Annotated in this window: 39 protein-coding genes and 2 pseudogenes; 20 read left to right on the top strand and 21 right to left on the bottom strand. The window is 69.8% G+C overall.

Annotated elements, in window-relative coordinates; translation table 11 throughout:
* Positions 1–131 precede the first annotated feature (131 nt).
* Positions 132–521, bottom strand: a pseudogene (locus DR046_RS19715) (IS5 family transposase); the annotation flags it as partial.
* Between the two features lie 213 nt (positions 522–734).
* Between DR046_RS19715 and DR046_RS19710 the strand changes: the two are divergent.
* Together DR046_RS19710 and DR046_RS23310 are read left to right on the top strand one after the other, a co-directional pair.
* Positions 735–2081, top strand: a pseudogene (locus DR046_RS19710) (IS256 family transposase).
* Positions 2082–2198: 117 nt separating this feature from the next.
* Complete coding sequence (locus DR046_RS23310) at positions 2199–2426, top strand: hypothetical protein (RefSeq protein WP_135227342.1); 228 nt, start codon at positions 2199–2201, stop codon at positions 2424–2426.
* A 21-nt stretch (positions 2427–2447) separates the two neighbouring features.
* Here DR046_RS23310 and DR046_RS19705 read toward each other — a convergent pair whose 3' ends face one another.
* The 10 genes from DR046_RS19705 to DR046_RS19660 all read right to left on the bottom strand — a co-directional run bounded on the left by DR046_RS19705 (position 2448) and on the right by DR046_RS19660 (position 12804).
* Positions 2448–3752, bottom strand: a complete 1305-nt coding sequence (locus DR046_RS19705) for a TRAP transporter large permease (protein ID WP_115384083.1) — start codon at positions 3750–3752, stop codon at positions 2448–2450.
* A 22-nt stretch (positions 3753–3774) separates the two neighbouring features.
* Positions 3775–4323, bottom strand: coding sequence for a TRAP transporter small permease (locus DR046_RS19700; protein ID WP_167767198.1), 549 nt, complete (start codon positions 4321–4323; stop codon positions 3775–3777).
* Positions 4324–4402: 79 nt separating this feature from the next.
* Complete coding sequence (locus tag DR046_RS19695; protein WP_115384081.1) at positions 4403–5359, bottom strand: TRAP transporter substrate-binding protein; 957 nt, start codon at positions 5357–5359, stop codon at positions 4403–4405.
* An 81-nt stretch (positions 5360–5440) separates the two neighbouring features.
* A complete protein-coding gene (locus DR046_RS19690) occupies positions 5441–6631 on the bottom strand; it encodes an acyl-CoA dehydrogenase family protein (RefSeq protein WP_115384080.1) in 1191 nt (396 codons plus the stop codon).
* Positions 6632–6641: 10 nt separating this feature from the next.
* On the bottom strand, positions 6642–7829 hold the full coding sequence (locus DR046_RS19685) for a CaiB/BaiF CoA transferase family protein (protein WP_115384079.1): 1188 nt from the start codon (positions 7827–7829) through the stop codon (positions 6642–6644).
* Positions 7826–8719 (bottom strand): polysaccharide deacetylase family protein, encoded by an 894-nt coding sequence (locus DR046_RS19680; protein WP_115384078.1) that lies wholly within the window; start codon positions 8717–8719, stop codon positions 7826–7828. Before DR046_RS19680 ends, DR046_RS19685 begins: the two co-directional genes overlap by 4 nt.
* 5 nt (positions 8720–8724) lie before the next feature.
* Positions 8725–9816 carry an ABC transporter ATP-binding protein gene (locus DR046_RS19675; RefSeq protein ID WP_115384077.1) on the bottom strand — a complete coding sequence of 364 codons (1092 nt, stop codon included), beginning with the start codon at positions 9814–9816 and terminating at the stop codon, positions 8725–8727.
* A gap of 16 nt (positions 9817–9832) precedes the next feature.
* Positions 9833–10717: an ABC transporter permease gene (locus tag DR046_RS19670; protein ID WP_115384076.1), complete on the bottom strand. Its 885-nt coding sequence runs from the start codon at positions 10715–10717 to the stop codon at positions 9833–9835.
* A 3-nt stretch (positions 10718–10720) separates the two neighbouring features.
* Positions 10721–11635: an ABC transporter permease gene (locus DR046_RS19665; RefSeq protein WP_245191021.1), complete on the bottom strand. Its 915-nt coding sequence runs from the start codon at positions 11633–11635 to the stop codon at positions 10721–10723.
* 5 nt (positions 11636–11640) lie between these two features.
* Positions 11641–12804: an ABC transporter substrate-binding protein gene (locus DR046_RS19660; RefSeq protein WP_115384075.1), complete on the bottom strand. Its 1164-nt coding sequence runs from the start codon at positions 12802–12804 to the stop codon at positions 11641–11643.
* A 303-nt stretch (positions 12805–13107) separates the two neighbouring features.
* Here DR046_RS19660 and DR046_RS19655 point away from each other — a divergent pair, with 303 nt between their 5' ends.
* The 6 genes from DR046_RS19655 to DR046_RS19630 are packed head-to-tail and all read left to right on the top strand — an operon-like array spanning position 13108 to position 18819.
* Positions 13108–14472 carry an MmgE/PrpD family protein gene (locus DR046_RS19655; RefSeq protein ID WP_115384074.1) on the top strand — a complete coding sequence of 455 codons (1365 nt, stop codon included), beginning with the start codon at positions 13108–13110 and terminating at the stop codon, positions 14470–14472.
* A gap of 1 nt (position 14473) precedes the next feature.
* On the top strand, positions 14474–14863 hold the full coding sequence (locus DR046_RS19650) for a cupin domain-containing protein (RefSeq protein ID WP_115384073.1): 390 nt from the start codon (positions 14474–14476) through the stop codon (positions 14861–14863).
* Complete coding sequence (locus DR046_RS19645; protein ID WP_115384072.1) at positions 14853–15629, top strand: short-chain dehydrogenase/reductase; 777 nt, start codon at positions 14853–14855, stop codon at positions 15627–15629. The genes DR046_RS19650 and DR046_RS19645 overlap by 11 nt, the downstream gene beginning before the upstream one ends.
* Positions 15626–16420: an enoyl-CoA hydratase gene (locus DR046_RS19640; protein ID WP_209313625.1), complete on the top strand. Its 795-nt coding sequence runs from the start codon at positions 15626–15628 to the stop codon at positions 16418–16420. The genes DR046_RS19645 and DR046_RS19640 overlap by 4 nt, the downstream gene beginning before the upstream one ends.
* 2 nt (positions 16421–16422) lie before the next feature.
* Positions 16423–17259: an HTD2 family dehydratase gene (locus tag DR046_RS19635; protein WP_115384070.1), complete on the top strand. Its 837-nt coding sequence runs from the start codon at positions 16423–16425 to the stop codon at positions 17257–17259.
* 15 nt (positions 17260–17274) lie between these two features.
* The gene (locus DR046_RS19630) at positions 17275–18819 is read left to right on the top strand and encodes a malonate--CoA ligase (RefSeq protein WP_115384069.1); all 1545 of its coding nucleotides are present in this window, start codon (positions 17275–17277) and stop codon (positions 18817–18819) included.
* Positions 18820–18959: 140 nt separating this feature from the next.
* On the opposite strand, the gene DR046_RS19625 is transcribed toward DR046_RS19630, so the two are convergent.
* Genes DR046_RS19625 through DR046_RS19615 form a run of 3 tightly spaced genes read right to left on the bottom strand, consistent with a single transcriptional unit; the run spans position 18960 to position 21656 of the window.
* Positions 18960–20120 carry an amidase family protein gene (locus tag DR046_RS19625; protein ID WP_115384068.1) on the bottom strand — a complete coding sequence of 387 codons (1161 nt, stop codon included), beginning with the start codon at positions 20118–20120 and terminating at the stop codon, positions 18960–18962.
* Positions 20117–20962, bottom strand: coding sequence for an HpcH/HpaI aldolase/citrate lyase family protein (locus DR046_RS19620; RefSeq protein WP_115384067.1), 846 nt, complete (start codon positions 20960–20962; stop codon positions 20117–20119). The genes DR046_RS19625 and DR046_RS19620 overlap by 4 nt, the downstream gene beginning before the upstream one ends.
* Positions 20955–21656: a GntR family transcriptional regulator gene (locus DR046_RS19615; protein ID WP_115384066.1), complete on the bottom strand. Its 702-nt coding sequence runs from the start codon at positions 21654–21656 to the stop codon at positions 20955–20957. The genes DR046_RS19620 and DR046_RS19615 overlap by 8 nt, the downstream gene beginning before the upstream one ends.
* Positions 21657–22119: 463 nt before the next feature.
* On the opposite strand from DR046_RS19615, the gene DR046_RS19610 reads away from it, so the two are divergent.
* The 6 genes from DR046_RS19610 (at position 22120) to DR046_RS19585 (ending at position 29211) form a co-directional block, all read left to right on the top strand.
* A complete protein-coding gene (locus tag DR046_RS19610) occupies positions 22120–23112 on the top strand; it encodes a type 2 periplasmic-binding domain-containing protein (protein ID WP_115384065.1) in 993 nt (330 codons plus the stop codon).
* A gap of 63 nt (positions 23113–23175) precedes the next feature.
* On the top strand, positions 23176–23682 hold the full coding sequence (locus DR046_RS19605) for a TRAP transporter small permease (RefSeq protein ID WP_115384064.1): 507 nt from the start codon (positions 23176–23178) through the stop codon (positions 23680–23682).
* A gap of 4 nt (positions 23683–23686) precedes the next feature.
* The gene (locus DR046_RS19600) at positions 23687–25000 is read left to right on the top strand and encodes a TRAP transporter large permease (RefSeq protein ID WP_115384087.1); all 1314 of its coding nucleotides are present in this window, start codon (positions 23687–23689) and stop codon (positions 24998–25000) included.
* Positions 24997–27255: a xanthine dehydrogenase family protein molybdopterin-binding subunit gene (locus tag DR046_RS19595; RefSeq protein ID WP_245191020.1), complete on the top strand. Its 2259-nt coding sequence runs from the start codon at positions 24997–24999 to the stop codon at positions 27253–27255. The genes DR046_RS19600 and DR046_RS19595 overlap by 4 nt, the downstream gene beginning before the upstream one ends.
* A complete protein-coding gene (locus DR046_RS19590) occupies positions 27252–28454 on the top strand; it encodes an FAD-dependent oxidoreductase (protein ID WP_115384062.1) in 1203 nt (400 codons plus the stop codon). The genes DR046_RS19595 and DR046_RS19590 overlap by 4 nt, the downstream gene beginning before the upstream one ends.
* 4 nt (positions 28455–28458) lie before the next feature.
* Entirely contained in the window at positions 28459–29211 is a 753-nt protein-coding gene (locus DR046_RS19585) for a maleate cis-trans isomerase family protein (RefSeq protein ID WP_115384061.1), read from the top strand.
* A 443-nt stretch (positions 29212–29654) separates the two neighbouring features.
* Here the strand turns inward: DR046_RS19585 and rbsK are convergent, their stop codons facing one another.
* Genes rbsK through DR046_RS19570 form a run of 3 tightly spaced genes read right to left on the bottom strand, consistent with a single transcriptional unit; the run spans position 29655 to position 32077 of the window.
* Positions 29655–30578 (bottom strand): ribokinase, encoded by a 924-nt coding sequence (rbsK, locus tag DR046_RS19580; protein ID WP_115384060.1) that lies wholly within the window; start codon positions 30576–30578, stop codon positions 29655–29657.
* A complete protein-coding gene (locus tag DR046_RS19575; RefSeq protein WP_115384059.1) occupies positions 30571–31017 on the bottom strand; it encodes an RbsD/FucU family protein in 447 nt (148 codons plus the stop codon). The genes rbsK and DR046_RS19575 overlap by 8 nt, the downstream gene beginning before the upstream one ends.
* A 13-nt stretch (positions 31018–31030) precedes the next feature.
* A complete protein-coding gene (locus DR046_RS19570) occupies positions 31031–32077 on the bottom strand; it encodes an ABC transporter ATP-binding protein (protein WP_115384058.1) in 1047 nt (348 codons plus the stop codon).
* A gap of 100 nt (positions 32078–32177) precedes the next feature.
* On the opposite strand from DR046_RS19570, the gene DR046_RS19565 reads away from it, so the two are divergent.
* The 4 genes from DR046_RS19565 (at position 32178) to DR046_RS19550 (ending at position 37113) form a co-directional block, all read left to right on the top strand.
* Positions 32178–33902, top strand: a complete 1725-nt coding sequence (locus tag DR046_RS19565; RefSeq protein ID WP_245191019.1) for a type 2 periplasmic-binding domain-containing protein — start codon at positions 32178–32180, stop codon at positions 33900–33902.
* 82 nt (positions 33903–33984) lie between these two features.
* Positions 33985–34566: a Uma2 family endonuclease gene (locus DR046_RS19560; RefSeq protein ID WP_115384057.1), complete on the top strand. Its 582-nt coding sequence runs from the start codon at positions 33985–33987 to the stop codon at positions 34564–34566.
* A gap of 514 nt (positions 34567–35080) precedes the next feature.
* Positions 35081–36193: a carbohydrate ABC transporter permease gene (locus tag DR046_RS19555; RefSeq protein WP_209313624.1), complete on the top strand. Its 1113-nt coding sequence runs from the start codon at positions 35081–35083 to the stop codon at positions 36191–36193.
* A complete protein-coding gene (locus DR046_RS19550) occupies positions 36190–37113 on the top strand; it encodes a carbohydrate ABC transporter permease (protein WP_115384085.1) in 924 nt (307 codons plus the stop codon). Before DR046_RS19555 ends, DR046_RS19550 begins: the two co-directional genes overlap by 4 nt.
* A gap of 188 nt (positions 37114–37301) precedes the next feature.
* Here the strand turns inward: DR046_RS19550 and DR046_RS19545 are convergent, their stop codons facing one another.
* Positions 37302–38777 carry an FGGY-family carbohydrate kinase gene (locus DR046_RS19545; RefSeq protein WP_115384055.1) on the bottom strand — a complete coding sequence of 492 codons (1476 nt, stop codon included), beginning with the start codon at positions 38775–38777 and terminating at the stop codon, positions 37302–37304.
* Positions 38778–38849: 72 nt separating this feature from the next.
* Here DR046_RS19545 and DR046_RS19540 point away from each other — a divergent pair, with 72 nt between their 5' ends.
* Both DR046_RS19540 and DR046_RS19535 read left to right on the top strand, forming a co-directional pair.
* Entirely contained in the window at positions 38850–39887 is a 1038-nt protein-coding gene (locus DR046_RS19540) for an aldo/keto reductase (RefSeq protein WP_115384054.1), read from the top strand.
* Complete coding sequence (locus DR046_RS19535; protein ID WP_115384053.1) at positions 39884–40711, top strand: amidohydrolase family protein; 828 nt, start codon at positions 39884–39886, stop codon at positions 40709–40711. Before DR046_RS19540 ends, DR046_RS19535 begins: the two co-directional genes overlap by 4 nt.
* A gap of 54 nt (positions 40712–40765) precedes the next feature.
* Here the strand turns inward: DR046_RS19535 and DR046_RS19530 are convergent, their stop codons facing one another.
* From DR046_RS19530 to DR046_RS19520, 3 genes are read right to left on the bottom strand one after another with little or no spacing between them, the layout of a single operon-like run.
* Complete coding sequence (locus tag DR046_RS19530; protein WP_115384052.1) at positions 40766–41548, bottom strand: PfkB family carbohydrate kinase; 783 nt, start codon at positions 41546–41548, stop codon at positions 40766–40768.
* Entirely contained in the window at positions 41545–42522 is a 978-nt protein-coding gene (locus DR046_RS19525; RefSeq protein WP_115384051.1) for a sugar phosphate isomerase/epimerase family protein, read from the bottom strand. The genes DR046_RS19530 and DR046_RS19525 overlap by 4 nt, the downstream gene beginning before the upstream one ends.
* Positions 42522–43241, bottom strand: a complete 720-nt coding sequence (locus DR046_RS19520) for a GntR family transcriptional regulator (RefSeq protein WP_115384050.1) — start codon at positions 43239–43241, stop codon at positions 42522–42524. Before DR046_RS19520 ends, DR046_RS19525 begins: the two co-directional genes overlap by 1 nt.
* Positions 43242–43426: the final 185 nt, after the last annotated feature.

Genomic DNA, 43426 nt, shown 5'->3' with positions numbered 1-43426 from the left:
CTCCGCACGCCAGTCCACCAGCGCACCTGCCAAGACCGCAGATGCCATCGCCCAACCCTCCACTCCCGCTCCACGTAGCGCAAAGAGCCACATCTGCTGAAAATGCGCAACTGTAGTACTAGGCTCCGGACTCATAACCAGTAGGTGACGGTTGCGGCGAGGGCGACGGGGGAGAGGAAGGCGTCGGCCCTGCGGTCGTAGCGTGTGGCGATGCGTCGGAAGTCCTTGAGCCGTCCGAACATGCGCTCGATGGCGTTTCGGTCGCGGTAGAAGTTCCGACACCAGAAGATGCGGCGCTTGCGGTTGCGCCTCGGCGGGATGTTGGGGAAAGCCCCGAGAGCCTTCACCTGGTCACGCACGGCGGTGCTGTCGTAGCCCTTGTCCCCGGTCACCACGAGCGCGTCGGGCGGGAGGCGTTGCAGCAGCGTCTTGGCGGCGATGCAGTCGGCGACGTTGCCGCCCGTGAGCATCAGCCGGACGGGGCGGCACCAGCGGTCCGCGAGCGCGTGGAGCTTGGTCGTGCAAACCCGAATGCATTAGACGTCATGGCGACAAGGAGTCGTAGTACAGTCCTGGGCGTTAAATCATCGCTGTCGTGCCGATGGCATCCGGCCATCGACCGGAACCGCGGGCGACGGAGCTATGGTCGAAGATGGGTGATGGCGGTTGAGAAGGTGGCGTATCGAGGCGGGTGATTGAAGCCTGCCAGGACCTCCGAAAGGGAGCGATACGCCATGGAAGAAGATACCAGCATTGTCGCGCTGCGCCAGCCCGGCGCGGTGGACGATCTACTGACCGAGATCGCGCGCGAGGGGGCACGCCGGATGCTTGCGTCTGCGCTGGAGGCCGAGGTCGAGGCGTTCATGGACCGCCATGCGGACGAGAGGTTGCCTGACGGCCGTCGGCGGCTCGTCCGGCATGGACACGGCCCCGAGCGGTCGATTCAGACCGGGATCGGGGCGCTCGAGGTCAGGCGACCGAAGGTGCGCGACCGGGCCACGGATGCGGGACCCGCCGACCGGGTCCGGTTCGCTTCCTCGATCCTGCCTCGCTGGGCGCGGCGGTCTCGCAGCCTCGAGGCGCTTCTGCCGGTTCTCTGCCTGCGCGGCGTGTCCCCGGGGGACTTTCAGGAGGCATTGGCCGCGCTGCTCGGCCCTGACGCGCCCAATCCCTCGCCCGGCGCGGTCACGCGGCTGACGGCGGGCTGGAAGGCGGACCACGAGCGCTGGCAGGGCCGGGACCTGTCGGCCCGGCGCCACGTCCACGTCTGGGCCGATGGCGTCTACCTCCAGGCCCGTATGGAGCCCGCCGCAGAATGCATGCTGGTGCTGATCGGGGCGACACCGGAAGGAAAGAAGGAACTCGTCGGCTTCCAGGTCGGCGCCCGCGAAAGCGCGCAAAGCTGGCGCGAGCTGCTCGCCGACCTCAGGGCCCGCGGCCTGTCCGTGCCACCCGAGATCGCCGTGGGCGACGGGGCGCTCGGGTTCTGGAAGGCGGTGGACGAGGCTCGGCCGGACACGCGGCACCAAAGATGCTGGGTCCACAAGACAGCAAACGTGCTCAACAAGCTTCCGAAGTCGATCCCCCCGGCGGCGAAGGCCGACCTGCGCGAGATCCCCCTTTCGTGACATTGCTGCGCAATGCACTGTCGGGCAGCGGGCAGGCCGAGACCCGCCTCGACGCCGAGGCCGCAATGACGACCTTCGCCGCCAGGTATGGGACCAAGTATCACAAAGCCGCAGCCTGCCTGGAGAAGGACCGCAACGCGCTGCTCGCCTTCTTCGACTTCCCCGCCCGGCACCGGGACCATCTGCGAACTGCCAATCCGCCATCTCGGGCATGTAGACATGCCCTGCCTGGTAATAATCGAGAGCGTCTTCGCCACGGTTCGGCATCGAACCGTGCGAACCAAGGGCGCCCTGTCCCAGAAGAGGGCGAAGCTCATGGTCTTCACCTTGATCCGCGCGGCCTCGAAGACCTGGCGGCGCCTGTCGGGCGCAAACCAGTTGCCTCTCCTCGTCGAGGGGATCAAGTTCACAGACGGCATCGCAACCAGCGACGCCGCAAACCGCGCCGCCTGATCAGCACGCGTCACCCAAATTCCGGCATAGCTCACTTCTGAGAAAAAGCCCCTCTTCGCGTCGTGACCCTCCTAGTAGTCCTTGACGATGTAATCGTTCCGGCTGGTCCGTTCCTTGATGTCCATTCCTGCTCATCCCTTCAAGCCGTTCTGGCACCTTTCGGACAGTGTGCGCGGAGAGGTGTCCGAGGAGGCGATTTGTGGCGATATTCAGCCGTTCTGGATTTTTCTGTTATCCTGTCTTTTTAAAGGGTTAGTGGAAAATCCGGGCGTCTGGACCCAAAACGTTAATCAATTGGTCGCAGGTTCGATCCCTGCCGCCGGAGCCAACCTTCCCTCAGTCTAGATCCGAAGCCCCGCCAAGGGGTTAGCCGCGCGTCATCAGCGACGGCAGCAACGTTGCGATCCCCGGGAACAGGATCAGCAGGAAGGTCGCCAGCACCAGCACCAGGAAGAACGGGAAGGCCATCTTCGCCACCTGCAAGAGGTCGTGGCGGGTCATGGCCTGCAGGATGAACAGGTTGATCCCCACCGGCGGCGTGATCTGCGACATCTCGATCACGATGACGAGGTAGATGCCGAACCAGATCAGGTCGATTCCCGCCGCCTGCACCATCGGCATGATGACCGAAGCCGTCAGCACCACGATGGAGATTCCGTCGAGGAAGCAGCCCATCACGATGAACAGGACCGTCAGCGCGATCAGAAGCTGGAACTGGCTCAGCTCGAACGATCCGACCCAGGCGGCAAGCGTGCGCGGGATGCCGGTGAAGCCCATCGCGACCGAGAGGAAGGCCGCCCCGCCCAGGATCAGCGTGATCATGCAGGTCGTCTTCGTCGCGCCCTCGACGCTGTCACGGAACGAGGCCCAGGACATCGTCCCGCTCAGGGCCGACAGGATCAGCGCCCCCACGACGCCCACTGCCGCCGCCTCGGTCGGGGTGGCGAAGCCCGCATAGATCGAGCCGATCACAACGACGATCAGCCCGATCATCGGGAACAGCCCGGCCGTGGCGCGCAGGCGCTGGAGCATCGGCATCGACGCTTCCCTCGGCGGGAAGCGGTCGCGGTGGAAGGCCGACCAGAGCATGATGTAGCCCATGAACAGGCCCATCAGCATCAGACCCGGCAGGATGCCCGCGATGAACAGGCGGCTGATCGAGACCTCGGCCGCCACGCCGTAGACGATCAGGATGATCGAGGGCGGGATGAGGAAGCCCAGCGTGGCCGAGCCCGCGAGCGAGCCGACGATCATCCGCTGGTCGTAGGCGCGCTTCTCCAGCTCCGGGATGGTGATGCGGCCGATGGTGGCCGTGGTCGCCGCCGACGAGCCCGAGACGGCGGCGAAGAGGCCGCAGCTCACGACGTTCACATGCAGAAGCTGCCCCGGCAGCCCGGTCAACCAGGGCGCCAGCCCCGTGAACATGCTGGCGGCGAGCCGCGTGCGGTAGAGGATCTCGCCCATCCAGATGAACAAGGGCAGCGCCGTCAGCGCCCAGGACCAGGACTGCCCCCAGATCGTCGTCGCCATGATCGCGCCCGCAGGCGCGCCGGTGAACCAGGCGATGCCGAGGTAGCCGACGATGGTCAGCGCCAGCGCCACCCAGACGCCGAGCGCGAGCAGCGCGAGCAACAGCCCGATCAGCAGGAGGGCGACGAGGTTCGGGTCCATGGAAGTCGCCTCTCGGAGCGTTTCAGGGCGCGTCGGCGGAGCCGTCGACCGGCTCGGCGGAGATCTCGTTGGCGGCCTCGGCCGCCTCGAATTCGGGCGGATGGCCGAGCAGTACCCGGACCAGATCCTCGACCACGGCCAGCGCGAACAGGGCCAGCCCGATCGCCATCGCCGCCTGCGGCAGCCAGAGCGGGACCGGGACGAGGCCCGAGGTGACCTCGCCCCGGCTGAAGTTCTGCCAGACCATCGCGACCGTGTGCCAGGCCAGCACGCCGGTGATCGCCGCCGCGATGCCCAGCGCCGCGATCAGCGCGAGCCGCTGGGCCGTGCCGCCCAGCGCGCGCACGAACAGCGTGACGCGGATATGGCTGCCGCTGCGAAAGCTGTAGGCGAGGCCCAGGAAGGAGGTCGCGGCAAGGCAGAAGCCAGCGAACTGGTCCGCCGAGGGGATGATCGCCTGGAACTGGCGCGCCACGATCTGGGCGCAGACGATGACGCAGATGGCGACGAGGAAGATCCCCGCGAGGACGCCGGCGGCGCGGTAGATCGCGTCGAGCGCGCGTGTCGGCATGGGGCCCGGGCCCTCCTGCTGGATCGAAAGGGGCAGCCGCCTCGAAAGGCGGCTGCGGATCATGCGCGGAAGGGGCGGCTCAGTTCACCGCGTCGAGGATCGCCTGCGCCTCTTCGCCGACGCTCTCGGCCCATTCCTGCGCCATGGTCTGGCCGACCTCTTCCAGGGCCGAGACGAGGGCCTCGGGGACGGGACGCACGGTCATGTTCTCGCCCAGCGTCGCGACGGAGGATTGCGCGACCTCCTCGCTCATCTCCCAGCCGCGGGTCTCGGCGGCGGCGGCGGCGTCGAGGATCGCCTGCTGCTGCTCCTCGGGCAGGCCCGAGAAGGCGGCCTCGTTCACGATGATCATGTTCTTCGGCATCCAGGCCTGAAGGTCGTAGAACTCGTCGGTGAAGTCCCAGGCCTTGGTGTTCACGCCCGTCGCGCCCGAGGTCACCATCGCGTCGACGATGCCGGTCGAGAAGGCCTGCGGGATCTCCACCGCCTCTATGGTGGTGGGCGAGGCGTTCATCAGCTCGGCCATCCGCGCGGTCGTCGCGTTGTAGGTGCGGAAGCGCATCCCCTCCAGGTCGCTGCCCGAGGTCAGCTCCTTGTTCGTATAGAACCCCTGCCCCGGCCACGGCACCGCATAGAGAAGACGGATGCCGTCCTCGGCCAGCTTCTCCTCGACCAGCGGGCGCTGCGCGTCCCAGAGCGCCTTGGCCTCGTCGTAGGTGGTGGCGATGAAGGGGATGTTGTCGGCGCCGAAGATCGGGTCCTCGTTGAAGAGGTTCGCCATCAGCACCTCGCCCATCGGCACGAACTGGTTCTGGACCGAGCGCTTGATCTCCGGATGCTTGAACAGCGAGGCGCCGGAATGGACGGTGATGTTCAGATCGCCGCCCGTCGCCTCGGACACGTCCTGGGCGAATTGCTGGATGTTGCGGGTATGGAACTCCGAGTCCGGATAGGGCGTCGCCATGTCCCAGTTGGTCTGGGCGACGGCCGCGGTGCCCATCAGCAGGGCGGCGGCCAGGGATGCAAAGGCTTTCATGTTGTTCTCCCGTCGGTTGTGGATGCGGGCTTGGTGCCCGTCATTGATGGTTCGCACTGTGTTGGCGCGGGGGACCCCGCGTCAATAACTCCTTGGCAGGCCGAGGACGTGCTGGCCCAGATAGCCGAAGATCATGTTCTTCGAGATCGGCGCCGTCTGGTAGAGCCGCGCCTCGCGCCACTTGCGCTCAATCCCGTATTCGCGGGCGAAGGCGAAGCCGCCATAGACCTGCATGCAGACCTCGGCGGCGGCCCAGGAGGCGTCGGCGGCCAGCAGCTTGGCCATGTTCGCCTCGGCCCCAGCCTTCTCGCCCGCGTCGAACAGGGCGGCGGCCTTGGTCACCATCAACTCCGCCGCCTGCGCCTGAGCGTATGCCTGCGCGATGGGGAACTGGATGCCCTGGTTGGCGCCGATGGGCCCTCCGAAGACCTCCCGGTCGTTCGCGTACTCGCAAGCCTTCCCGATGAAGAACTTCGCGTCGCCGATGCACTCGTAGGCGATCAGCACCCGCTCGGCGTTCATGCTGTCGACGATGTAGCGGAAGCCCTTCCCCTCCTCGCCGACCAGCGTGTCGGCGGGGATCTCGACATTGTCGAAGAAGCACTCGCAGGAGTTGTGGTTGATCATCGCGTCGATCTTCGACAGCGAGAGCCCGTTCTCCTTCGCCTCGTTCATGTCGATGAGGAAGGCGGATATCCCGTCGGACCGCTTCCGGCACTCGGCCGCGGGCGTGGTCCGGGCAAGCAGCAGCATCAGGTCCGATTCGAGCGCACGGCTGGTCCAGACCTTCTGGCCGTTGACGACATAGGTGCCCCGGTCGGTCTTCTCGGCCTTGGTCTTCAGCTGGGTCGTGTCGCTGCCGGTCGTGGGCTCGGTCACGCCGAAGGCCTGCAGGCGCAGCTCTCCGCTCGCAATCTTCGGCAGGTACTTCTTCTTCTGCTCTTCCGAGCCGTGCTTGAGCACCGTCCCCATCGTGTACATCTGCGCGTGGCAGGCGGCGGCGTTGCAGCCCTTGGCGTGGATCGTCTCCAGCACCGCGCCCGCGGCGGAAAGCGGCAGGCCCGAGCCGCCGTATTCCTCCGGGATCAGCGCGGCGAGGAAGCCGGACTCCGTCAGCGCCTGCACGAAATCGTGCGGATAGGCGTCGGCCTTGTCGAGCTTCAGCCAGTACTCGTTCGGGAAATCCTCGCAGAGCCGGCCGACCGCGTCGCGGATGTCGCCCCAGGCCGGGGCGACGGGCATCGTGATGGCGTTCGGGTCGTGGTGGTTCATGGCGTGTCCTCTAGATGACGGCCTTGTCGCGCAAGGCGGCGATCTCGTCCTCCGACAGGCCGAGATCGGCCAGGATGGCGTCGGAATGGGCCCCGGCATCGGGGGCGGAGACGTGGATCGCGGCCGGCGTGCGCGACAGGTGGACGGGTTGGGCGACGAGACGGGTCTCGCCGCGCACGGGATGTTGGACGGCGGCGGCCATGCCGAGATGGCGCACCTGCGCGTCGGCGAAGACCTCGTCCATGCGGTAGATCGGACCGGCGGGGACGGACGCCGCCTCCAGCGCCTCGACCCAGTCGGCGGTCGTGCGCTCCGCGAAGACGGGCGCAAGCATGTCCCAGACTTCGGAGCGGCGCTCGCTGCGGGCCTCGTTGGTGGCATATGCCGGGTCGGTGCCCCAGTCGGGCTTGCCGATCAGCTCGCAGAAGGCGCGCCACTGCGCGTCGCTGCCCACCCCGAGGTTCAGGTGGCCATCCTTCGTGGCTACCACGCCCATCGGCGTGACGGTCGGATGGTCGTTCCCGGTCGAGCCGGGGACCTCTCCGTCGATCAGGTAGCGGGCGGCCTGGAAGTCCATCATCGCGATCTGCGCACCGAGCAGCGAGGATTGCACCCATTGGCCCCTGCCCGAGACCGCGCGTTCCTGCAAGGCGACGAAGATGCCGAGCGCGGCATAGAGCCCCGAGGTCAGGTCGGCGACGGCGGTCCCGGCCCGCATCGGCGGCCCGTCCGGGTCACCGGTCACGCCCATCAGCCCGCCCATGCCCTGCGCGATCTGGTCGAAGCCAGCGCGCTTCGCGTAGGGCCCGTCCTGCCCGAAGCCCGAGATCGAGGCGAGAATGATCCGCGGATTTACGGCGGCGAGGTCGTCATAGGCGATCCCCAGCCGGTCCTTCACGTCGGGACGGAAGTTCTCGACCACGACGTCGGCGCCCTCCGTCAGCTTCAGGAACAGCGCGCGCCCCTCGTCGGACTTGAGGTCCAGCGTCAGCGACCGCTTGTTGCGGTGCAGGTTAAGCATGTCGTAGCCGTGCCGCGCCCCGCTGACCCCGGCCGAGGGGTCCTTGCCTGCCGGGGCCTCGATCTTGATGACGTCCGCGCCGAAATCCGCCAGCACGCGGCAGCAGGTCGGCCCGGCGCGCACCCGCGTCAGGTCCAGCACCTTGAGGTCGCGCAGAGCGGTCGAAGGCCCGGTCATCGCACCGTCTCCGCCCCGTGCGGGTCGGCGGCGGCGAACCACTCGCCCATCGGGCTGGATGTCATGAAGACCGTGTCGTCGCGCGCGAGCAGAAGGTCCAGCGCCTGCTCGAAGAAATGCGCGACATGGGGCACGCCGATGATGTGGGGATGCAGCGCCAGCGTCAGCACCCGGGGCTGGTCGCGCAGCTCCCGCTCGAAAACCGCCAGCGTCGCCTCGACGCGCTTCAGATACTCGTCGGTCGACCCGTTCTGGATCGCGTAGACCGGCACGTCGTTCAGCTCGAAGGTGTAGGGCAGCCCGATCATCGGCCCGTGCTTCGTGCGGATCCAGGTCGGCAGGTCGTCCAGCACCCAGTCGTGCAGGAACTCGATCCCCTCGGCGCGCAGCAGGTCGGGCGTGTCCGCCGTCTCGCCCAGCCCCGGCCCCAGCCAGGCGCGGGGCCGCTTGCCGCCCGCCTTCTCCAGCCGGTCGAGCGAGCGGCGGATCGTGTCGGCCTCGTCCTCCACCTGCTTGAGCGATTGCTGGAACCAGCCGTGGCCGACCAGCTCCCACCCGGCATCGATCACGGCGGCCATGAGCGACGGATAGACGTCCGCCACCTGCGCGTTGACGAAGGCCGAGGCGGCGATGCCCTTGCGCGAAAGCATGTCGAGCATCCGCGGCATCCCGCAGCGCATCCCGTATTCCACCCAGGAGAAGTTGGGCACGTCCGGCGGCGCGGGCTGCGCGCCGTGGGGGGCGGGAATGATCCCGCGCGGCATCGGGCGCTCGATCGGCCAGTACTCGATGTTCATCGCGACATGGACGATCAGCCGCTTGCCGTCCGGGCCCTCCAGCGGGGGCCGGTCCGACGACAGGCGGAAGGGGATGCGGGGGTTCGACTCCATTGCAGCTACTCCACGTGCAGGCGGGCGGTGCCGGGCGCCCAGGACAGGACGACCGGCGTTCCGGGGGCGGGCGCGTCGTCCCGCTCCGATATCTCGCGCGCGACCATTTCCGTGCCGTCGGACAGGCGCACGCGGTGCGAGGTCGTCAGACCCAGATAGACCGACTCGGTATAGGTGCCGGCGATGGACTGCCCCTCGAGATGTCCGGTGTCGCGCGAGAGCCGGACCGCCTCGGAGCGGATCGACAGCGTGACCTCCTGCCCCTCGGCGACGCGGAGACCGCGCCGGTCGATCCGGAGCCGCGCATCGGCCACGTCCACGGCGACGGAATCGCCGGACAGGCCGGCGACGCGGCCCGCCAGCAGGTTGTTCTCGCCCACGAAGCCGGCGGTGAAGGCCTTGTCGGGGGCGCGGTAGATGTCGCGGGCGCCGCCGTATTCCACCAGGTCGCCGTTGGCGATCAGGGCGATGCGGTCGGCCACCGTCATCGCCTCCTCCTGGTTGTGGGTCACGTGGATGAAGGTGATGCCCACCTTCTCCTGCAGGTGCTTCAACTCCAGGCACATGTCCTTCCTGAGCTGCGCGTCGAGCGCGGCCAGCGGCTCGTCCAGAAGCAGGATGTCGCGGTCCAACACGAAGGCCCGGGCCAGCTGCACCCGCTGCTGCTGCCCGCCCGACAGCTCGTGCGGACGGCGGTCGGCGAAGGGCGAAAGGCTGACCATCTCCAGCGCCTGCGCGACCTTGTCGGCGATCTGCGCCTTGGGCAGCCCCGCGACCTTCAGCCCGTATCCTACATTCTGCGCCACGCTCATGTGCGGGAACAGGGCATAGGCCTGGAACACCATCGTCGTCGGGCGCTTGTCCGGCGGCAAGTGGCCGACCTCCTTCCCGTGCAGCAGGATCTCGCCCGCCGTGGGCCGGTGGAAGCCCCCGATGGCCCGCAGGAGCGTCGTCTTTCCGCCGCCCGACGGGCCCAGCAGGACGAAGTACTCCCCGGCGGCGATCGACACGCTGACGTCGCGCAGCGCGGTCACCGGGCCATAGGTCTTGGTCAGGCCGCGCACCTCGACGGCCGGCGCGGCGGTTCGGTCTAGCATGGCGTGGCTCCGCGGATCATGACATCACCGGCTCGGCCTTCGCCCGCGCCTCGCGGGCCAGCGCCTCGGACCGGATCAGGGTGACGAGGATGATCGTGCCGATCACCGCGATGGCGACGAAGCTGACCATCGCCGACATGGCATAGCTCTGGCCGGACATGCCGGTGTTGAGCATCTGGCTGATGAGCACGGTGGTGAACGTGTCGAACCCGCCTTTCAGCAGGCTGGTCCGCGTGTATTCGTTGAAGACGAGGATCACCGTGAAGGCGCAGGCCGACAGCACGCCGGGGCGGATCTGCGGAAACTCGATGTCCCGGAATGCGCGCCAGCCATTCGCGCCACAGGCGCGGGCCGCCTCGGTCTGCTCGGCGCGGTAGCGGCCCATGGTGATGAGGATGACGACGAAGGCATAGGGCATGGTGTAGATCACCAGCCCGATCACCGCCGTCAGGAAGGACAGGCGGAACCAGGCGTCGAAGGCCTCGGTCCCGAGCCGGTCGCCCAGCCAGACGAAGGCGAGGTTCGCGTTCTTGAACGACACCAGCAGCGCCGAGCCCAGGATGTCCGGCGGCACGAACAGGGGCGCCAGAAGCAGGAAGACCGGGAACAGCTTGTTGCGCGTGGCCTTGTAGTGCTTGGCCGCGACCAGAGCCATCGGCACGGTGATCGCGGTCACGACCAAAGCCAATGCCAGCGTCCAGCGCAGCGCGCCGATCAGCTGCGCGTCCGACAGGATCAGCCCGTACCACTTCCAGGTGAAGTCGTAGGCATTGGCCCCGAACCCGTTCGCGTTGAACGAAATCCACATGACATAGAGCACCGGCGCCATCAGCGTCAGCACGACCAGCAGCAGGTAGGCCCATTTCAGCCGGTGCAGCCAGGGATTGGCGTAGTCGTCCATGCGTCAGCTCAGCGGGGTCAGGATGCGGGTCAGGTCGAAGACGCGGTGCCCGATCCAGAGCAGCGCCATCAGCGTCGCCATCATGATCGCGCTGACCGCCATGGCGAGAGGGAAGTCGAGCGCCGTGATCGCCTGCGTCGCAATCAGCCCGGCGTTCACCGCCCCTGCCCCGCCCAGGATGTTCGGCAGCAGCGCCACCCCCAGCCCGTTGACGAAGATGAAGACCGAGCCCGCGAAGATCCCCGGCGCGGCCAGCGGCAGGATCACGTCGACGAAGCGTCGCCAGGGCCCGACGCCCAGGTCGTCGCAGACCTCGAAGATGTATTTCGGCACCGCCTCCATGGCGAGGAAGCCCGAGAAGACGATGAAGGGCAGGAAGGACAGGACCTCGCCGATGACGACGCCGGTATGGGTGTAGAGCAGCGCAGTGATCGGCTCGTCGATGATCCCGAGGTTCTGGAGCGTCGTGTTCACCAGCCCGTTGCGCTGCAGCACGGGGCGCAGGGCGAAGACTCGGATGATCTCGGACACCATGAAGGGCAGGATGAACAGCAGGATTACCCGGTGCTGCGCCACCTGCGGGACCGACCGCCGCACGAAGACGGCGATCGGGAAGCCAAGGACGAAGCAGATCGCGACCGCGATGGCGGAATACTTCATCGACTCGAGGAAGTTCGTCAGCCGCGCCGAGAAGAAGAAGTTCTCGTAGGAGAAAAGCGTGAAGCCCGGCTCCATCCAGAACATCGTCCGCTCGAAGAGCGAGAACACGACCGTCATCGCCATTGGCAGGGCGAAGAAGACCAGCATGAAGATCAGCGGCAGGCGGAAGGCCCACCGCCCAAGCGCCTCCGAGGCCGAAGCGCGCGGTCGCGCGGCGGGGCGGGTCCCGCCGACGGTCTCGGAGGCGGCGGCGGTCACGCCGCTCAGGCCGCCTGCACCCGGGCCCACCAGTCCTGATAGGCACGGATGTTGGTCGGGAAGACGTTCTGCCAGGCGTTGCCCGGGTTGGAGCGCCGCGCCTCCTTGCGGGCCAGCCGATCGGCCAGCAGGGCCTTCACGTCCTCCCCGAACTCCTCCGGATGGGCGTCGATATACTCGTTCACCCCCTCCATCTGCGGCGTGAAGCCCAGCCCCGCCAGCGTGCGCGCGCCGAACCAGGGCGACAGGTAGACATTGGCGAGGCTGTAGAACGCGTCCTCCATCCCCCGCTCCTTGCCGCCGCGGGTCAGCATGAGGATGTTGTTCCAGGCCTGGTGGCCCTCCTTCATCGTGCCGTAGCGAATGTCCTGCCCGTTGGTGCGGGCGGCGAGGATCTGGACGACCTCCCAGGTCGAGGAGACCAGCACCTCCTCCGACGACAGCAGGTCCGTGCCGTTCTGCACGCCGTCCCAGAACGTGCGGAAATGGCCCTTCTTCTTCAGGTCGATGAGGAACTCGGCGACCTGGCGCACCTCGTCCTCGGTCATGTCGGACGGATTGTCGATGGAACCCTTGCCCGACTGCTTGAGATAGATCGCGGTATTGGTCAGCGTCGGGCCGAAATCGTTCTGCATCGCCGCGCGGCCGCGGAACTGGCTGTCGAACAAGGCCTCCCAGCTCGTCAGCTCCTCGCCGATGACGTCGTAATTGAAGGCGAGGCTGTCGGCGTTGGAGATATAGGGCACAGCATAGACCTTGCCGTCGTGGCGCACCGTGTCGCCCGAGGTCTCGCCCTCCTTGTAGACCGTCAGCATGTTCGACCAATTGGGAATGCGCGAGACATCCAGCTCGGCGATGGCCCCCTGGCTGGCCAGCGCGTCCTCCATGCCGCCGCCATTGTCGGTCATCGCGTCGTAGAGGGCGTTGCCGTCGCCCACGACCATCTTCTGGATCGATTCGTCGGCGCGGGCGGACTTGGCGATGGCATTGATCGAGATGCCGGCCTGCGCCTCCATGTCGGACCAGTCCTCGGCGCCCACCCGCGCGATGCCCGGCGCCCAGAGCTTGAGCGCGGCGTCCTGCGCGCGAACGGGTCCGGCAAGGCCCGCGGCCGAAGCGGCGCCCAGCAGGGCCATGACCTGGCGGCGGTTGAAGTCTGTCTGGTTCATCACACTCTCCCGTTGGTGCGCCCGGCGACGGGCGGTGTCAGTCGGAGGCGCATCCCGATCTTGCCGTCGGGTCGGCCGGACATCCCCAACAGTCGGGGAGCGGCATCGGCGCGCGTGGCACGAGTATGTCCGAGGCACCGTAGATTGCAACCGTTTTTGTATGCAGATAGGCCAAAGCATGAAGACCTGCGATCTCAGGAGCTTCCCGGACAGGCTACGGGTATCGGAACGATATTCCGCCCCTGAACGCTTGATTTTTCTCCCCCGATGGCGGAAGGATCAGGCAGGTGACAGACAATCTGCATGCAAAACAGCGCCCCCTCCGAACCTCCCGAGTCGCAGCTTCTCCGGCTCTGCCGCCGCCCCATCGACGCGGCGGCCCGCGCGCGCGCCTGCTGGACGCTTCTCGACTGGACCGGCTGCGCGCTCGCGGCCCGGAACGAGCCTGCCGCGCGGGCAATGGGCCGGGCGCTGGGCTTTCGCGATCCCATGGCCCAGCTGTCCCACGCGCCTTCCGCGCAGGACGCGGCCTTCGCCGCCGGGGCGCTGGGCAACGTGCTGGAGATGGACGACCTCCACCGCGCCGCGATCCTGCACGCGGGCGACACGATCTGCCCCGCCGCTCTGGCGGTGGGCCTGCGCCGCGACACCACCGGCTCGGCATTGCTCGACGCGGTCGTGCGGGGCTACGAGGCCGCGATACGGATCGGGCGCGTCGCGGCCTCGGGCGGCTACACCCCCTTCTACAACTCGGGCACCTGCGGCGTCTTCGGCGCGGCCATCGCCGCCGCCGAACTGGAGGGGCTGGACGGAACCGGCATGGCCGACGCGCTGGCGCAGGCGGGGATGCAGGCGGCGGGGATCTGGCAATGCCGGCTGGAGCCCGGCTTCTCGAAGCAGCTCGCCTGCGCCCACGCGGCCCGGGCGGGCGTGCTCTCGGCCCGGCTGGCGGCGGCGGGGTTCGCCGGCCCGCGCCGCATCCTGACCGGCCCGCTGGGCTTCTTCGCCAGCTTCTATCCGAAGGCCGACCCCGGAACGCTGGCCGCCCCGACGGAGCGGTGGGGCATCGAAGAGGTCAGCTTCAAGCCTTGGCCCGCCTGCCGCCATACCCACCCGGCCATCGCCGCCGCGCTGGACCTGCGCGGCAGGCTCGACGGGCCGCCGACGGCGCTGGAGCTTCGCACCTACGGCGCCGCCATCGCCTTCTGTGACGCGCCCGAGCCCGAGACGGACGACGCGGCACGGTTCAGCCTGCAGCACGCGGTTGCCGTCACCCTGCTGCGCGGCGCGCCCGGCATCGCGGATTTCGGCGCGGCGGCCCGTGCCGATGCCGAGGTCGCGGCGCTCCGTGCGCGCGTCACCCTCGTCACCGACGAGGCCCGGGACGCGGCCTTCCCCGCCGCCTACGGCGCGACACTGATCGCCGAGGACGCGCAGGGCCGCCGGATCGAGGCCCGCTGCGACGCCGCGCCGGGCGACCCCGAGGCTCCCCTGTCCGAGGCCGAAATCCGCACCAAGTTCGACGCCAACGCGCGCCATGGCGGCGTGCCGGCCGCGCTGGCCGACCGCCTTGCCGAGACGCTTCTCGCCCTGCCCGACGCACCCGATGCGGGGGCGCTCGCCCGCGCCCTGTCCAACGCCACGACCCCCGAGAGAGAGACCGCCTGACATGCAGCTCAAGCCCGCAGTCCCCTTCCACGCCTTCGACCTGCTCTCCGGGTGGGAGCAGGTGCCCGGCGGCGCCCCCGGCGTCGAACAGAAGATGCTCTCCGGCGCACTCGACGAGACGGCGAAGACCGGCGTGCGCACCCGGCTCATCCGCTTCCTGCCCGGCGCCGTCGCCCCGAACATCTTCGTCCACGACTACTGGGAGGAGGTCTACCTGCTCTCGGGCATGCTGATCGCCGGCTGCAACGCGCAAGGCCAGGGGGGCACGGCCTTCGCCCCGCCCGCCTATGCCTGCCGCCCGCCGGGCACCGAGCACGGGCCGTTCACGTCGCCCGAAGGCTGCATCTTCTTCGAAATCCAGTACTACCCGCGAGGCACCGATGGATCTTGAGCTCGGCGGCAAGCACGCCCTGATAACCGGCGGGTCGAAGGGGATCGGCCGCGCCACGGCCGAGGCCTTCCTCGCCGAGGGGGCCCGCGTGACCCTGGTCGCGCGCGATCCCGACCGCTTGGAAGAGACCTGCGCCGCGCTCGACGCGCAGGCCCCGGGCCGGGTCGCGGTGCGGGCGGCGGACCTGTCGCTGGCCGCCGACCGCGAGGCGCTGGCCGAAGACGTGCCCGACGTGCTGGTCAACAACGCGGGCGCGATCCGCGCCGGGCGGCTGCGCGACCTGACGATCGACCAGATCCAGCAGGACTGGGCGCTCAAGGTCTTCGGCTACATCCATCTCTGCCAGATCTTCCAGCCGAAGATGGCCGAACGGGGCTCCGGCACGATCGTCAACATCATCGGCATGGGCGGGCGGGCGAACCGCGCCTCCTACATCTCGGGCGCGGCGGCGAACGCGGCGCTGATCGGCTTCACCCATGCGCTGGGCGCCGAGGCGCAGGCCGAGGGGCTGCGCGTCTTCGGCATCAACCCGTCCCCCACGCTCACCGACCGCATGACGGAGATGATGAAGCGCCGCGCCGCCGCCGAATGGGGCGACGAAAGCCGCTGGCGCGAGAAGATGGACCCGGCCCGCTTCCCCTATGGACGCCCGGCCAACCCGGAAGAGATCGCGGCGCTGGCGGTGATGCTCGCCTCGCCGAAGGTCACCTACCTGAACGGGACCGTGATCGACATGGACGGGGGCGGCCAATGGACGGGCTCGTGACCGAAAGCCTGGCCGAGGGCGGCGTGACCCTGACCCGGACGGGGCGCCGCGCGGCCATCGTGCTGCGCAACCCCGGCAAGCTGAACGCGATGCGGCTGGCCATGTGGGAGGCGCTGGGCGACCTCTGCCTGAGGCTCGCGGGGGATGACACGCTCGGCCTCGTCACGCTGGAGGGCGGCGGCGAGCGCGCCTTCGTCGCGGGCGCCGACATCTCCGAGTTCGGCGAGACACGCGCGGACGCGACCTCGTCCCGACGCTACAACGACGCCGTGAAGCGGGCCGAGGACGCGCTGGAATCGCTGCCGATCCCGACCGTAGCACTGGTTCGGGGCTGGTGCGTCGGCGGCGGGCTGGCGCTGGCGCTGCGCTGCGACCTGCGCCTCGCGCGGGAGGATGCGCGCTTCGCGATCACGCCGGCCAAGCTGGGGCTCGGCTACGGCTATGACGGGGTGGCGGCGCTGCGCCGAAGGCTCAGCCATGCGGTGACGGCGGATCTGCTGTTCTCGGGCCGGAAGCTGGACGCCGCCGAGGCGCTGGCCAAGGGGCTCTGCGACCGGGTCTGGCCTGCCGAGACCTTCGAGGAGGAGGCGCGCGCCTATGTCGACACGCTCGACGCGAACGCCCCTCTGACCCAGCGCGCCGCCAAGGCTGCGCTGGTCGAGTTGGACCGCCCCGCCCCCGACCGCGCCCGCGTCGACGCGCTCGTCGCCGCCTGCTTCGACAGCGCCGACTACCGCGAGGGCCAGCGCGCCTTCGCAGAGAAGCGCAAGCCACGGTTCGAGGGACGCTGAGCATGACCAACCAGGATGCCGTGGGCCGCAGCGAGAGCGCCGAGGACCGGCTCGACCTCCGGCAGGCGCGGCTGATGCAGCTGACCCTCGACCGGGAGCCCACGCTCACCGAAGGCGACCCGCTGCCCCCTTTCTGGCACTACCTCTACTTCAACCCGCAGATCCGCGCCTCGGAGCTCGGCCCCGACGGGCACGAGCGGCTGGGCCGCTTCATCCCCGATTTCGGCCTGCCGCGCCGGATGTGGGCCGGTGGCCGGGTCGAGATCGCGAAGCCCCTGCGGCTGGGCGAGCGGGCGGTCAAGACCTCCACCATCCGCGCCGTCGAGCGGAAGGAGGGCCGGTCGGGCAGGCTCTGCTTCGTGACGGTCGACCACGACTTCACCGTCGAGGGCGAGCATCGCCTGCGCGAGACGCAGGACATCGTCTACCGCGATCCGCCCGCCCCCGGCGCCCCGCCGCCGCCGGGCCGGCCGGCGCCCGAAGGCGCGACCTTCTCGCGGGTGATCGCGCCGGACCCGGTGCTGTTGTTCCGCTACTCGGCGCTGATCTTCTACGGGCACCGCATCCATTACGACGCCGACTACGCGCGCGACGTCGAGGGCTATCCGGGCCTCGTCTTCCACGGCCCCTTGACGGCGACGCTCCTGGTCGATCTGGGCCTCGGGCACCTGGGCGGACGGCCGCTCGCGTCGTTCGACATCCGGGCGATGCGCCCTCTCTTCGGGACGGAGTCCTTCGTGATCGAGGGGCACGAGACCGAGGAAGGCGCCATGCTCTGGGCACGGACGCCGGACGGGTTCACGGCGATGACGGTCACGCTTCGCGCGGCCAGCCGCTAGATGGGAGATCAAGGAATGACCAATCCTCTCTACGACATGCTGCTGGGCGCACGCGCCGACAGCGCGGCGCCGCTCCTGCACCTCGCGGGCGACGGGGTCGTCACCTATGCCGCGATGGACGCAAGCGCCGCGCGCGTCGCGGGCCTTCTGCGCGCGCGGGGCCTCGGCCGCGGCGACCGGCTGGCGATGCAGACCGCCAAGTCGCCCGAGGCGCTGGCGCTCTATCTCGGCTGCGTCCGGGCGGGGGTGATCGTGCTGCCGCTCAACACCGCCTACACGCCCGACGAGATGGCCTATTTCATCGGCGACGCCTCTCCCAAGCTGGTCGTCGTCGACCCTTCGGCCGAGGCCGCGCTGGGCCAGCCCGCGCGCGAAGCCGGCGCGACGATCCTCACGCTCGACGCCGAGGGCGCGGGCAGCCTGACCGAGGCGCTGGCGGACGCGACCCCGACCGATGCGCCCGAGCCTTGCTCGGGCGACGACCTCGCCTGCCTGCTCTATACCTCCGGCACGACGGGGCGGTCGAAGGGCGCGATGCTGAGCCATGACAACCTCGTCTCCAACGCCCGGACGCTGATGGCCTGCTGGCGCTTCACCTCGGACGACGTGCTGCTCCACGCCCTGCCGATCTTCCACGCCCACGGCCTGTTCGTGGCGTGCAACGTCGCCATGGCCGCGGGTGCGTCGATGATCTGGCAGCCCGGCTTCGACGCGGGCGCGGTGATCGCCGCGCTTCCGCGGGCCAGCGTGATGATGGGCGTGCCGACCTTCTACACGCGCCTGCTGGCCGACGAGGCCTTCACCCGCGAGGTCGCGGGGCACATGCGGCTCTTCACCTCGGGCAGTGCGCCGCTCCTGGCCGAGACGCATGACGCCTTCCGCGCCCGCACCGGCCATGCGATCCTCGAACGCTACGGCATGACCGAAACCGGCATGAACACCTCGAACCCCTATGACGGCGACCGCCGGGCCGGGACGGTGGGCCGCCCCCTGCCGGGGGTCGAGCTGCGCGTGACCGATCCCGAAACGGCCGCCCCGCTGCCCGAGGGCGAGACCGGCATGATCGAGGTCCGCGGGCCCAACGTCTTCAAGGGCTACTGGCAGATGCCCGAGAAGACCGCGGAAGAACTTCGCGCCGACGGCTGGTTCATCACCGGCGACCTGGGCGTGGTCAGCGCGGACGGCTACGTCACCATTGTCGGGCGCCAGAAGGACCTCATCATCACCGGCGGCTACAACGTCTATCCCCGCGAGGTGGAAGCCGTGCTCGACGACCAGCCGGGCGTTTCGGAATCCGCCGTCATCGGCCTGCCCCATCCCGATTTCGGCGAAGGCGTGGTGGCCGTCGTCGTGCCCGAGCCCGGCGCCGCGCCGGATCTCGACGCCATCGCCGGGGCGGTCCGGTCGCAACTCGCCAACTACAAGCGCCCGAAGCACTACCTCCTGCGCGACGCGCTGCCGCGCAACACCATGGGCAAGGTCCAGAAGAACGCGCTGCGCGCCGAACACGCGGCGCTGTTCTCCGGGACGCCGGAGGACATGGCGAAGGCAGGCGGGTAGCGCCTTGGGCGCAGGCCGGATCGGGCCGCTCCGGCCGACCGCCAGGCCTGACGGGGCCGATGGCGGTAGGTCGGATCGCCAGGCTCAGTGTCCGGCGACGGGACGCCCCGTGCGACCGGGTCCGAGCTGGGCGGCGAGACCTACAGCCCTGCGCTCAGCCGCGCGCCGAGGTCCAGCAGCGCCCGCTCGCTCCCCGGCGGACCGACTAGCTGGGCCGAGACCGGGGGTCGCGCCCTCGGCGCGGGGATCGCCAGCGCCGGGCAGCCGGCCACGTTGGCCAGCGCCGTGAAGTCCGCCTGCCCGCGCGGCGGCGTCTCTCCCCAGGCGAAGGCCGGCGCCGCGACGGTCGGCAACAGGAGCGCGGTGCCCGCACCGAGACCTGCCCGCACCTCCGCCCCCGCCTCTGCCAGACGATCCCGCACCGCCGCCGCCCGCTCCGGCGCGACCCTGCGTCCGTAGTCGATCAGCCGGGAGAGGCCGGGGCTGAGCCCCGCTTCGGCCCCGAGCGTCTTCACCGCCTCGATCTCGGTCAGAAGGAAGGCCTCGGCGCGCAAGGCGGGAAGGTCCGGCACCGGCATCGCCGAAGGCCGCCCCAGCATCTCGTCCAGAACGCCTGCGCAGCGCTCGAGGAACTGCGCGATTTCGGGCGTCAGGCCCTCGGCTGGAATACCGGAGGCCCAGCCCTCCAGGGTCCGCGCCTCGCCGGGCACGAGCACGTCCAGCAGCGTGCGGATCGGGTCCCGCCCGGCCGCGAGGATGCCGACGGAATCGAGGCTCGGCGCCAGCGGAAACACCCCCTCCATCGCCACCCGCCCCGGCCCCAGCTTCAGCCCCCAGAGCCCGCAATAGGCCGCTGGGATGCGGACCGAGCCCAGCGTGTCGGTCCCCAGAGCCGCCTCGGCCGCGCCCGCCGCCACCGCCGCGGCCGACCCGCCCGACGAGCCGCCGGGGCTGTGGCCGGGCCAGGCGGGATTTTCGCAGCGCCCGAAATGCGGGTTGTCGGTGGCCGCCCCCAGCGCGCCCTCGTCCATCCTGAGCCGCGACAGGATCGCGGCCCCCGCCCCGCGCAGCCGCGCAACGATCTCTGCGTCCGTCTCCGCGACCGCCTCCCGGCGCGCGCCGATCCCCGCGGTCCAGGCCTGACCCGCGACGCGGATGTTCGACTTCAACCCGACCGTCAGCCCCGACAAAGGCCCCTCGATCCGCGGCGCCTCCCGGTCCACTGGCAGGCTGACGGCGCCCTCCTCAAGGAAGCCCACGCCCGCGTCGCGCGCCTCCGCCCGGTCGAAGGGATCGCTCACAGCACCCCCGCCGCACGGGCACGGGCGAGCCGGCCGCGCATGGCCTTCACCACCGGCGCCTCGATCAGCTTGCCGTCCAGTTCCGCGAGCCCCGAGGGCGCGGCCTCGAAGGCCTCGACCACGCGGCGCGCCTCGGCGATGGCCTCGGCATCGGGCGTGAACGCGTCGTTGATGGCGGCCACGTTGGCGGGATGGATCGCGGCCTTGCCGGTGAACCCCTCGCGCGCGGCCAGCCGCGCCGCACGGGCGACCCCGTCGAGATCGCGGAACGCCAGCTCCGGCACGTCCAGCACGTCGCGCCCGGCCGCCCTGGCCGCCTGCACGATCCGGGCGCGCGCGACGCGCATCGTGTCAGACACCGGGTCCGCCCCCAGATCGGCCGAAAGGTCGACGCCGCCGAAGACCAGCACCGTCAGCCGCGGCGAGGCGGCGGCGATGCCGTCGACCGCGGCGAGCCCCGCGGCGCTCTCGACCAGTGCGGCGAGCGTCAGACCGCTGCCCGCCTCGTCCAGCACGGCGGCGGCCAGCCGCACCTCCTCCGCACTGCCGACCTTGGGCAGCATCACGAGGCCCGCCCCCGGCGCGGCCCGCGCCAAGTCCGCCATGTCCGCCATCCCGAAGGCCGTGGACAGCGCGTTGATCCGGAGGCCGCGCAACGGCCCCTCCCCGCCCGCCGACAGCCAGTCGAGCGCGGCGGGCCGCGCCCCGGCCTTCGACGCGGGCGGCACCGCGTCCTCGAGGTCGAGGCAGACGCAATCCGCGCCCGAGCCCAGCGCCTTGTCGAAGGCCGCGACCCGCGTCGCGGGGGTGAACAGAAGCGAGCGCAGCACGCGATCAGTCATCGGCCTTCTCTCCCTCCGTCCGGCGGCCGCCGGATCGCACAGACACCCGCCACGCTCCGGCCAGCAGATGCGCCGACATCACGCTCGCCGCCCAGTCCGGCGCCCGCGCCTCGATGGCCTCGATTATCTCGGCATGGTGAGCGAGGCTGCGCTCCAGGTCGCGGGCCGAAAACATGCTGTATGTCCGCACCACCATGCCGACATCCAGCGCCGTCGTCATCAGCGCCGTCAGCCGGGGCGAGCGGGCGGCGGCGACGATGGTGCGGTGGAACGCCTCGTTGGCCGAGGTCAGGCGCTCGTAGGCGGCCTCATCCCCCGGTGGCGTGTCGCGGCGCATCTGCGCGTGGATCTCGCGCAGGGCGGCGATGTCCTCCTCGGTGGCGAGCTTGGCGGCGCGCTGGACCGAATAGCACTCCACGAGACGGCGGATCTCGTAGACCTGCTCGGCCTCGTCCTCGGGGAAATGCGCGACGCGGGTGGTGTAGCCGCCCTGGCGCTCGACGAAGCCCTCCAGGATCAGGCGCCCGATCGCCTCCCGGATGGGCGTGCGGCTCATGCCGAGATCGTCGGAGAGCCGGGTTTCGGTCAGCCGCTCCCCCTCCTCCAGCCTGCCGGTGAGGATCTCCTTCCGGATCGCCTGATAGGCCTGCTCGGTGGCGTTCATCCTGGGCGGCGTCTGAGGCGGGGTCTGCATCGACAAGGGCTCCGGTTTGGTCACGGCCAGCTAGGGGCAGACCGGGCGCCGCGCCAAGCCGTAATCCCGGACCGGCGCGTTCCGAATGAGCGCGACGGGCCGGGGCTCGTCCGCGCCTTCGTCCGACCGGGCCCGATCATATCCTGCCTAGTCTGTATGCAAATAACGCGCATATCTCGCAAGACAGATAATCTGTCTGGATGCCGCCCTCGGCCTCGTATATCCGCAAAACTGTTGTTTTTATTATAAATAACAGGACTCTACCCGTCCCTTTGGAACTCACCCAAGCTTTCACCGCAGACCCTTCGGAGAAAAATTGCATCCAGAACTCTTGAGCGAGCGAAGAATCTCGGCTCTAGTGACCCTGGGGCGGGGCCGCCGAAGCGTCCGTCAGAGTCGCGGCACCCGCAGCCCTCGACCGGCGCCGCGCGCCTCGCCACTTCGACATGGGAGTCCCGACATCATGACGTATACCCGGCTCACCGCCGCGCTCGCGGTCTGCACCAGCCTCACCCTGCCCGCCCTCGCGCAGGAGGCGACGCTCACGGCCGTCTACTCGCTGCCGCCCACCAACGACCTGATGAAGAGCTACTTCGCCTTCGTCGACGACGTGAACGCGAACGGCGAGGGCATCCTCCAGATCGAGCTGCGCGGCGGCACCGAGGCCATCCCCCGCAACGAGCAGATGAACGCGGTCGCGCGCGGCATCGTCGACCTCTATTTCGGCCCCGGCGGCTACTTCCAGCAGCAGCTGCCCGACCTCGTGCCGATCGACGCGGCCTCGGTGCCCGCCGACAAGCTGCGCGCGGCGGGGCTTCAGGACGCGATCGACGCCGCCACCCGCGAAAGCGCGGGCGTCGCCCTGCTGGGGCTGATGGGCACCGGCTACGCGTTCCAGTTCTACACCATCGACGAGCCGCCGATGGTCGACGGCGAGATCGACCTGTCGGGGCTGAAGATCCGTGGCGGGACCAGCTATGGCCCGATGTACGAGGCGCTCGGCATCAACCGCGTCGACGTGCCCGCGGGCGACATCTACACCGCACTGGAGCGGGGCGTGGTCGAGGGCATCGGCTTCACCACCATCGGCGTCAGCTCCGGCGGCTGGCAGGACTTCCTCAAGTACCGCATCTATCCGACCTGGAGGCAGGGCAACACGATCATCGCCGGCAATGCCGAGGCGATCGACGCGCTCACCGACGAGCAGGAAGCCTACCTGATGGAGATGATCGAGAAGCACGAGATGGAGGCCTATGCCGCCGCGCAGGCGCTCGAGATGGTCGATACCGAGGCGCTGGCCGCCGCGGGCGTCACCGACATCCGGCTCGAAGGCGAGGCCGCGGCCAAGATCACCGCGGCCTTCCAGAACACGTTCTGGGACGAGGTCGCCGAGACGATGGGCGCCGAGAAGGCCCAATCCTATCGCGCCATCGTCGATACCGCGAATGCCATGTAAGCGCCCGGAAACCCGCACCCGGGCTGCGCTTTCGGCGCGGCCCGCCCGGCGGAGCGCCGCGCCGTGACGGCGCTCTGGCGCGGCTTCGACCGCCTGCTCGACGCGCTGGCCGTGATCGCGGCGCTGCTGATCCCGTTCATGTTCCTCTCGATCGTCTACGACGTGACCAGCCGGACCCTGCGCGTCGGACAGATCTCCTGGGTGCTGGGCGTGACGGAATACGCGCTGCTCTACGTGAGCGCGCTGGGCGCGCCCTGGCTTTTGCGCGAGAAGGGGCACGCCTCGATGGAGGCGATCCGGACCGTCCTGCCGTCGCGCCTCGCCAGACCGATGGAGCGGCTCGTGCTGGTCCTCTGCGCCGCCGGCTGCGCCGTGGTGACGGTCGCGGTCGTCCCCGTGCTGCTGCAGAACGTCGGCGTCACGGACATCCGCTCCAACTACCTGTCGCGCTGGATGCTCTATGCGGCGGTGCTGGCCTGCTTCGCGCTCTGCACGCTGCAGTTCCTGCGCTTCCTCGTCACCGGAACCTCGCCCTACCAGGGCATCTCGGCCGAGCAGGAGAGCCTGTGACATGATGGAATGGTGGATGGCCGCGATCCTCATGCTGGGCATGGTGATCGGCCTCATGGCGATCTGCGTGCCGGTCGCCTTCGCCTTCCTCATCGCCAACGTCGTCGGCGCCTGGATCTTCATGGGCGGCTGGGTCGGGGTCGAGCAGCTCGCGGCCAACGTGGGCGAGGCGGTCTCGAGCTTCGTCCTCGTGACGGTGCCGATGTTCGTGCTGATGGGGAACCTGTTCTTCCATTCAGGCATCGCGCTGAAGATCATCGAGACGCTCGACCGCTCGATGGGCCGGGCGGACGGGCGGCTCAGCTACATCTCGGTGCTCTGCGGGACGATCTTCGCCGCGCTCTCGGGCTCGAACATGGCCAACACGGCGATGATCGGCGGGCTCTTGCTGCCGCAGATGAAGCAGCGCGGCTATGCCAGCCACATGTCCATCGGCCCGATCATCGGCTCGGGCGGGCTGGCGCTGCTGATCCCGCCCTCGACGCTGGCGGTGCTGCTGGGCTCCATCGCGCAGATCAACATTGCGGACCTGTTGCTTGCCGGACTGATCCCGGGCCTCGTTCTGGCATTGCTCTACGTGGCGACGATCTGGATTCAGGTCCGCCGCGACCCCTCCGCCGCGCCCGCCTACGACGTCCAGGTCGCCTCGACGGGCGAGAAGCTGTTCCTGATCGCGAAATACATCCTGCCGATGTCGCTCGTGGTGTTCTGCGTCGTGGGCTTCATCCTGCTCGGGATCACCACCCCCTCCGAGGCGGCGGCCTTCGGCGTGCTGTCGGTCCTGATCCTCGCGGCCTGCTACGGGCGGCTCAGCCGCGACATGCTGGTGAAGAGCGTCATGGGCACGCTGCGCGTCTCGGTAATGGTGTTCTTCATCATCCTCGCCTCCAAGACCTTCAGCCAGGTGCTGGCCTTCTCCGGCGCGACCTCGGGGATGATCCGCTGGGCCACGGCCTACGAGTTCACGGCGCTGACGATGCTGCTCATCATGTTCGCGGTGCTGCTGGTGCTGGGCATGTTCGTCGATGCGATCTCGATGATGCTGCTGACGATCCCGATCTTCTTTCCCATCGCGCAGGCGCTCGGCTTCGATCCGATCTGGTTCGGGCTGGTCATGCTGCTCGCGATCGAGATGAGCGGGACGACGCCCCCCTTCGGCCTGCTGCTCTTCGTGATGCAGGGGGTGGCGCCGCCCGGCACGTCCTACTGGTCCATCGTCCGCGCGGCGGCGCCCTACCTGATCTGCGACCTCATTCTGCTCGGCCTGCTGATCGCGATGCCGGGACTGGCGCTATGGCTGCCCGAATTGCGGCTATGACTGGCCCGCACGACCGGCTGCTGCGCGGGGAAGGCGTCTATGCAGGCGACCGGCTGCCCGAGGGCACGCTCTGGATGCAGATCGTCCGTTCGGATGTGGCTGCGGGGCGGATCGTCGGGATCGAGACCGGGGCCGCCCGCGCCCTGCCCGGCGTGCGGCTGGTGCTGACGGCGGCGGAGGTGGCGGCGCTCGACGCCTTCCCGATCCGCTATCGGCCCGACCACGCGGAGATCGGAGAGCTCCACCCCGTCCGCGTGCTCGCCACCGACGCCGTGCGCTACGTCGGCGAGCCCGTCGCCGCCGTCGTCGCCGAGACGCGCGAGGCGGCGCTGGACGCCGCCGAGGCGGTCGCGGTCGAGATCGAGGACCGCCCCGCCGTGACCACCGCCCGCGCCGCCGATGCGCCCGACGCGCCGCAGGTCTGGCCCGGCGGCAACCGCGTCTTCCGGCAGGAACTGGGCGACCGCACCGCCTACGACGCCGCCCTCCGCGACGCCGCCCATGTCGTCCGCGCGCGGCTGGACATCTCCTGCGTCACCGCCACCCCGCTGGAGCCGCGCGGCGCGCTCGCCGTCCCCGGCGAGGACGGCGTCACCCTCCACACCGGCACCCAGGCCACCCACCGCGTCCGCGCCGAGGCCGCCCATGTCCTGCGCGTCCCGCCCGAGACGCTGCGCATCGTGGCGACCGATGTCGGCGGCTCCTTCGGGATGCGTAACGGCTGCTATCCCGAGGACGTGCTGGCCATCTTCGCCGCGCGCGAGACGGGCCGCCCTGTCCGCTGGACCGCCTCGCGGATGGAGGGGTTCCTCTCGGACACCCAGTCCCGCCCGCAATCCGTCGACGTGACCCTCGCCCTCGACGCCGGGCTGCGCTTCACGGCGCTCGGGCTCGACGGCTGGGCGGAGGTCGGCGCGTATTGCGGGCCGATGTCGATGCACCCGATGACCTCCAGCCTGCCGGCGCTGGCCGGGTGCTACCGCACGCCGGTGATCCACGCGGTCATGCGCGGCATGGCCGTCAACCGGATGCACATGGCGCCCTATCGCGGCGCCGGACGGCCCGAGGCGATCCATGTCGTCGAGCGCATGGTCGACCTCGCCGCCGCGCAGCTGGGCGTGGACCGTGCCGATCTCCGCCGCCGCAACCTGATCCCGCCCGACCGGATGCCCTATGCCACGCCGCTGGGCTTCACCTACGATTCCGGCGACTTCCCCAAGGCGCTCGACACCGCCCTCGCCGCCGCCGACTGGGACGGCTTCGAGGCCCGCCGCGCCGAGGCCGCCAGACGCGGGCGCCTCCGCGGCCTCGGCCTCGCCTGCGCGATCGAATCCGCCGGGGCCCGCTCGCCCGACGTTCAGACGCCCGAATTCGGCGCCTTCACCATCGGCCCCGATGGCGCGCTGACGATCCGCGCGGGCTCCGGTGACACCGGCCAGGGGCACGAGGCCGCCTTCGCCGCCCTCGCCCGTCGCTTCATCGGCTGGGAGGGGCCGGTGACGCTCGTCAGCGGCGACACCGGGGCCGTGCCGCAGGGCGTCGGCACCTTCGGCTCGCGCACGATGGGCGCGGCGGGACAGGCGCTGTCGGACGCGGCCGATGGCCTGATCGCCCAGGCGCGCCCGGACGCCGCCCGCCATCTCGGCATCCCCGAGGCCGACGCCACATTCACCGACGGCGCCTTCCGTGCCCCCGGCGCCAACGCCTTCGTCACCCTGCGCGACCTCGCCCGCGCGACCGGGCGCAGCTATTCCGGCGAGGCCTTCACCATGTCGAAGGCCGGCACCTTCCCGAACGGCGTCCATCTGGCCGAGATCGAGATCGACCCCGAGACCGGCGCGACGGAGCTGCTGCGCTACACCGTGGTCGACGATGTCGGCACCGTCGTCGACCCGGAGGGGCTGGCCGGGCAGGTCCATGGCGGCGTGGCGCAGGGGCTGGGCCAGGCCTTCGGCGAGCGCATCGTCTATGACGAGGACGGCGCGCTGCTCTCGGGCTCGCTGATGGACTACGCCCTGCCCCGCGCCGTCGACCTGCCGATGATCGACATGCTCCACAGCCCGACCCCGACCGACGCGAACGTCGTCGGCGCCAAGGGCGTGGGCGAATCCGGCGTGGTCGGCGCGCTCTCTGCCGGGATCAGCGCGGTCCAGGACGCGCTCGCCCCGCTCGGCGCGAAGGCGCCCGACATGCCCGCCACCCCGCACCGCATCTGGCAGGCGATCCGCGCCGCCAGGAAAGGAGGAACGACATGACCAAGGTCGCCGTGATCGGCGCCGGACCCGTCGGCACCAGCCAGGCGCTGGCCCTGCTGCGCGCGGGCTTCGACGTGACCCTGTTCGAGCGTGAGCCCGCGCTCCCCGCCGACCCCCGCGCCGCCACGATCCAGCCGCCGACCCTTGCCATGCTGGCGGAGCTGGGCTCCGGCGCACGCATCCTCGCGCGCGGGCTGAAGGCGCCGGTCTTCCAGTTCCGCGACCGGGGCAGCGACGAGATCATCGCCGAATACGATTACGGCCTGCTGGAGGGCGAGACCCCCTACCCCTTCGCGCTGCAATGCGAGCAGTTCAAGGTCGCGCTCAGCAATGTCGAGACCATCGAGGAGACCGCCCCCGGCACCGTCCGGCTGGGCACCGAGGTCACCGGCTTCACCCAGGACGCCGACGGCGTGACGCTGAAGACCATCGGACCCGACGGCGTCGAGACTCACCGCGTCGCCTACCTCGTGGGCTGCGACGGCGGCCGCAGCCCGACGCGCAAGGCGCTCGGCATCGCCTTCGAGGGCTTCACCTACGAGGAGCGCTTCCTCGTCCTGACCACGCCCCACGATTTCCTCGGGCGCGGCTTCCGCATCCGCAACTATGTGCTCGACCCGAAGCAGTGGTGCGCCCTCTTCAAGGTCCCGCATGACGGCCCGCCGGGCCTCTGGCGCACGGTCTTCCCCGCCGCCGAAGGGGCGGACACCCTGTCCGACGACTATATCCGCACGCAGATCCAGGGGCTGGAGCCAGATCTGACCCTCTATGACATCCAGCACCGCAACCTCTACGCCGTGAACCAGCGCGTCGCCGCGTCCTTCCACGCGGGCCGGGTGTTCCTTGCCGGCGACTCGGCGCATGTGAACAACCCGCTGGGCGGCCTCGGCATGAATTCCGGCATTCACGACGCGATCAACCTCGCGGGCAAGCTGGCCGCCGCCCGCGACCGACCCGGCGAGGCCGAGACGCTCTTCGCCGCCTACACTACCGAGCGGCGCGGCATCGCCCGCAACTACGTGCAGGCCCAGACGATCCAGAACAAGAAGCGGCTCGAAGCCCGCACGCCCGAGGCCCGCGCCGCCGCGATGGACGAGCTGCGTGCCACCGCCGAGGACCCGGCGCGCCACCGCGCCTGGGTGATGAACGCGTCGCTCATCAAGGGGCTGCGCGAACTCGACTCCGCGACGAAAGGATGACCCGATGACCGATGCTCCGAAGGATGCGCTGGGATGGCGCCTCAAGGTCGGGGTGGTGATGCCCTCGACCAACACCATCGTGCAGCCCGAGACCGACGCCGTGCGGGTGCCGGGCGTAACCTGGCACACGGGCCGCATCCCGATCACCAACCGCAAGATCAGCAGCGACAACTTCCTCGACCACGTCGCCGCCATGCGCGCCGGGATCGAGACCGCGACCGACCAGGTCAAGACCGCCGGGATCGACTGCCTGATCATGGCCGTCGCGCTGGAGGCGTTCTGGGGCGGCGTCGCGCAGTCCCGCAAGCTGCGCGAGGGGCTGGAGGCGCATGCCGGCGTGCCCGTGATCCTCGGCTCCGAAGCGGTGGCCGACGCGCTGACGGCGGTCGGCGCCAGGACCATCGCCGTGCTGACCCCGCACATGCCCAAGGGCGACGTCGAGGTGCGCGGCTGGCTGGAGGAATCCGGCTTCGCCGTCGCCCGTCTGAAGGGCCTCGAATGCTCCAGCCCCCGCGCCATCGCCGAGGTCCCGCAGGACACGATCCGCGCCGAGCTCCGCGCGCTCGACGGCGAGGATGTCGATGCGCTGGTGCAGGTCGGCACCAACCTCGCCGGCGCGGCCGTGGCGGCCGAGCTGGAGCGCGAGATCGCCAAGCCGGTCATCCAGATCAACACCGTCAGCGCCTGGGCCGCCCTGCGCCGCAGCGGGATCGACGACAAGGTGGAAGGGCGCGGCCTGATCCTGGAGCGGCACTGAGGGGTCGGCGTCCGAAGCGAGTGGCTGGCGCGGAGGGCGCCCGCGCCCCCACGAAACCGCGCGACCCCGTCCCGCCGTCATGGCCGGGCTCGACCCGGCCATCCACCGACGCAGACCGGACTGGCGGCCGAAGGGTGGATCGCCGGGTAAGGCACGACGATGACGAACCCGCAGACCGAGCCCCCGACGTGACGGCTGCCGATACCGAGACTCGTTCTGGCGTCCGAAGCACAAGGCCCGCCCGAAGGGCGCCCACGCCCCCACGGAACCGCGCGACCCCGTCCCGCCGTCATGGCCGGGCTCGACCCGGCCATCCACCGACGAAGACCGACCCGGCGGCCGAAGGGTGGATCGTCGGGCCAAGCCCGGCGATGACGAACCCGCAGACCTGACCCGGGCCCGGAGACGGCCAACACCGGCGTCGGAACCGATGGGTCCCCGCCCTACCCCTTCGCCAGCAGCGCCTCGATCTCGTCCCGCGACGGCATCGACGGCGCCGTCCCGGGCCGCGTCACGCTGATCGAGGCCGTCGCGCAGCCGAAGCGGACCGCCTCCTCCGGGTCCTTCCCCTCGGCCAGCGCGGTGGCGAAGCCGCCGTTGAAGGCGTCGCCCGCGCCCGTCGTCTCGACCACCGGCCCCGCCCGGAAGGCCGGGACATGCACCGACCGGTCAGCCATGTGCAGCAGCGCCCCCTGCGCGCCCAGCGTCAGCACCGCGCCCTTCGCCACGCCGGCCTCCAGCAGCGCCGCACCTGCCCTCCGTGCGCCGTCCAGGTCGGCGACGGCGATGCCGGTCAGCGCCTCGGCCTCGGTCTCGTTCGGCGTGACCCAGTCGCACAAGCCAAGCATCCCCTCGGGCAGCGTCGCCGCCGGGGCGGGGTTCAGCACCGTCGCGGTCCCGCCCTCGCGCGCGATCTCCAGCGCGCGCATGGCCGCCTCCATCGGCTGCTCCAGCTGCGTCACGAAGACCTTCGCCCCCGCGATCAGCCCGGCGCGCGCCTCGACGAAGCCCGCGTCGATCCCCGAAGCGGCGCCCGGCGCGATGATGATGGCGTTGTCGCCCGTGGCGTCGTCGATGAAGATATAGGCCGCGCCGGTCGCTTCCCCCGACCGCTCCACGGCGGCGGAGTTCACCCCCGCCCCGTCCCAGGTTGCCGTCGCCATGTCGCCGAACGGGTCGCGCCCGATGCGGCTGACGAAGGCGATATCGCCCCCGGCCCTGGCGCAGGCCACCGCCTGGTTGGACCCCTTCCCCCCCGGCCCCAGCGCAAAGGACTTGCCGAGGATGGTCTCGCCCATCCGGGGCTGACGCTCGGCGCGATAGGCGGTATCGGCGACGAAGACGCCGAGGATGACGATCTCACTCATCAGGCCCGATCACCCCCTTGCGCAGCATGATGCAACCGTAGAAGCGCCGCTCGCCGGTCTGGATGACCGCATAGGCCTCGCGGGCGATGTCGTAGAAGGCGAAGCGCTCGATCCCGACCATCGGCCGCGTCTCGCCGGTCGCGGCGATGGCCTCCTGCACCTCCTGCTGGACCTCCGGGACGGTGTCCGGGTCGCCCACGATCTCCATCCGGCCCGCGAAATCCTCCACGAAGGTGTCGAGCGGCATGACCGACAGCACCGCCCGCGCCACCTCGCCCATCGGGCGGTCGATGCGCAGAAGCTCGCCATGCACGCTCTCCTGCGCGATGGCGTCCGAGGGGAAGTTGGTGTCGGCCAGGATCAGCATGTCGCCATGGCCCATGGACCGCAGCGCATAGAGCACGTCGGCGTTGAGGATCGGGTCTATGCCCTTCAGCATGGTCGGGTCTCCTTCAGGCGGTCAGTCGGGCGCCGGTCTCGGCATCGAAGAGATGCACGCGCCCCGGCACGGGCGAAAGGTGGATCGTCTCGCCCGGGCGCACCCTGGGGCGGTCGCGGGTGACGGCGGTGACGTCCCGGTCGCCCAGCCGCGCGACGATATGCGTCTCGGACCCCGTGGGCTCCACCACCGAGACCGTCGCGCGCAGCCCCGCCTCCGACAGGGTCAGGTCCTCGGGCCGCATCCCCAGCGTCACGGCGCGGTTCGCCGCAAGCCCCGGGACGGCCAGCACCGTGTCCCCGATCCGCGCGCCCTCGCCCGTGCCCATGGCCGGGATCAGGTTCATCGAGGGCGAGCCGATGAACCCCGCCACGAAAGCGTTGGCCGGCCGGTCGTAGAGATCGAGCGGAGAGCCGATCTGCTCGATCCGCCCCCCCTGCAGGACCACGATCTTGTCGGCCATGGTCATCGCCTCGATCTGGTCGTGGGTGACGTAGACGGTGGTGGTGGCCAGCCTCTGGTGCAGCTCCCGGATCTCGGCGCGCATCTGGACGCGCAGCTTGGCGTCGAGGTTCGACAGCGGCTCGTCGAACAGGAACACCTGCGGATCGCGCACGATGGCGCGCCCCATGGCGACGCGCTGGCGCTGCCCGCCGGACAGGGCGCGGGGATAGCGGTCGAGATACTCCGTCAGGCCCAGGATCGACGCGGCCCGGTCGACCCGCTCCGCGATCTCGGCCTTCGCCATCCGCTTCATGCGAAGCGAGAAGGCCATGTTCGCCCGCACCGTCTTGTGCGGGTAGAGCGCGTAGTTCTGGAACACCATCGCGATGTCGCGCCGCGCGGGGGCGAGGTTGTTCACCACACGATCCCCGATCGAAATCGTCCCGCCGCTGATCCCCTCCAGCCCCGCGATCATCCGCAGCAGCGTGGACTTGCCGCAGCCCGACGGCCCGACCAGCACGACGAACTCTCCGTCGAGGATGTCGATGTCGAGCCCGTGGATGACCTGCGTGGCCCCGTAGGACTTCCGCAACCCGCGGATCGTGACGTTCGCCATTGGCTCCCCTTCTCCCTCGGCGCGACGCTAGCGGGGCCCGGCGCCGCTGTCACGCCCGACATGCTAACATGCCAGTGCTTGACAGTGCAGCCCGGCGGCGGTGACGGTGAACATCGGGGGCGCCTACCCGCGCCCGATCTGGGAGGATCACATGAAGCACCGCATCTACGAGCATTTCCTGCGCACGGGTAAGATCAACCGCCGCGCCATGCTGAAGGGCGCCGCCGCGACGGCCGGCCTCGCCGCGGGCGGCGCGCTGCTGCCCCGGGGCGCACGCGCCGACGCCCATTCCAACCTGCGCGCCGAAATCCTGCAGATCCCCGGCGTGGGCTCGGGCTCGCCCACGGATGCCGACTGGCAGCGCGTCGGCGAGATGTGCCTCGGCTCCACCCGCGAGACCGTCGAGGAGGGCGAGTTCGAGGGGGTCGAGCTCACCTTCATGGGCCTCAACAACCAGAACACCCACAACTTCCTGTTCCGCGGCTTCCTCAAGTCTTGGGAGGACTATACCGGCGCCCGGATCAACTGGATTGACCTCGCGCAGGCCGACTACAACGCCCGCCTCCAGCAGAGCATCGCCACCGGCACCGTCGATTTCGACATCATCGAGATGGGCGCCCCGTTCGAGGGCGACGTGCTCGGCCGCGGCATGGCCTCCGAGATGCCCCAGTGGGTCGCCGACATCATCGACATGGACGATTACGTCGACTACCTGAAGGCCCCCGTCGGCACCTGGGACGGCAAGACCTACCGCGTCTCCATCGACGGCGACTGCCACACCTTCGCCTATCGCAAGGACTACTACGACAACCCCGAATTCGCCGAGGCCTGGGCCGCCTCCGGCGGCGAAGGCCCGTGGGAGCCGCCGACCACCTGGGAGCAGGTCAACGCCCATTCGAAGTTCCTCGCCGGCAAGACCGACCCGCTGACGGGCCTGCCCGCGCATGGCTTCCTCGACCCGCTCAAGGGCTGGGGCGGCTTCGGCTTCTACTTCCTCGAGGACCGCGCGACCCCCTACGCCAAGCACCCGGACGACCCGGCCTGGCTGTTCGACCCCGAGACGATGAAGCCCCGCGTCAACAACCCCGCCTTCGTGCAGGCGATCCAGGACGTGATGGACCTGATCGCGGTCGAGGGCGCCTATCCCGTCGACCAGATCAACGCCGACCCCGGCACGACCGCGTTTCAGCAGTATCTGGCGGGCACCGGAATGGGCCTGACCTGGTGGGGCGACGTGGGCGCCGCGGCCCGCACCTCCGACACCTCGGTCGTGGGCGACGTCGCGGCCTTCTCGACCAACCCGGCGGCGCAGCGGGTCTACAACTCGCAGACCGGCGCGTGGGAGGACACCCGCAACGAAAGCCCGAACCTCGCCTATATCGGCTGGGGCGTCTACGTCATGGCCAAGACCGAAGAGGACCCGGTCAAGAACAAGGCCGCCTGGTCGGCGGCGGCGCATCTGGGCGGCAAGGACCTGTCGCTCTGGGCCTCGGCCTACCCGTCGGGCTTCCAGCCCTACCGCAACTCGCATTTCCAGTACGAGGAATGGGAAGCGGCGGGCTACGACCGCGACTACATCGAGGATTTCCTCGGCGCCAACCTCGACAGCTACAACCACCCCAACGGCGCCATCGAGCCGCGCATTCCGGGCATCTTCCAGTACTACTCCGTCGCCGAGGACGAGCTCGCGAAGGGCTATGCCGGCCAGTACGCCTCGGCGCAGGAGACGGCCGATGCCATCGCCGCCGCCTGGGAGGGGATCACCGACCAGATCGGCCGCGACAGCCAGATCGCGCTCTACAAGGCGTCGCTCGGCATGATGTGATCCGCTGGCACCACGCGACGGCCCCGGCGGAGCGATCCGCCGGGGCCTTTGCGTTCTGCGCCGTTGCGGCTATCTTCGGCCCATGACTCGCCTCGACCAGATCGCCAAGTCACCCGCGACCTATGACGACGTGCTCGCCGCGCCGCACAACAAGGTCGCGGAGCTGATCCACGGCGCGCTGATCCTGCATCCGCGCCCGGCATCCCGTCATGCGCTGGCGGCCGCGTCCCTCGCTTCGAAGGTTGGCGGCAAGTTCCACTACGACGCAGAGCCCGGCGGCTGGTGGATCCTGCCCGAGCCGGAGCTTCATCTCGACGCCGACATCCTCGTCCCCGATCTCGCCGGCTGGCGGCGGGACCGGATGCCGGAATACCCGGAAGCCCCCTTCTTCGAGACCCCGCCCGACTGGGTCTGCGAGATCCTTTCCCCGTCGACGCGGAACCACGACCTGATCGACAAGCGCGCGCTCTATTTCGACGCGGGCGTCGCCTTCCTCTGGCTCGTCGATCCCGACTCGCTGATCCTGGAGGCTTTCCGCCACACCGAAGCGGGCTGGACCCTTGTCGGCGCGGTCGAGAACGACGACGAGGTCGCGCTGGAACCCTTCGCCGCCGCCCCCTTCCCGCTCGCCGCGCTTTGGCCCCCCGCGCCCAAGACGGGCTGAGGTCGTAGGTCTTCCACCCGCCCTGCGCCTGCTTCGTCTGCGATGCGCGTCGTAGCATCCTGCTCGACCAGCGCGTGGACGGGCGTTACGGCTGCGAGCACGACGCATACGGTCCGCTCGTCATGCCTGCGTGGAAATGCCATCGAGCAACGTCTCGCGCGAGAAAGCATCCGAACCTTGTGGATGCCGCGCATCGGCGGGCTGCGCCCTCGGCAGGGCGATCTGGCGAAGCTTGGCGGCTAGCTCGAAAGTCGCCCGACATGGCTGCCATAGGTGGGCAAGCGACGCCTCGGGCTGGACGTAAGGCGCACCCGGCCAGCAGACCGACCGGGGACGGAATTTCGACGCTGCGCCTCTTCGGCCCACCCGCTCGACCTTCCTCACCGAAGCAGCGCGGAACGGCTTGCGGGGTCCTCCCAACGTCCGACGCGGATCACCCGTCCGTCACCCGTGGATCATACCTCCGATTCCGGCCCGCGGGCCCGCCGAACCCACTTCCCAACGACGCGCTGACATGACTAGCATGTCAGCCATGTCGGAGCTCCATATCGTCACCGAAGACCAGATCACGCCCGAGCGGACGCGTCGCGGCAAGCTCATGATCCGGGGCGGCCTGGCGCTGCTGATCGCGACCGCGCTGGCCCAATGGGCAGACCAGGCCGGGCTGGTGGACCTCGGACGAACCTCTTGGCGCCCCACGCTTTATGCTTTCTGCCTCTTCGCCACCCTGCTTTGCTGGGCGCAGGTCGTACTGCATGGAGAGCAGGGCAAGCGCACGCTCTTCGTGCTGCCCGCAGCACTCTTCGTCGTCGCGCTGGTCGTCTTCCCGCTGATCTTCGGCCTCGGCATCGCGATGAGCGACTGGAACCTCGCCTCGCCGGACGGCCGCAAGTTCAACGGGCTCGACAATCTCTGGCAGGCGCTGGAAGATCCGTTCTATCTCAACGCCTTGTGGAACATGGTCCTCTACACGGCGGCGATCCTCGTCGAATACGTCATCGCCTTCGGCCTCGCCCTCCTCCTCAACGCCGAGATCCGCGCGCGCAAGTTCTTCCGCGTGGCCTTCCTGCTGCCCCTGATGCTCAGCCCCGTCGCCGTCTCCTGGATGATCGGCAAGTCGATGTTCGAGCCGCGCTTCGGCCCCATGGCCCGCCTCGCGCGCACCCTTGGATGGGACAATCCATCCTTCTTCGGATCGCCCGAGATCGCACGCGCCATGATGATGATCATGGACGCCTGGACCTACATCCCGTTCATGATGATCATGCTCCTCGCAGGCCTCCAGGCGATCCCGAAGGAACTCCACGAAGCCGCCGAGGTCGATGGCGCCTCCCCTTGGCGCCGCTTCTGGGAGGTGACCTTCCCGCTGATGCTGCCGGTCTCGATCACGGCCATCCTGATCCGCATCATCTTCAAGCTGAAGCTCGCCGACATCGTCATCAACATCACCTCCGGCGGACCCGGAGGCGCCACGGACACCGTCACCAGCTTCATCTTCCGCGAATACCGCGACCGTTCCAACGTGGGCTACGGGACGATGCTGGCCTTCATCTACCTGGTCCTGATCGTCATCGCGATGACCGCCCTGATGAAGCTGACCGCCCGGTGGAGCCGGCCGCAGACATGACCGCCGAGACCCGGATCTTTCGCGACAGCGAGGCCGACCGCACCTTCCGTCCGGCCTTCTCGCTGTCGAAGCTGGCGATCTACGCGCTGCTGATCGCCTGGGCCGTCGTCTGCCTCTTCCCGATCTACTGGACCGTCACGACCAGCTTCAAGGCGGCGCCGGACGTGATGCAGGGCAACATGATCCCCTATGTCGACTTCGAGCCCCAGCGCCTCGGCTGGCGCGCGCTGGGCCTGTCGCCCGACACGATCGGCACGGTCTCGACCCCACGGGAAGAATTCCTGCGGCGGTTCTGGAACTCCACCATCATCTCGGTCTCCGCCTCTCTGCTGGCGGTGATCCTCGGCTCCTGCGCGGCCTACGGGCTGTCGCGCTTCTCGTTCCGGTTCGGGCCGATGAAGAACGACGACATCTCGTTCTTCTTCCTGTCGCAGCTGATCCTGCCGCCGGTCGTGCTGGCCCTGCCCTTCCTCATCCTCTACCGGGAGCTCGACCTGCTCGACAGCCGCATCGGCCTGATCCTGCTCTATACCCTGACGGTCCTGCCCATCGTCATCTGGATCATGCGCGACCAGTTCGCCGCCATCCCGACCGAGCTGGAAGAGGCCGCGATGGTCGACGGGCTCGGCATCTGGGGCGCCTTCCTGACGATCATCCTGCCCATCGCCTTGCCCGGCATGGTGGCCGCCTTCATCCTGTCGCTGGTGCTGACCTGGAACGAATACTTCTTCGCGGCCCTGCTGACCTCGACCCATGCGAACACCCTGCCGGTGATGGTGGCGTCGCAGACGGGATCGCAGGGGATCTCCTGGTGGTCGATGGCCGCGCTCAGCTTCGCCGCGATCCTGCCGCTGATAGTCATCGGGATCCTGCTGGAGCGGTTCATCATCAAGGGGATGGCGGCAGGCGCGGTGAAGTGACATCCGTCCCCGGGCGGGACCGGATCGCGGGCCATGCGCGCCCGCCGGTTGGTGTGGCGCAGCACGGCCCCCGTCCACCCGGCCCATGGCTCCCATGACGAAGAGGATTCCGTCTTTCGGCGATCCGCAGTCGCGTTTGGGCCCAAGGCGCTCTCCGTCGGGGCAAGGGCGGTCGGGGCCGCCGGGGGTCACAGCCGGTGGGCGATGGTCCTCGTGCTCTCGTAGAGCTCCCTCCATAGCGGATAAGCCCGCGCATACTCGTCCCGCGCCACCGGCCCGATCTCCCGCTCGACCGGGTTCCACGCCGCAATGTCGTCCGGCGAACAGGCTCCCACCGCGCAGGCGGCAAGAAAGGCGTCGCCCAGGGAGGCCCCCACGCTCGACCGGCAGAGCGACTGCGCCACCCCGCCCAGGTCGGAAGTCGCCTGCAACCAGACCGGGTTGCGCACCCCGCCGCCCACGGCCAGCACGCGCGACGGGTCGGCGCCGCCTTCGCGACAGGTCTCCAGCACATGGGCGGTGCCCATCGCGACCCCTTCGCACAAGGCGCGGAACATGTGCCCGCGCCCATGGGTCAGGTTCAGTCCGAAGAATGCGCCCTTCGCCTTCGGGTCCTGGATCGGCGTGCGCTCGCCCGAGAAGTAGGGCAGGCAGAGCAGCCCCTCGGCGCCGGGCGGCACGGCCTCGGCCTCCGCCACCAGCGCGGCGAAGGCGTCGTCGCCAAGCTCCCGCGCGGCAAGGTCGCGGAACCAGCGGGTCAGGGTGCCGCTGGTCCCCTGCCCGGCCATCGCGCACCAGGTCCCCTCCCAGAGCCAGGGCGCGGACCAGAGCGAGGGCTCGACCAGCCGGCCGGGCGTGACCTGGATCATGAACATCGACGACCCGTACATGATCATCATGTCGCCCGCGTCCCGCACGCCGACGCTGACCGCCTCGGCCGCCGCGTCGATGGTGCCCGCCGTCACCGGCGTGCCGGGGGCGAGGCCGGTGCGGGCGGCGGCCTCTGCGGTGACCTCTCCGACCACCTCGGTCGTCCAGACGAGCCGGGGCAGCATGGCCGGATCGACCACGCCTGCGCACATCTCCTCGGACCAGGCGCCCGCGCGCGCGTCGTAGAAGGGCGTCCACTGGCCCGCCGAATGGTGGTCCAGCACCCGCTCTCCGGTCAGGCGGCGGACGAGGAACGTCGTGCAGGTCTCGATGGCCGCGGTCCGGGCCCAGACCTCCGGCCGCTCCTGCCGCAGCCAGAGGACCTTCGGCCCCACCGACTGTGTCGTCAGCACGTTGCCCGAGACCTCCAGCATCGTCCCGGCCCCGAGCCGCGCGGTCATCGCCTCGATCTGCTCGCCCGCCCGGGCGTCCACGCCATAGAGGATCGCCGGGGCCAGCGGGTCGCCCGCCGCGTCCACCGGCAGAACGCAGGGGCCGATCCCGCTCAGCGCGAGGCAGACCACGGCGCCCCCGTCCCGTCCCGCCAGCAAGTCCCGGCAGAGCGCGACGAGCCCGTCCCACCAGACCCCCTCGGCGTCGTGCTCGGCCCAGCCCGGGCGCGGCACGTCCATGCGGTGCGCCCGCGTGGCCTGCGCGACGACCTCGCCAGAGGGCGTGGTCAGCACGCCCTTCGCCTCGAATGTTCCGATGTCGATGCCGAGCAGATAGGTCATGGTGGTCCTCCCTTGCCCGGACGCTAGCGTCGAGGCCGACGACATTCTAGCATGTCACCCGGGAGGACGTTCATGACGCTCAAGACCAGACACTGGGACCGCCTCGGCAAGGGCGGGCTCACCTTCACCGAGCTGGGGTTCGGCACGGCGCCGCTCGGCAATCTCTACCGCGCGATCTCGGACGCGGAGGCCGACGCCATCCTCGACCGCGCCTGGGAGGCCGGGGTGCGCTACTACGACACCGCACCGCTCTACGGGCTGGGGCTGTCGGAGACGCGGCTCAACCGGTTCCTGCGCGACAAGCCGCGCGACGACTACGTCCTCTCGACCAAGGTCGGCCGCTATCTCGTGCCGGCGACGGCCGAGACGCGGGACGGCCACGGCAAGTGGTTCGAGGTCCCAAACCGGCGGGAGGTCTACGACTACAGCTACGACGGCGTCATGCGCTCGCTGGAGGCGAGCTTCGAGCGGCTGGGCGTCGACCGGGTCGACATCCTGTTCTTCCACGACATCGACGTGCCGAACCAGGGCAGCCGGGCCAACGTGGACGCGAAGGTCCACCAGCTTCTTTCCTCCGGCTACCACGCGGTCGAGAGGATGCGGAAGGAAGGCGTCATCACCGCCTTCGGCGCAGGCGTCAACGAGTGGGAGGTCTGCCAGAAGCTCGCCGAGAACGGCGATTTCGACCTCTTCCTGCTGGCCGGCCGCTATACCCTGCTGGAGCAGGAGGCGCTGACCTCCTTCCTGCCGCTCTGCGAGTCGCGCGGCATCGGCATCGTGACCGGCGGCCCCTACAACAGCGGTATCCTCGCGACGGGGCCGAAGCCCGGCGCCTTCTACAACTACGACCCCGCACCGCAGGACGTGCTCGACCGCGTCGCCGCCATCGAGCGGGTCTGCCAGGCCCACGGCGTCCGCCTCGTCGACGCGGCCTTCCGGTTCCCGTTGCTGCACCCGACGACGGTCTCGGTCATCCCCGGCGGCCAGGGCGTGGCCGAGATGGAGTCGAACCTGCAGGCCGCCGCGGCGGAGATTCCCGCGGCGCTCTGGTCCGACCTGAAGTCCGAGGGGCTGATGCGGGAGGATGCGCCGACGGGACAATCAACATGAGGATCGACGCGCATCATCACCTCTGGCAGCCGTTGCGCGGCGACCACGACTGGATGCCTGAGGGCGACCCGATCCTCGATCGCCAGTATGCCCCCGCGGACCTGGCGCCGGTGCTGAACCGTCACGGGATCGACCGCACGATCCTCGTGCAGGCCGCCGCCACGACGGACGAGACCGAGTACATGCTGGGCCTCGCCGACGCGACGGACTGGATCGCGGGCGTCGTCGGATGGATCGACTTCGAGGATGCCGGGCAGCGCGCCACGCTGGACCGTCTGGCGAGGCATCCGAAGTTCCTCGGCGTGCGGCCGATGATCCAGGACATTCCGGACGAAGACTGGATGCTGCGGGACGACGTCGCCTGGGGCTACGCCGCCGTGACCGAGCTGGACCTGACCTTCGACGCGCTGGGCTTTCCTCGGCATCTGGCGAACTTCCACCGGCTCCTCACCGCGCATCCGGACATGCGGACGGTCGTCGACCACTGCCTGAAGCCCGACATCGCAGGCGGCGGCGGCTTCCGCTACTGGGCCGACGGGATGACGCGGCTCGCCCGCGACACGCGGGCCTGCGTGAAGCTGTCGGGCCTCGTCACCGAGGCGGCGCGGGGCTGGTCCGTGGACGACCTGCGCCCCTATGCCGAACATGTGCTCGACGCCTTCGGGCCGGAGCGTGTGATGTGGGGCTCGGACTGGCCGGTCTGCCGCCTGCGCGCGGAATACGACGACTGGCTGTCGGCGGCGGAAGACCTCTGCGCCGATCTGCCGAAGGCGACGCGGGCGGAGGTGTTCGGCGGAACGGCGGCGCGGTTCTATCGCGTGTAGGGGGCGGAGAACGCCGCCGCTCGTCGGCATATCCGAGAGACATCGAAGGAGGGGTCAGGCGCGGGACACATGCCTGGCCGCCCCGAGCTGGGCATGGGCGAGCGCCTCCTCGATGTCCTCCCCCCGATCGAGCGCTGCGGCAAGCGTGCCGCAGAAGACGTCCCCCGCGCCGTGGCTGGAGACGACATCGACCTTCGGCGCCGGGTGATGCGTGACGCTCCCCTCGCGGTGGAGGCGCAGACCATCGGCGCCCAGCGTCTCGACCGTGATCCAGCTCCCGAAGGCGGCGGCGCCCATCTGCGCGGCCTCGACCCGGTTGACGACCAGCAGCTCCACGCGCGCCATCAACTCGGCCGGGACCGGCCGCGCAGGCGCCGCATTGAGGATCAGCCGGGCCTGTCGCGGCAGCGCGCGGGAGAGCGCGAGGTTCGCGGTCTCCGGCACCTCGTTCTGGATCAGCGCCGTGGTGACACCGGACGGGATCGGATCGGGCACGGCCCGCGCATTGGCGCCGGTGACGACGACGGCGCCGTAATCGCCGCCTTGGGTCTCGATGGCCACCGACATGCCGGAGGCCGTGTCGACGCGCCGGATGCCGGAGGTATCGACGCCTGCCTCGTCCAGCACGGCCAGCATCCGCGCGCCGGGGTCGTCGTGCCCGACCGCCCCGGCGAAGGCCACCCGCGCCCCCGCCCGCGCGGCCGCCAGCGCTTGGTTCCCGCCCTTGCCGCCGAATCGGTAGTCGACGCCCTGCCCCGGCAGCGTCTCGTCGAGCGCTGGCAGGCGCGGCGCGCGGACGACCACGTCCCAGTGCAGCGAACCGAGGACGTAGATCATGCGCCGTAGAGCGCCCGCGCGACGATCCGCTGCGAGGCGGCGGCGTCCTGGCGGGCGATGGCGGCTCGCAGCTCCGGCAGGGCGCCGATCTCGCTCGCGAGGGTCCGCAGCCGCTCCACCAGCGCGAGGTTGGTCCGCGCCTCCTCGACGGGGTCGAGGCCGCCATGATCGGGGAAGGTGTCGAAATAGACGACGCCGTCATAGCCGATGCGGTCCAGCTCGACGAACAGCTCGACCGTGGCGACGGGATGGACCGTGCCGACCATCAGCCCGTCGTCGCGCTTGCCGTAGCCGTCGTTCAGATGCACACCCAGCAGCCGCGACCAGCGATGGATCAGATGCGCGGCATGGGCGGGCATCTCATCGGCATAGAGGACATGGGCGAAGTCGAGCGTCACGCCCAGGTTCGGCCGGTCCGCCTCCCGCACGCCCAGGATCGTCGTGCCGACATCGGGCATTAGCGCGTAGGCGCGGGGCTCGTTCGGCTTGTACTCCACCGCCACGTCCATTCCGGGATCGTGGTCGGCGACGGCCCGAAGCGCGGCGATCGTGTCGTCCCACATCGCGCCGTAATCGGCCTGCAAGGCGTAGTCGAACCCGTCCTGCCCCATCCAGAGCGTCATGACCGACCCGCCCATCGCGCGGCAGGCGTCGATGCCGCGCTTCGTCAGGTCGACCGCCGCCTGCCGCACGGCCGGATCGGGATTGGTGAAGGCCCCGATTGCGAGGCTCGGCTCGGTATAGTAGCGCATCGCCAACCCGTTCAGTCCCAGCCCTGCGCGCGCCAGCATGTCCGACAGCTCGCCCGTACCCTGGCCCTCGAAATGGTCGGGGTAGTTCAGATCGGCGGCGTCGAGCCCGCCGACCTCGCCGGCGGCAGCGATCATTCCGGCGATGCCGCCACCGAGGTCCCGGGCACGGGGCTTGAAGGCGTTGAGCCGGGCCGCGTAGCGCGGGCGGTTGGCGATGGTCATCAGGTCTCCTCGGGCTGGAACAGGCCGGCGCGGTCTGCAGCAAGGCGGGTGAGGTGGTGCATCAACTGCCGCAGGTGGTGGCGGAGCGCCGTACGCGCCGCGTCCGGGTCGCGCGCCTCAAGCGCGGCGAGCACGGCGCGATGCTCCTCCAGCGTGTCGGCGACGCGGCGGCCCTGCGGCAGGATCAGCCGCCGCGCCCGGTCGACATGGACGAAGGCGCTGTCGGCCACGATCGCGAGCCGGCGGTAGCCGGTGAAGTCCAGCAGCATCCCGTGCATCTGCGCGTCGAGCGCGTAGAACCCGTCGCGATCGCCCTCCTCGACCAGCGCGGCCTGCATGGCGAGGGTGCGTCGCAGGGCCTGGATCTGGTCGTCGGTGATGCGGGGGGCGAGATGCTCGATGGCGGCAAGCTCGATGGCCTCGCGCAGAAAGGCGCCCTCGCGGATCTCGGGAAGGGAGAGGGGCGCGACGAAGCTGCCCGCCTGCGGCACGATCTGGACCAGCCCTTCCGCGGCGAGCTTCGCCATCGCCTCGCTGACCGGCGAGCGGGAGACGCCGAGCTCCTTGCAGATCGCCTCCTTGCGGAGCGCGGCACCGGGAGCGACGCGAAGCTCGACGATGGCGGCCCGCAGCGTCAGGTAGGTGCGCCGCGCAAGGGTCCCCTCCTGAGCGGAGAGACCGCCGAGCGACAGGGCCGCGTCAGGAGAGGGGGAAGACATGCTAGCATGTTAGGCTTGGCCGAGGCTCCGGGCAATCGCGATGGTGTGGCTTGGGGACAGTGCCTGAGCTACTCCCCGATCCTTGGACAGTTTTTGGGGATATTTAAGCTACTGCCTGCGCCTGCTGATCGGTTTTGATGGTGTTGAAGTAGACCACGGCGGGCGGCTGCCCGCCATGGGCGGTG

Source organism: Jannaschia formosa (assembly GCF_003340555.1).
Taxonomy (GTDB): Bacteria; Pseudomonadota; Alphaproteobacteria; order Rhodobacterales; family Rhodobacteraceae; genus Jannaschia; species Jannaschia formosa.
The sequence above is the reverse complement of the archived record's forward strand: the minus strand, read 5'-3'. Positions and strand labels throughout refer to the sequence as shown.

What these genes read in the sequence shown, in the direction of transcription:
- DR046_RS19670 (WP_115384076.1), bottom strand. Translation starts at nt 10,717, where the DNA reads ATGGACGACTACGCCAATCCCTGGCTGCACCGGCTGAAATGGGCCTAC.
- DR046_RS19700 (WP_167767198.1), bottom strand. Translation starts at nt 4,323, where the DNA reads ATGCCGACACGCGCGCTCGACGCGATCTACCGCGCCGCCGGCGTCCTC.
- DR046_RS19660 (WP_115384075.1), bottom strand. Translation starts at nt 12,804, where the DNA reads ATGAACCAGACAGACTTCAACCGCCGCCAGGTCATGGCCCTGCTGGGC.
- DR046_RS19575 (WP_115384059.1), bottom strand. Translation starts at nt 31,017, where the DNA reads ATGCTGAAGGGCATAGACCCGATCCTCAACGCCGACGTGCTCTATGCG.
- DR046_RS19655 (WP_115384074.1), top strand. Translation starts at nt 13,108, where the DNA reads ATGCAAAACAGCGCCCCCTCCGAACCTCCCGAGTCGCAGCTTCTCCGG.
- DR046_RS19540 (WP_115384054.1), top strand. Translation starts at nt 38,850, where the DNA reads ATGACGCTCAAGACCAGACACTGGGACCGCCTCGGCAAGGGCGGGCTC.
- DR046_RS19705 (WP_115384083.1), bottom strand. Translation starts at nt 3,752, where the DNA reads ATGGACCCGAACCTCGTCGCCCTCCTGCTGATCGGGCTGTTGCTCGCG.
- DR046_RS19620 (WP_115384067.1), bottom strand. Translation starts at nt 20,962, where the DNA reads ATGACTGATCGCGTGCTGCGCTCGCTTCTGTTCACCCCCGCGACGCGG.
- DR046_RS19690 (WP_115384080.1), bottom strand. Translation starts at nt 6,631, where the DNA reads ATGAACCACCACGACCCGAACGCCATCACGATGCCCGTCGCCCCGGCC.
- DR046_RS19560 (WP_115384057.1), top strand. Translation starts at nt 33,985, where the DNA reads ATGACTCGCCTCGACCAGATCGCCAAGTCACCCGCGACCTATGACGAC.
- DR046_RS23310 (WP_135227342.1), top strand. Translation starts at nt 2,199, where the DNA reads ATGTCCATTCCTGCTCATCCCTTCAAGCCGTTCTGGCACCTTTCGGAC.
- DR046_RS19570 (WP_115384058.1), bottom strand. Translation starts at nt 32,077, where the DNA reads ATGGCGAACGTCACGATCCGCGGGTTGCGGAAGTCCTACGGGGCCACG.
- DR046_RS19695 (WP_115384081.1), bottom strand. Translation starts at nt 5,359, where the DNA reads ATGAAAGCCTTTGCATCCCTGGCCGCCGCCCTGCTGATGGGCACCGCG.
- DR046_RS19610 (WP_115384065.1), top strand. Translation starts at nt 22,120, where the DNA reads ATGACGTATACCCGGCTCACCGCCGCGCTCGCGGTCTGCACCAGCCTC.
- DR046_RS19645 (WP_115384072.1), top strand. Translation starts at nt 14,853, where the DNA reads ATGGATCTTGAGCTCGGCGGCAAGCACGCCCTGATAACCGGCGGGTCG.
- DR046_RS19590 (WP_115384062.1), top strand. Translation starts at nt 27,252, where the DNA reads ATGACCAAGGTCGCCGTGATCGGCGCCGGACCCGTCGGCACCAGCCAG.
- rbsK (WP_115384060.1), bottom strand. Translation starts at nt 30,578, where the DNA reads ATGAGTGAGATCGTCATCCTCGGCGTCTTCGTCGCCGATACCGCCTAT.
- DR046_RS19685 (WP_115384079.1), bottom strand. Translation starts at nt 7,829, where the DNA reads ATGACCGGGCCTTCGACCGCTCTGCGCGACCTCAAGGTGCTGGACCTG.
- DR046_RS19525 (WP_115384051.1), bottom strand. Translation starts at nt 42,522, where the DNA reads ATGACCATCGCCAACCGCCCGCGCTACGCGGCCCGGCTCAACGCCTTC.
- DR046_RS19675 (WP_115384077.1), bottom strand. Translation starts at nt 9,816, where the DNA reads ATGCTAGACCGAACCGCCGCGCCGGCCGTCGAGGTGCGCGGCCTGACC.
- DR046_RS19615 (WP_115384066.1), bottom strand. Translation starts at nt 21,656, where the DNA reads ATGCAGACCCCGCCTCAGACGCCGCCCAGGATGAACGCCACCGAGCAG.
- DR046_RS19680 (WP_115384078.1), bottom strand. Translation starts at nt 8,719, where the DNA reads ATGGAGTCGAACCCCCGCATCCCCTTCCGCCTGTCGTCGGACCGGCCC.
- DR046_RS19650 (WP_115384073.1), top strand. Translation starts at nt 14,474, where the DNA reads ATGCAGCTCAAGCCCGCAGTCCCCTTCCACGCCTTCGACCTGCTCTCC.
- DR046_RS19550 (WP_115384085.1), top strand. Translation starts at nt 36,190, where the DNA reads ATGACCGCCGAGACCCGGATCTTTCGCGACAGCGAGGCCGACCGCACC.
- DR046_RS19535 (WP_115384053.1), top strand. Translation starts at nt 39,884, where the DNA reads ATGAGGATCGACGCGCATCATCACCTCTGGCAGCCGTTGCGCGGCGAC.
- DR046_RS19545 (WP_115384055.1), bottom strand. Translation starts at nt 38,777, where the DNA reads ATGACCTATCTGCTCGGCATCGACATCGGAACATTCGAGGCGAAGGGC.
- DR046_RS19530 (WP_115384052.1), bottom strand. Translation starts at nt 41,548, where the DNA reads ATGATCTACGTCCTCGGTTCGCTGCACTGGGACGTGGTCGTCCGCGCG.
- DR046_RS19555 (WP_209313624.1), top strand. Translation starts at nt 35,081, where the DNA reads ATGACTAGCATGTCAGCCATGTCGGAGCTCCATATCGTCACCGAAGAC.
- DR046_RS19595 (WP_245191020.1), top strand. Translation starts at nt 24,997, where the DNA reads ATGACTGGCCCGCACGACCGGCTGCTGCGCGGGGAAGGCGTCTATGCA.
- DR046_RS19635 (WP_115384070.1), top strand. Translation starts at nt 16,423, where the DNA reads ATGACCAACCAGGATGCCGTGGGCCGCAGCGAGAGCGCCGAGGACCGG.
- DR046_RS19600 (WP_115384087.1), top strand. Translation starts at nt 23,687, where the DNA reads ATGGAATGGTGGATGGCCGCGATCCTCATGCTGGGCATGGTGATCGGC.
- DR046_RS19585 (WP_115384061.1), top strand. Translation starts at nt 28,459, where the DNA reads ATGACCGATGCTCCGAAGGATGCGCTGGGATGGCGCCTCAAGGTCGGG.
- DR046_RS19520 (WP_115384050.1), bottom strand. Translation starts at nt 43,241, where the DNA reads ATGTCTTCCCCCTCTCCTGACGCGGCCCTGTCGCTCGGCGGTCTCTCC.
- DR046_RS19630 (WP_115384069.1), top strand. Translation starts at nt 17,275, where the DNA reads ATGACCAATCCTCTCTACGACATGCTGCTGGGCGCACGCGCCGACAGC.